The organism is Curtobacterium sp. MCLR17_045, from assembly GCF_003234405.1.
Lineage (GTDB): Bacteria > Actinomycetota > Actinomycetes > Actinomycetales > Microbacteriaceae > Curtobacterium > Curtobacterium flaccumfaciens.
Genome location: NZ_QKTB01000012.1, coordinates 57,672 through 100,978 on the forward strand (window position 1 = coordinate 57,672; position 43,307 = coordinate 100,978).

The following is a 43,307-nucleotide window of genomic DNA, read 5'->3' on the forward strand; positions in this document are numbered from 1 at the left end:
CCGGACCCGGTCGAGGCGGACCTGCAGCAGGTACGTCATGGGGCTCACGCCGACGTGCTGCACGAAGTTCTCCTGCAGCGTGCGGGAGCTGACCCCGACGGCCCCGCAGACGTCCGCGAGCTGGAGCGGCCGGTCGCAGTGCTCCGCGAGCCAGGCCTGTGCGAGCTGCACGGTGTTCACCGTCCGGCGGACCGGCGATGCGTCGGGTTCGGCGTCCGTCCCGCCGAAGGCCCGCAGCACGGACTCGGCCAGCAGCACCTGTGCCGACAGGTGCCCGCCCGGGTTGCGGTCGGGGTGCAGCGCGTTGACGGCGACCGCATCGATGCGGGCGAGCAGCTGGGACACCTCGGCCTCGGTCGGGCGGGATCGCAGTCGGCCGGCGAAGCGGTGGTCGAACACGACCCCGTTCACGGCGTCGAGGAAGCCGCGGTCGACCCGCAGGACCTGGACGGTCCCCGCCGGCACGAGCAGCGTGAACGGCCGGTCCGTCGGCAGGAGCACCGGCACACCGGGCCGGGTGGGCGCGTCGTCGTCGACCCGCAGGCACCCCGCGGTCGACCACGCCAGCACCGGCGTGCCGTCCGGCGTGAACGAGGCGGCGGCGGCGGTCGACACCGCCGACGACAGCAGCGCGACGTTGTGGTGGCGCACCGTCCGGTGGCGGAACGCGAACCGGTCGGTGGGGGCGAAGCGGACGTCGCGACCGTCGTACACGGCACGCACCGTCCGGACGGCGTCCGCGGGGGTCCGGCCGCACCGCTCGGCGGTCCGGGGCGCGTTGCCGACGGCGACCCGCGGGACGGTGTCGCTGCTCACTGGCCCGACCCTCGCCGGGCGCGGAGGTCCGCGAAGGTGAACCGCTCGCGGTCGACGTCGTCCTCGGACTGCACGATCCACCCGCGTCGGGCAGCGCGTGCCCGAGCCCGGTAGGAGGTGATGTGGACCGGGGCGACCCCCGGTGCGCGCTCGTAACCACTCATCAGATCCTCCGATCTGTCCCCGTGCCTCCGACCCTGTTCGGAGGGGGACAGTTTGAGTACCTCTTGGACGATAAGCGCCCTCACCGGGGTCCACAATGGCCCCCGAACGGGTGCGATCCACATCCGCGCACGCCGGATAACGGCGGCGTCGTGGCGTCGGAGGCCGATCGGCCCGACCGACTCGTACCCTCCACGTATGGACCAGGCACCGACCACGGCGAGTGGTCCCGAGCACGGCGGAGCACGGCTGTCCCGCACCGTGCACGAGGCGCTGCGGTTCGTGCACGCCCACGCCCGCGAAGCGATCTCCGTACCGGACATCGCCGCCGCCGCACACCTGTCGACCCGCGGCCTGCAGAGCGCGTTCCGACGGGAGCTGCAGACCTCACCCGCGTCGTACCTGCGCGGGGTGCGGCTCGAGGGCGTCCGCCGCGACCTGCTGTCGATGACACCGGCCGACCGTCGCACCATCGCGGACGTCGCCAAGCACTGGCACTTCAGCAACGCCGGCCGGATGGCGGCCGAGTACCGCGCCGCCTTCGGCACCGCACCGTCCGCGGCGCTCCGGTCGTTCGACCCGGAGGACCCGGACCCCCGCGCCACGTCGGACCTCGCCGGGTCCCCGGGCGAGGGATCACGCTTCCGGATCGTGCTCGACTGCGAGGTGGAGGTCGACGACGCCGACGCGACCTTCGCCCATGCCCTGCGCCGCGCGCAGGGCGACGACCGCCCCTGGCACGGCTACGACCCCGACGGCAGCACGGCGGACGTCGTCGCATTCCTGCTGGCGAACGCCGTCCGCGGAGTCGCCGGGGACACCTCCGGCATCCGGCTGCGTGCGGTCAACCCGATGCTGCGGGCTCCGGACGAGCACGGCGGGTACCCGTCCGCCGAGCTCCCGCCGTGGTCGGCACCGGCCGTCCCGCCGTCGGGCATCGGCCCGGACCGGGACTGATCACGCCGTCGATGGACGGAATGCGCCACGCTTCGTGGATCCGCGGCAGGATGGACCCCGCGGGCCCGGCACGTGCGGCGGGCCCCGGCGAACGGAAGGCAGCGCCATGGGCCAGCTCATCTACGACTCCCAACCCCTCGAACTCCGCCTCGACGACCGTGCCCTCACGCACCTGCAGATCGTCATCGTGAACCTCATCCGCCGCGGGGAGAGCTTCGTGTTCTCGTGGAAGGACGACCCCGCCGTCGGGGGCGGCCGCAGCAGCATCTGGATCCACCCGTACTGCGGACTGCACTTCAAGTTCGCCGGCGGCAAGTCCCCGAGCGTGAACCGCTCGTGGCTCGACGAGCTCTACGCGAGCGCGGCGAGCGGCTCCGGCCTCGTCCTGAGCCCGGAACCGACGGACGCCGAGGGCCCGGTCTCCGCCGACGACGTCGCCGGCGCCCCGCCGGCACGACCCACCACGACCATCAGCGCCTCCTGACCGGGGCGCCGACGACGCGCCCCGACCGGGCACGAACGACAGGATGCCCCTCCCCGTGACCACCACCCCGCGTCGACGCCGCTCCGCGCTGCTCGCCGCCACGCTCACCGCCGGACTCGCACTCGCCGGCTGCACGGCCCCGACCGCCGCCCAGGCCGACGGGTTCGACGTGACCGGTTTCCAGCCCGAGAACGCCGACACCGCCCTGGTGGACGCGGACGCCACCGCGATGGACGTGGTCGGCGTCGACGGCCTGCTGGTGAACCGCACCGGCACGAAGGTCACCGTCCCTTCGCGCGCCGCCAAGGCCCAGCGCAACCGGGCGCACGCCAACGGCCTCACCGCGCAGCTGCTCGTCAGCAACTACTCCGAGGCCGACGGGGACTTCAGCGAGCCGATCGCGCGGAAGCTGCTCACCTCGCCCGCGAACCGCGCCCGGGTCGTCCGATCGCTCGCCGCCGACGTGGCCACCGGCGGCTGGGACTCGGTCATGATCGACCTCGAGGCGCTGACCCCGGCCGAGAAGCCCGGTCTCACCGCCTTCGCCCGGGAGCTCCGGGCCGCCGTCGGCGACGACGTCCGGCTCGACATCGCCCTGTCCGCGTCGACCACCGCCGCCGGGTACGCCCGCCTCGGCTACGACGTCCGCGCCCTCCGCGCCCCGCTCGACCACCTGACGCTCATGGCCTACGACCAGCACGGCCCCTGGGAGCCGGACGCACCCGGCCCGGTCGGGTCGCTCGCGTGGTCGTCGAAGGCAGCCCGTGCACTCGCGACCCTCGCTCCCGCCGACCAGATCGTGCTCGGTGTCGCCGGGTACGGCTACCACTGGAAGGGGAAGCGTCCGGCCGGTCAGCTCTCCGACGCCCAGGCCCGACTCCGGGTCCGGAAGGCGGGCGCGACCGCCCGCTGGGACGCGACGGTCGGCGAGTGGACCGCGACCCTGCCGAGCGGTGAGGTGCTCTGGTGGTCCGACGCACGCTCGCTGCGCGAACGGGTCGCCCTGGCGGAACGGCTCGGCCTGACAGGCGTCGCCGTCTGGTCACTGGACCTGTCCGACCGGATCGAACCGGTCGGGTGACCGCGACCCGCTGACGGACAGGAGGCGCGGTGCGAGCCCGCACCGCGCCTCCCGTCCGTCACTCGGTCACGCCCAGGGCGCGTGGTCCGTCACCAGGTCAGACGAGCGACCACTCCACCAGGCGGGGGTCGCCCGGGGTGACCTCGTGCACCGCGCCCGTCACCGCGACGGTGGCGCGCTCCGTGGCGGTGCCGGGGACGGGGTGTCGGACCGGCCCGTCGCCCGAGGCGATGATCCCACCCGCTGCCACCGAGCCTCCCGGCCGGGACGCCGCCGCGTGCGACGCGACCCAGACCTGCACGTCGCCGGGTTCGACCACCTTGCGCATCCGACGGTCGGTGAACGCGAAGCGCTGCACCGGGACGCGGAAGCGGACCCGCGCGGACTCCCCCGCGGCGAGCGCGACCCGCGCGTACCCGAGGAGCTGCACCTCGGGCCTGGTGACGCTGCCGTGCACGTCGTGCCCGTAGAGCTGCACGACGTCCTCGCCGGCACGGGACCCGGTGTTCCGGACCGTCACCGACGCGGTGAAGACGCCGTCGGAACGGACGTCCGGGTCGACGACGAGCTCGTCGTAGGCGAAGTCGGTGTAGCCGAGGCCGAAGCCGAACGGCCGCACCGGCGTCGAGTCGGCGGCCGTGACGTCGGACGGACCGCCGAGCCGCGGGTGCAGGTACGTGAACGGCTGCGCGCCGGCGGACCGGGGCAGGGACAGTGGCAGCCGGCCCGAGGGCGAGGCCGCGCCGGTCAGCAGGTCGGCGATCGCCAAACCGCCGCCCTCGCCAGGGAAGAACGCCTGCACGGCCGCGGCCGGACGCGGCTGGTCGCCGTCGAGCGCCCAGCCGATCGCGTACGGCCGGCCGGTCAGCAGCACCATCACGGTGGGGGTGCCGGTCGCGACGACGGCCTCGACCAGCTCACGCTGCACGCCGGGCAGGTCGAGCGACTCGGTGTCGTTGCCCTCGCCGACCGTGCCGCGGCCGAAGAGTCCGGCCTGGTCGCCGACGACGACCACCGCGACGTCCGAGGCGGAGGCCACGGCGACCGCGTCGGCGAAGCCGGCCCGGTCGTCGCCCGTGACGGCGCAGCCCGCGGCGAAGCGGACCGCCGCCGGGCCGAGGGCCCGGGCGACGGCTTCGCGGACGGTCGGGATCGCGAAGCCGAGCGGCAGGTCGGGGTGCGAAGCGAGCACGTGGTTGGCGAACGAGTAGCAGCCCTGCAGGGCCTCGGCGCGGTCGGCGTTCGGGCCGATGACCGCGACGGAGGCCCCCGGTGCGAGCGGGAGGACGGGGGTGGTGCCGTCGGCGGTGGCGCTGCCGCTGTCGTTCGACAGCAGCACGAGCGACTTCGCCGCCAGCTGGCGTGCGAGTGCCTGGTGCAGCGGGGTGTCGAGGTCGATCCCGGTCGGGGCGTCCTCGGCGAACGCGTCCGCTTCGAGCAGGCCGAGCCGCTCCTTCTGCCGGAGCACCCGGAGCACGGCACGGTCGACGAGTGCCTCGTCCACCTGCCCGCTGCGGACCCGCTCGACCAGCGGCGCGAGGTACGCGTCACCGGTCGGGAGCTCGACGTCGATGCCGGCCTCGAGCGCCAGCGCCGCGGCCTCGCCACGGTCGGCGGCGATGCCGTGCATGACCTCGAGGAACGCCACCGAGAAGTAGTCCGCCACGACCGTTCCGTCGAAGCCGAGCCGGTCGCGGAGCAGGTCGGTGAGCAGCTCGCCGTTCGCCGCGACGGGCACGCCGTCGATCTCGGCGTACGAGTTCATGACGCTCCGGGCGCCGCCGTCGCGCAGCGCCATCTCGAACGGCGGCAGGTACACGTCGGCGACCTCGCGGGCCCCGGCGTGCACGGGGGCGTGGTTCCGCCCCGCCTGCGACGCCGAGTACCCGAGGAAGTGCTTCAGGGTCGCGTCGACCCCGGCGGACTGCAGGCCACGCACGTACGCGGTGCCGACCGTGCCGACCAGGTACGGGTCCTCGGCGATGCACTCGTCGACCCGCCCCCAACGCGGGTCGCGGATCACGTCGAGCACCGGTGCGAGCCCCTGGTGGACGCCGAGCTGGCGCATGGATGCACCGATCGCGGCGCCGACCTGCTCGACGAGCTCCGGGTCGAACGACGCGCCCCACGCCAGCGGGGTCGGGAACGTCGCGGCCTTCCACGCGGCGAGCCCGGTCAGGCACTCCTCGTGGACGAGCGCGGGGATCCCGAGCCGGGTCTCGCGCTGCAGGCGGCGCTGTTCGGCCCAGAGCCAGGCAGCACGTTCGTCGGGTTCGACGGGATGGGTGCCGTAGACGCGGGTGAACTGCCCGATGCCGTCGCGGGTGATGTCCGCCAGGGTGCTGCCCTGCTGCACGGCCGCCATCTCGCCCTGCATGGGGGCGACGACGCCGTTCTGGTCGAGCCAGTAGCCGACGAGCTGGGCGACCTTCTCGTCGAGGGTCATCACGGCGAGCAGGGCGTCGGCGCGGGGCCCGGCGGTGGTCGCGGTCGCGTCGGTCGCCGTCGCGGTCGCATCCGTCGCGGCTGCGTCCGTCGCGGTCGTCGCGTCCGTCGCGCTGTCGGCCTGGAGGCGCGGATCGCGTCCGGCGGTCCGCGTCGCGTCGGTCGCGGTCACCCCTTCACCGCCCCGGTCAGGCCGCCGACGATGCGACGCTGGAAGATCGTGAAGAACACGAGCGCCGGGATCATCGACATCGAGGTGAACGCGAGCACCTTGGCGGTGTCGACGGAGTACTGCGACGAGAACGACTGGACCCCGAGCGGCAGCGTGTACGCCGCCTCGTTGTTCAGGATGAACAGCGGCAGGATGTAGCTGTTCCAGCTGGCGATGAACGCCAGGATGCCGACCGTGACGACGCCGGGCAGCGACAGCGGCACGACCATCCGGAAGAAGAACCCGAGACGGCTCGCTCCGTCGATCGACGCGGCCTCCTCGAGCTCGTCGGGGATCGCCCGCAGGAACGGCACCAGGATGATGACGGTGGTCGGCAGCGCGAACGCGATCTGCGGCAGGATCACGCCGGCCAGGCTGTTCGTCAGACCGAGGTCCTTGACGAGCAGGTACAGCGGGGTGATCGCGACGGTGATCGGGAACATCAGACCAGCGGCGAACAGGGCGTACAGCGCCCCGCGGCCGGCGAACCGGTAGCGGGCGAGCACGAAGCTCACCATCAGCCCGAGCACGACGACCCCGAGGGTGGTCGTGACGGCGCTGATCGTGGAGTTGCCGAGCTGCTGCCAGAAGATGCCGCTCGACAGCACGGACCCGTAGTTGCCGAACTCGAACGGTGCCGGCAGCCCGGCGGGGCTCGTGGTGATCTGCGAGTTGGTCCGGAAGCCGCCCAGCACGATGTAGAGCACGGGTGCCAGGTTGGCGGCGACGAACAGGATCGCGACGACGTAGGTCAGCGGGTTCGCGCGTCCGATCGCGGCACTGGACCGGCGCTCCCGCACGGCCCGGCGCCCGGGGGCGACGATGCTCGTGGTGGCCATCAGTTCTTCCTCTCGGTGAGTGCACCCGCGGTGTCGCGGCGGAGCACGAAGCGCTGGTAGATCAGGGCGACCACGAGCGAGATCACGAACATCACGACCGCGACGGCGCTGCCGAAGCCGAAGTTGCCCGAGGTCCGGCCGTTGGCGACCATGTACGTCGCCATCGTCGAGGTGCCCGCGGTCGACGCGATGTACTGCCCCCAGATGATGTAGACGAGGTCGAACAGCTGCAGCGAGCCGATGATCGACAGGAACGCCCAGATGCGGATGGTCGGGCCGAGCAGCGGCAGCGTGATGCGCCGCTGGATCTGCCAGTAGCCGGCGCCGTCGATGGCGGCGGCCTCGAACAGTTCCTCGGGGATGCTCTGCAGGCCGGCGAGGAACAGGATCACCGCGAAGCCGATGTACTTCCACGAGATGATCACGAGCAGCGTCCAGATGGCGATGTCGGGGTTCGACAGCCAGTCCGCACGGAGTCCGCCCAGGCCGATGCTCTGGAACAGGTCGTTCACGGCGCCGTTCGACTGGAGCATCAGGCTCCACCCGGTGCCGACGATCACCTCGGAGATGACGTACGGCACGAAGACGAGCACGCGGACGAGCCCGCGGCCGTGCATCTTCTGGTTGAGCAGCAGTGCGAGCACGATCGCGATCGGCCCCTGCAACACCAGCGAGAGCACGACGATGAAGCCGTTGTGCATCAGGACCGCGTGGAACGCCTTGTCCTGGAAGATGATCAGGTAGTTCTGCAGCCCGACGAAGTCGGTGGGCGGGCCGTAGCCCTGCCACTTGAAGAACCCGTAGTAGGCGGCGAGCGCCACGGGCAGGATCACGAACGTGACGAAGACGATGACCGCGGGTCCGGCGAGGACCGCGATCTCGACGCGCTTCCGCCAGTCCGCGATGCGGCGCTTGGTCCGCCGACCGGCGGGGAGCGGCGAACCGCTCCCCGCCGGGGACGTCCCCGCGGCCGTGTCCGACCCGGTGGTCGGAGTCGTACCGAGCGAGGTGTCGAGGGTCATGCTCAGCCCTTGGCCGCAGCCTGGTTGGTGGTCTCGACGATGTCCTTCGCGCTGCCCTTGTCGGCGAGCAGGTCGACGACGCTGGTGTTCAGCGCGTTGCCGACGTTCTGGCCGTACAGGGTGTCGAGGTACTGCGAGACGAACGGGGCCTCCTGGTAGGCGGCCAGGGCCGACTTCAGGTAGTCCGAGTCGACGACCGACTGGGCCTCCTTGTTGACCGGGATGGCGTTGAAGGCCTTGTAGTAGGCCTCCTGGTTGTCCTTCTGCACGATGAAGTTCAGGAAGTCGGTGCACGCCTTCTTCGGGGCCTGTGCCGAGCAGGAGTTGCCGTCGACACCACCCATCATCGACTTCGGGTCACCCTTGCCACCGTCGATCGCGGGGAACGGGAACCAGCCGAGGTCGGGCAGCGGCTTGGCGTCCGGCGTCAGCGACGCGATCACGCCCGGGTCCCACGCGCCCATGAGCTCCATGGCGGCCTTGTGGTTGGCGAGGAGACCGGCGGAGCTGCCGGCGCCCTGCTGTGCTGCGGTGGTCAGGAAGCCGTTGTTGAAGGGCTTGGTGGCGTTGAAGTCCTCGAGCTGCTCGCCGGCCTTCGTCCAGCAGGCGTTGTCGAACTTCAGCGACTTCGCCGTGTCCTCGAGGGTCTTCTGGCTGCACTCGCGGAGCGCGAAGTTGTAGTACCAGTGGGCGGCCGGCCACGCGTCCTTCGCGCCGACGGCGACCGGGTCGATGTCCTTGGCCTTGAGCTTCGTGATCGCGTCGTTCAGCTCGTCCATGGTCGTGGGCGTGCCCTCGATGCCCGCTTCCTTGAACAGGTCCTTCGAGTACCAGATGCCCTCGGGGAGCACCGCGCCCGGCATGGCGTAGGTCTTGCCGTCCTTCTCGTACCCGGCGAACGTGCCCGCGCTGATGGACTTCTTCGCGTCGGCGCTGATGGAGTCGGAGATGTCCATGAGCTGCCCGGCAGCGATCATCGCGTCCATCTTGCCGCCGCCACGCTGCAGGAACACGTCGGGGGCGTCGCCGGAGTTGAGGGCGGTCTGGAGCTTGCCGTCCAGGTCCTCGTTCTGGATCGCCTGGGTCTTGATGGTGACGTTCGGGTACTTCTCCTCGAACGCCTTGACCGTCGAGGCCCAGTAGGCCTTGCCCGGTCCGGTGGTCGAGTTGTGCCAGAAGGTCATCGTGACCTTCCCGCCGTCCTCGGAGGCATCGCTGCCCGCCGAGCACCCACTGGCCACCAGTGCTGTGGCCCCGATCAGCGCGATGGCTGCCGCGGCACGGATCTTCCTCGTCATCGTGGAACTCCTGAAGTGTCGTCGTTGACATGCGCGACATCGACTGCCGCTGCGGAGAGCATGCCTGCTGCTCCAGGCCCATGTCAATCGATATCGATAACGTTTTCTTTACCGATCGCATGGTGCCGCAGCGGTACGGTGTGCACATGGACTCGGCACTCGGCGCGCGTCCCGGTGCCGGCCGGGTGACGATCGGCGACGTGGCGCGGGTGGCCGGGGTCTCGATCCCGACGGTGTCCAAGGTGATCAACCAGCGGGACGGGGTCGCACCCGCCACGATGCTCCGCGTGCAGCAGGTGGTCGACGACCTGGGGTACGAGACGTCGCTGGTCGCCCGGAGCCTGCGGAGTTCGCGGACCGGGGTCGTCGGCATCCTGGTGCCCGAGTTCGAGCCGTTCTCGACCGAGCTGCTCCGCGGCATCTCGCGGGCGGCCACCGGCACCGGCTACGAGCTCCTCGCCTACGCCGGCCTGATGACCGGCGCCGACCGACCCGGGTGGGAGCGCCGGTCGCTGTCCCGCCTGTCCGGCACCCTGATCGACGGCGCGATCGTCGTCACCCCGACCACGGCACTGTCGAGCTCGTCGATCCCCGTCGTGGCGATCGACCCGCACACCGGGCCGGAGGGGCACGCCACCGTCGACGCGGACAACGAGGCCGGCGCGGTGCAGGCCGTCGAACACCTGCTGTCACTCGGGCACACCCGCATCGCGCACCTGCAGGGACGCGCCGACCTGGCCTCCGCCCAGCTGCGCGCGGCCGGGTACCGCTCGGCCCTGACCGCCGCGGGCATCACGGTCGACGAGTGCCTGCTGCGTGACGGCGGCTACCAGGAGGACCAGTCCGCGGCCGTCGCCCGCGAGCTCCTGACCCTCGCCGACCGCCCCACAGCGGTGTTCGCCGCGAACGACTCGTCGGCGATCGGTGTGCTCCGCGCCGCGGCCGAGGTCGGGCTCCGCGTCCCCCAGGACCTGTCCGTCGTGGGCTTCGACGACGTGCCGCAGGCGTCCACCACGACCCCGCCGCTCACCACGGTGTCGCAGCCGCTCGCCGAACTCGGGTCGCACGCCGTGCAGATGCTCCTGACGATGCTCCGTGGCGAACCGACGACGGACCACGTCCGGCTCCCCACGACCCTGCGGGTTCGGGCAAGCACGGGCCCCGCGCCGAGGCCGACGCCCGGCCGCTGAGCACCCGCCGCCGTCAGCGGCGCAGGGTCTGCTTCGGGTACTCGCCGAACCGGGCCGCGTAGGCCGCCGAGAACCGGCCGAGGTGGGCGAACCCCCACCGTCGGGCAACGTCGCCGACGACCCCGGCCTGCGGGTCGAGCTCGAGCAGTTCGCCGCGCACGCGGTCGAGCCGGACCTCGCGCAGGTACGTCAGCGGCGACACGTCGAAGACCCGGCGGAACGACTCCTGGACCGACCGCACGCTCAGGCCGGCGACCTCGGACAGCTCCTGGACCGTGACCGGCTCGGCAGCGTGCGCGTGGATGTACTCCACCGCTGCCCGCAGCCGGGCGTTCCGGGGCAGGCCGAGCACCGCGGGCAGGTCGTCGGCCTGCGGCGGGAAGGTGTCCAGGAACGCGGTGGCCGCCGACCGCTTGGCCGCGTGCCAAGCGTCCGAGTCGGGGCCCTCGGCGCGCAAGGCGCGGGACAGCGCCACGAGCGCCCCCTGCCAGCGCTCGGCGGTCTCCGGTTCCGGCATGCGGGTCGGGTCGAACCGCAGCGGTGCCGCTTCGACCTCCAGGTGCTCGAACGCGACGCGGTGCACGTACTCCCGCCCGAAGTGCACCAGGCGCTGGTCGTGATCCTCGGCCGTGAACACGAAGTCGTCCTCGGGCGGCAGGAGCACGGGGACGTCCCGGCGCAACTCCATCCGGACGCGCCCGGAGTCCAGGTGCGCGGTCCCGCTGGTGATCCACGTCACCACGTAGTCGGCACCGACGGGCACCGAGCCGCGCACGGCACCGCGGAGCTGCGAGCGCCGGATGCTCACGTCGGAGTCGCCGACAGCCGTGTACCGGTACGAGAAGTCCTCGTCGATGCGCCGGACGGACCACCGATCGGCGCCGTGGACGGCGGCGAGGTCGCGCTCGGCCGAGTCGGGGTCCCCGCCGGAGACCTCGAAACGGACCGGTTCCCCGGCGGGTGCAGCGGACTGTGGACTCGGGACGGGGTCAGCCACGGTGCCCCGCTCCCGATGCCGTCACCCGCACCGTTCCACGCTCCGCGTTATGTGGATACGCTGGTGCGGTGACTGCGGCGTATCGTGACCCGGACGAGACCCGTGCAGAGGGGACGTTGTCGTGAGCGATGTCGACCTGAACGCGGCGCTGACCCGGCTCGAGGCCGCGGTCTCCGAACTGCGCGGACGACTGCGCGACGAGCTCGGCGTCTCCGGCGGCGACCTGACGCTGCTGCAGTTCGTCTCGCGTGCCGAGGAAGCAGGTCGGACGGTGCGCGTGAAGGACCTGTCGAAGCACCTGGGGCTCACCGGCCCGGCGGTCACCGGCATGGTGGACCGCCTCGAGCACAGCGGACACCTCAGCCGTGTCCCGAACCCCGACGACGGCCGCAGCCGGTACATCGAGCTGACCGATGCTGCCCGCCGCGACTACGCGCGCGCGATGGACGGCACGAACAAGCACCTGCACGACCTGATGGCCTCCTTCTCGGAACGGGAGCGGGCCAGGTTCGTGCGGATCATCGACCGCATCGTCGCAGCCGTCGATCTCGGCGCACCGAGCCCCTGACGGCAGGGTACGGGCGGTCAGGACGGCGCTCGGACGAATGTCCAGCATGCGCAGCTAGGTAAGTTCTCTACCTATCTCCGCACGCCGGACACCCGTCACCCCTTGACGGCTCCGGAGGTCAGACCGGACACGATCGAGCGGCGGAACACCAGCACCAGGATGACGATCGGCACCGTCGCAGCGACGCTCGCGGCGAAGATCTGCGCGAACGGCACCGTGAACTGCGTCCCGAAGAGCGCGATGCCGACCGGGATCGTCCGGAACGAGTTCTCGCTGTTGAACGTCAAGGCCATCAGGAACTCGCTCCACGAGGCCGTGAAGGTGAAGACGCCGACCGTGAACAGGCCCGGCTTCGCCATCGGCAGGATCACCGACAGCACGGTCCGCCACGCCCCGGCCCCGTCGATCTCGGACGCCTCCTCGATCGTCGACGGGATCCCCTGCAGGTAGTTCCGCATGATCCAGATGGCGAACGGCAGGTTGAACGCCACGTACGGCACGATCAGACCCGGGTACGAGTTGAGCAGCCCGAGGTTGCGCTCGAGCAGGTACAGCGGCGTCAGCACCGCGATCGCCGGGAACACCGACAGCATGAGCAGCGAGGTCATGATCGCCGTCCGCCCCCGGATGAACCGGCCGGCCAGGGCGTACCCGGCGAGGAACGCCAGCGCGAGCACGATCACCGTGGTCGACACCGACACGATGACGCTGTTCACCATGTACTGGCCGAGCGCGTTGTCGCGGAAGGCCACCACGAAGTTGTCGAAGGTGAACGACTGCGGCCAGACGGTGGGCGGCGACTGCCCGATCTCGGACGCCGGCTTGAGCGACGTCGTGACGAGCCAGTAGAGCGGCAGCGCGGTGAGCACCGCGATGACGACACCGCTGACGTTGACGGTGTTGACCCACTTGCGCCAACCCTTGCGCACACGTTGACGGGGCATCAGTCGTCCCCTCCCTTCGCCTGGTTCCGGAACGCCCGGAGGAACAGCAGACACCCGGCCGCGACGATGACCGCGGTGGAGGTCGCGATCGCCGCGCCCGGTCCGATGTTGATGTCCTGGAAGAGCACCTTGTACCCCATGATCGCGAGCGACTGGGTGGCGGTGCCCGGGCCGCCGTTCGTCAGCACGAACGGCAGGTCGAAGACCCCGAACGCCTGCAGGATGCGGAACAGCACCGCGATCGTCAGGGTCGGGGTGAGCTGCGGCAGCACCACGCGCCAGAACGTCTGCCAGGTGCTCGCGCCGTCGAGCTCGGCGGCCTCGTAGTGGTCCTCGGAGATCTGCACGAGCCCGGCGAGCAGGATGATCGCGACGAACGGCGTCGTCTTCCAGATGTCCGCGACCATCAGCCCGGTGATCGCGGGCACCGGTTCGCCGAGGATCACCGGGGCGTCCCCGAACAGGCCGAAGAACCACGTCGCGACGCCGTAGGTGCTGTCGTAGATGTACTTCCACAGCTGCGCGTTGACGATGGTCACGAGCGACCACGGGATGAGCATGAGCGCGAGCATCCAGCCGCGGGTGGCGCCGAGCCGTTCGAGGACCAGCGCGACGAGCATGCCGAGCACCAGCTCGACCGACACCGTCACCACCGTGTAGAGCACCGTGAAGCCCAGCGCCCGGTACCAGTCGGCGCTCTGCAGCAGGGCCGCGTAGTTGTCGAACCCGAACGACTGGATCGTGAAGCCCTCGTAGCCGACCTCGACGTCCGCGAAGCTCAGCACGACCGAGTACACGACCGGGAAGATCGTCACCGCCGCGACCACCAGGAGCGCCGGGGCCGCGAAGCCCCACGCGCCCCGCGAGCGGATGCGGTCGAGACGCGACCGCCCCGAAGGCCGGGGCGGCGGATCGACGCGACCCGTGCCTCCAGGCCGTGCCGGTCGTGTCGCCGTGCCGGCGCTCACAGCGCTGCTCCCTGCAGGGCGAGCGAGATGGCGGAGGCCATCGCGCTGGTGCCACCGTCGACGGACGCTTGCCCGCCGAGGATGCTGTTGCCGTTCTGGTAGACGCCCTGCGAGACCTTCGGGTAGTAGGCCGTCGAGGTCGGGCGGGGCACGAGCGTGATGCCCGCCGCCGTGTCGTAGGTCGGGCGCTCCTGCCGCTTCGCGTCCTCGCTCACGAGCGAGGCGCTTCGGGCCGGCAGGACCCCGCCCTCGCGGGTCAGGAACTGCTGCGCGGTCTCACTCGACATCCAGCGCGCGAAGGTCAGTGCCGCCGCGGGCTCCTGGGTGTGCGGGTTGATGTAGTTCCCCCACCCGCCGATCGTCGAGTGGTGCTCGTCCATGCCGTCGAACGTCGGCCGGGCGGCGAGCCCCACCTTGCCGGCGACCTGGCTGTCCGGGCCGTTCGCGATCCCCCACGCGTACGACCAGTTGCGGAGGAACGCCGCGCGGCCGCCGGAGAAGGCGTCGTTGGTGTCCTGCTCCTGGTACGTCAGGGTGGCCCGTGGCGATGCCCCCGACGTGACCAGCGAGCGCATGAACTCGAACGCGCGCTTGGTCTCGGAGCTCGTCGTCTCCGGCTTCGTGAGGTCGTCATTGAGCAGCGACCCGCCCGCGTCGGCGACGAACTCGGTGACGTTGCAGGTCAGTCCCTCGTACACGTCGCCCTGGAACGCGAACCCGTACGACACGTCGCCGGTGTCCACGAGCTTCGCGGCGGTCTCGCGCACTTCCTCCCACGACCCCGGCACCTGCAGGGAGTGCTTCGCGAGCAGGTCCTTCCGGTACAGGAAGAACGACTCGTCGATGTAGAGCGGGAACATGTAGTACGTGCCGTCGACGCTCGCCGCCAGCCGCAGGCCCTCGGGGAACTGGTCGAAGAAGTCCTCGCCGACGAGCTGGTTCACGGGGGTCGCGAGCTTGTTCTTCGCGAACTGCCCGGGCCAGGCGACGTCACCCAGGTAGACGTCCGGCGTGCTGCTGCCGGCCGCGATCTGGGTCGTCAGGCTGGTGCGGTTCGTGTCGGTGTCGCTCGGGGCACTGACGATCCGGACGCGGATGTTCGGGTGCTCCTTCTGGAACTCCGCGATGAGCCGGCGGCGCAGGTCACCGCCGTCCTTCGAGGCGACCTGGCCGGCCCACCAGCTGATCGTCGCCTCGCCCTCGGGCGGTTCGGTGGGCCAGTCCTCGACCCGCGTGCGCTCGGGTCGGGTGGAGCAGCCGGCGAGCAGCAGCACCCCCGCTCCCCCGAGCATGAACGTCCTCCGGTCGATTGCCATCCGTCCTCCTCGACGTGTGGTGCTGCGAACCTGTGCATCCACACAACCAGGCGGAGCCTGGTCTGTCCGCCAGGGGGCGGCGAGTGGTGCCGCGCTTTCGCGGTGGACGACAGTTCACGGGTTCGCGGCCCCGCGAACTGTCGCTCAGCCCGAAACGTGGCCGGCGGCGGCCTGGAGGCGCGTGGCGGGGCCGCCCCGCGCCTCCAGACCGGCGGGTGGTCAGGCCGGGGCGGGGGCCGTGGACTCGGCGATCCGCAGCGTGCACGGCAGCAGGAAGTGCGGCAGGTCCTCGGAGGTGCCATCGAGCTGCTCGATGAGGGCGTCGGCGGCCCGCACACCGAGCTCCGGGCCCGGAGCGACCATCGTCGACAGCCGCGGGTAGTGCTGGTCCGCGTTCGCCTCGGACGACGCGATGCTGAGCACCGAGACGTCCTCGGGGACCCGCCGCCCAGCGGTGTAGAGCCCGACCAGGACGCCCGCGGACGAGTCGTCCTTCATCACGAGCACGGCGGTGACGTCGGGGTCCGCCGCGAGCAGGTCACTCGTGGCCTGCCGCCCGCCGTCACTGCCGGGCCCAGCCGTGACGATCGTCCCGGACAGTCCGCGCTCGACCATCGCCTGCCGGAACGTCGAATCGACGCGCAGGTGCGGTGCGTAGCCGGCCATCGGGGTGCCCTCGAGGTCCTCGAGGACGAGCCCGAACCGCCGGTGCCCGAGGGCCTGGAGGTGGTCGAGGCTGTCCTCGATCGTCGTCTCGAAGTCGATGTCGACGAAGGGCAGCCCGCTGCTGTCGCGGGTCCGGCCGATCAGGGTGAACGGCACGTCCAGGTCGGTGAGGACGGCGACGCGAGGGTCGTCCATCCGCACCTCCATCAGGATGACGCCGTCCACGAGCCCGCCGGACACGAGGTCGTCGAGGTCGTCTCCCGCGGGGTCCACGGGCCAGAGCACGAGGTGGTACCCCCGCTCGGACGCACGCTCCGCCGCGCTCATGAAGAACTGCGAGGTGGTCGGGCTGAAGCGGTTGCCGGTGGTCGGGAACAGCAGTGCGATGATCCGGGTCCGCCGGCTCGCGAGCGCACGGGCGACGACGTTGCCGCGGAACTTCAGCTCGCGCATCGCGGTCCGCACCCGCGCCGTGGTTCCGGGGGTCACGTACTTCGTCCCGTTCACCACGAAGGACACGGTGGCGATCGAGACCCCCGCCCGATCGGCGACCTGCTGCATCGTGGCCATGCCGCCGATCCTAGCGCTCGTCAAGTCAGAAAAGCGCTTTACAGGTGAAGCGCTTATCTGTTAGCTTCTCGCCCCAGGAGCACAGCGACGATGACGTCAGCGGCCTCGTCGATGCGTGCCTGTCCCAGCATCCGTCAAGAGAAGAGCTCTGCAATGAAGCAAAGATTCCCCTCCCAGTCGCGCCGGACCCGCGCCCTCGTCGGCGCCGTCGCCGTGCTCGCCACGGTCCCCCTGGTCCTGTCCGGGTGCTCCGGCTCCGGATCGGCCTCGTCGGGCGGCAGCAAGGCCCTGACGATCGAGGACTACTACGACGCGAACTACAACCCGGTCTACAAGCAGTGCGCCAAGGAGGTCGGCGCGACGGTCACGATCAACCACGTCGCCGGCGCCGGCCTGATCTCGAAGGTGCTGCAGCAGGCGTCGTCGAAGACCTTGCCCGACGTCCTCATGCTCGACAACCCCGACGTGCAGCAGATCGCCTCGTCGGGTGCCCTCTCCGACCTGTCGGCCTACGGGCTCGACGCCGACGGCGACGTCCCCGGCGTGAAGGCGGCGAGCACCTACAAGGGCAAGCTCTACGGCCTGCAGTCGAACACGAACTCCATCGCGCTCTACTACAACAAGAAGCTGCTTTCGGACGCCGGTGTCCAGCCGCCCAAGACGTGGGACGAACTCAAGGCCGCCGCGAAGAAGCTCACCAAGGGTTCGACCTACGGCTTCGCGATGAGCAACATCAACACGTACGAGGGCACCTGGCAGTTCCTGCCGTTCTTCTGGTCGAACGGTGGTGACGAGAAGAACATCGCCACCGCGGACGCCACCCAGGCCCTGCAGCTCGTCGAGGACCTGCAGGACGACGGCTCGATGTCCAAGAGCTCGATCAACTGGGCCCAGGCAGACGTCAACAACCAGTTCCTGGCAGGCAAGGCCGCGATGATGATCAACGGCCCCTGGCAGCTCCCGGCGCTCAACGAGAAGAAGAGCCTCGAGTTCGACAGCGTGCCGATCCCGACACGCACCGGCGAGGCCACGGTCGCACCGCTCGGCGGCGAGGCCTTCACCGTCCCGCAGACCGGCGACAAGGACAAGATGCAGCTCGCCGGCAAGTTCGTCGGCTGCCTGCACACCCAGAAGATGCAGAAGGCCCTGTCCGAGGTGAGCGGCAACGTGCCGACGAACCTCGAGGCCGGCGCCGCGTGGGCGAAGGACCACCCGCAGGTCGCGTCCTTCGTGACCACGGTGCAGACCGCTCGCGCCCGCACCGGTGAGCTCGGACCCGACTGGCCCAAGGCCGCCACGAAGATCTACACCGCCGTCCAGCTCGCCCTCACCGGCAAGGCCAGCCCCGAGGCAGCGCTCAAGCAGGCGCAGTCCCAAGAGCAGTAGTCCACGGGGAGCCGGCCGACCGGTCGGCTCCCTCCGGCGACGAGGAAAGGACCCCGGCGTGAGCGCCTCGACACAGACACGACCACGGACGATCCCGCCCGTGACGACACCACGACCCGGGCAACGACGAGCCCGGTTCCGATCCGGCGTGACCCGATGGCTCTTCGTGGTGCCAGCGGCGGTCTTCGTGGCCGTCTTCTTCGGCTACCCGGTGGTGAAGAACATCGTCATGTCCTTCCAGGACTACACGACGGCGACCTTCTTCACCGGCGAGGCCCCCTGGGTGGGACTCGCCAACTACATCTCGGTGTTCCAGAGCTCGGTCTTCACGACGAGCCTCGTGAACACCGCATTGTTCACGGCGGGCTCGATCATCCTGCAGTTCGTCATCGGGCTGAGCCTGGCGCTGTTCTTCCGCCGGCACTTCCCGCTGTCGGGCTTCCTGCGGGGGCTCCTGCTCCTGCCGTGGCTCCTGCCGCTCATCGCGTCGAGCGCGGTGTGGAAGTGGCTGCTCGACCAGGACAGCGGCGCGCTCAACCAGCTCCTCGGAGTGGTGGGCATCGCCCCCGTGCCGTGGCTGGTCAGCCCGAGCCTGGCGCTCATCGCCGTGATCGGCGTCAACGTCTGGCTCGGCATCCCGTTCAACACGACGATCCTGTACAGCGGTCTGCAGTCCGTGCCCCCGGAGCTCTACGAGGCCGGCTCGCTCGACGGCGCCACCGGGTTCAAGGCGTTCTGGTACATCACGTGGCCGAGCATCCGGTCGGTGGTCAGCGTCGTGATCGTGCTCGGGGTCGTCTACACGTTGAAGGTCGTGGACATCATCCTCGGCCTGACCGGCGGCGGCCCGGCGAACTCGACCCAGACCCTGGCCACGAACGCCTACCACCAGTCGTTCATCAACTTCCAGTTCGGCATCGGAGCCGCGGTCAGCAACGTGCTGATCGTCGTCTCGTTCGTCTTCGCGATGGTCTACATCGCGATCTCACGGAAGGCGGTCGACGAATGAGCGTCGGACTCGCGAACCAGACCGTCACCGCCACCCGCGCGATCACGACCAAGAGCGCCCGTGCTCCCCGGCCACGCGGTTCGGCCAAGGGCGTCCCGTTCACGATCCTCGGCTGCGTGTTCCTCGCGATCATGGTGTTCCCCGTCTACTGGATGGTGAACACCAGCCTGCAGGCGACGTCCGGGGCCGCCACGGCGACGTGGTTCCCGTTCTCCCCCACCTTCGCCGGGTACCAGGCCGCGTTCGCCCAGCAGGGGCAGAACTTCGTGTCGAGCATGATCATCGGACTCGGTACCGTCCTGCTGACGCTGGCCATCGCGACACCCGCCGCGTACGGGCTCGCACGGTTCCGGATGCGCGGCGGCCGGGTGTTCCTGCTCGTGCTGCTGATCACCCAGATGATCCCGGCGATCGTCATCGCGAACGCGCTGTACACGCTGTTCAACAACATCGGGCTGCTCAACAGCTACGTCGGCCTGATCCTGGCCGACAGCGCGGTCCAGGTGCCCTTCGCCATCCTGCTCATGCGGGCGTTCATGGAGTCGATCCCGCCGAGCCTGGTCGAGGCCGCACTGGTCGACGGCGCCAGCGACTTCCGGGCGTTCGTGTCGATCGTCGTGCCGATCAGCCGGAACGCCATCGTCACCGCGGCGCTCTTCACCTTCCTCGGCGCGTGGGGCGACTTCCTCATCGCACTGACCCTGACGTCGACGACCGCGGTCCGACCGATCACGCTCGGCATCTACAACTACATCGGGTCGAACGTCACCGACTGGGGGCCCGTCATGGCGACCTCGGTGCTGGCATCCCTGCCCGCTGCTGTCCTGCTCATCTTCGCGCAGAAGTACATCTCCGCTGGTGCCCTCGGCGGTGCCGTCAAGTGACGGCACCGGACCGACGCCGCCACGCATCCCCCGAAAGGCACACCATGACCAGCACCCCGCTCCGCATCACCGTCTGGGGCGAGAACGTCCACGAACAGGTCGAGCAGCACGTCGCCGAGCGGTACCCCGACGGCATGCACGGCGCGATCGCGGACGGCATCCGCGAGCACCTGCCCGAGGCCGTCGTCCGGACCGCCACCATGCAGGAGCCCGAGCACGGCCTCACCGACGAGGTCCTCGCGAACACCGACGTCCTCACCTGGTGGGGGCACGCCGCACACCAGGACGTCGACGACGCCGTGGTCGACCGCGTGCACAAGCACGTGCTCTCCGGCATGGGGCTGCTCGTCCTGCACTCCGGCCACTGGTCGAAGATCTTCGGCAAGCTGATGGGCACCACCTGCACCCTCCGCTGGCGCAGCGAGCACGACCAGGAGCTCGTCTGGACCGTCAACCCGCAGCACCCGATCACCCGCGGGGTGCCGAACCCGATCGTCATCCCCGAGCAGGAGATGTACGGCGAGTACTTCGACGTCCCGACGCCCGACGAGCTCGTGTTCATCTCGGGCTTCACGGGCGGCGAGGTGTTCCGGAGCGGCATGACCTACCGCCGCGGCCTCGGGAAGATCTTCTACTTCTCCCCCGGTGACCAGGACTTCCCCGTCTACCACCACCCGGACGTCCGCCGCGTGATCGCGAACGGCGCCGAGTGGGCCCGGCCCGAGCGGGAACGGGAGATCCCGACGCTCCGCCGCTACGACCTGGGCGAGTACTTCGACGGGCAGCACTACCGCGGCCCGTTCGACGACGCCGAGCCCGAGACCGCCGAGCCGGCAGCCAGCGAGCCGGCGACCGAGCCCGAGACCGCCGAGCCCGTGGCCGAGCGCGACGGGGCGCAGGCGTGAGCCCGCTCCGCGTCCTGCAGGTCGGCGCCGGCGGGATGGGACGGGCCTGGCTCGCCACCGTCGCCGCCGCCCCCGAGGTCGAGCTGGTCGGCATCGTCGACCTCGACCTCGACGCCGCACGCGCCGGGGCCGAGCACGCCGGCGACCCGTCGATCCCGGTCGGCACGGACCTGACCGTGCTGGCCGCCGAGACCGGTGCCGAGGCCGTCCTCGACATCACCGTGCCGGTCGCGCACCACCCGGTCACGCTGCAGGCGCTCCGGGCCGGGCTCCCCGTGCTCGGCGAGAAGCCCGCCGCGCAGACCGTCGCCGAGGCGCTGTCACTCGCCGCCGCCGCCGAGGCCACGGGCAAGCTGTTCATGGTGTCGCAGTCCCGCCGCTACAACGACCAGCTCGTCGCGTTCCGGCAGCACGTCCGCGACCTCGGTGCCGTCGGCGGGCTGAGCACCCGGTTCGCGAAGGCGCCGCACTTCGGTGGGTTCCGCGAGGAGATGGACGACGTCCTGCTGCTCGACATGGCCATCCACGCCTTCGACTCTGCCCGGTACGTGCTCGAACGCGACCCGGTGTCGGTGTACTGCGAGTCGTGGAACCCGTCGTGGTCCTGGTACCGGGGCGACGCGGCCGCCGCAGCCGTCTTCACGTTCGAGGACGACGTCCGCTACGTCTACGACGGCTCGTGGTGCGCGCCGGGTGCCGAGACCTCGTGGAACGGCGACTGGCGTGCCTCCGGAGCGGCCGGCACGGCGCTCTGGGACGGCGACCACGACCCGTCGAGCGACCTCGACGGCACCCCCGGCTCCCCTGCCGCTGCGCCGTCGGTCGGGCACGAGATCGCCGGGTCGCTGGCGTCCTTCGTCCGGGCGGTCCGCTCCGGCGAGGTGCCGGACGGCGAGGTGCACGGCAACGTGATGAGCCTGACCATGGTCGACGCGGCCATCACGTCGGCGCGCAGCGGGCGCCGGGTCGTCATCGACGAGGTGCTCGAAAAGGCGCACCGGGACGCCCTGGCCGCCGAGCAGGACGACGCGATCCGCGACCGCCTGGCCGGGTGGGAGTCGGTCCGCGGCGCCCTGCGCGAGCGGCTGCCCGCGTCCTGAGACGCAACCGCATGACGGACGGGAGGCCCGTGGCGACACCGCCACGGGCCTCCCGTCCGTCCGCCCTCGCTTCGTGAGCAGGAATGGTCGGGTCCGCACGTCGGACCCGACCATTCCTGCTCACCATCCGTGCACGCGGTCAGCGCGGGATGACCGAGAACAGGAACTTCTTGCGGACCATGTACCAGGCCAGCAGGATCAGCGCCGTGTGCACCACGAACCCGATCCAGAAGTCGCCCCACGGCACACCGGGGATCGACGCGATCGCCAGGGCGAAGAACACCTGCCAGACGAACACGTACAGGCTCGCCTGCCCGAGCGGGATCCAGAGCCAGCCGATGGCGGCGGCGATGGGCTTCCAGAACACGGTGAGGATCGCGTAGGACACGATCGCGAAGAACGCGATGTCCACCAGGCGGCCCCACTGCAGGTCCACCCGCTGGTACGCCGTGTTGTACAGGGACTCGTACATCGTCGACGGGAACGGCACCGGGGTGAACCCGAAGTGGTCGCCGGCCCACACGTAGACCAGGAACGCCGCGTACCCACCGACGGCGACGCCGACCAGGACCTTGCCGAGACGCCCGGTGAGGGCGCCGACGATCTGCCGCCGGTAGTACCCGAGCACGAGCCCGTGGGTGAACACCACCTGCCAGGTGAACAGGGGGAACACCGCCTCGAACTGGGAGTTCAGCGGACGGAAGTCGGGGTTGAGCGCCTGGAACACGTACAGCGCCCAGCTGGCGGCGAGGACCACCCACCAGAACCCGCGGCGGATCACCCAGATCAACGCCGGGATGAACAGGCTCAGCACCACGAACAGGCCCATGATGTTGAACGGCCACGGCCCCATCTCGAGCAGCAGGAACTGCCGGATCGCGTACCACGGCGGCGGGTAGGCGAGCAGCTGCATCGCGTTCGGGTACAGGTCGTAGACCCGGCCCTCGGCCTCGACGCCGCCGGTGCCCGTGCCTCGGTCGGTGAACGTGGTGATGGCGTCGGTGTTCAGGAACGGGACGAAGCTCAGCGCGAACACGACGAGGATCACCACGAGCGTGACGACGTACTGCTTGCGCGCGCGCTTCCACGCCCCGATGGCCGCCGCCCACTCGCCGAACTTCTTCACGGCGAACGGGTACGTCATGCCGAGGACCATGCCGGACAGGAACACGAACATCTCGGCGCCGGTGATCGCCCCGACGGCGTGCAGCGTGAGGTACGAGTACGGCCCGCCGATCTCGATGTGGGTGATCACCACGGCGAGGATGATGAACCCGCGGAACAGGTCGAGCCGCAGGTCACGGCCGGGCTTGCCGTCGTCGGGGTAGCGCCAGCTCGGCAGCAGCCGACCGAACACCCCGCTCAGCAGGAACACGACCGCCAGACCGGCGGCCAGCCAGACGATCCACGCCATCTGGTCGCCGCCGGTCTCGTACTCCTGCGAGATCGCGGCGTTGCCCTGCTGCACGGTCACGCGGTCGGTGACCGGGCCGAAGGCGAAGTCGCCGGACCGCTCGAGGTCGGCGCGGAAGGCCTCCGCGACGTCCGGGTCCGCGGTGAGCCGCCAGTCGGCCACGCGGTTGCCGGCCTCGGGCTCGCGTCGCTCCGCCTCGAGCACGGTCATGCCCCGGATCAGCGGACGCTCCTGCACGGCGGCGAGCACCTGCCGCCACCAGCTCCGCTTGACCTGGAGCTCGGTGTCGCCCTGCAGCTCGCGGTTGTACAGGGCACCGGTGTCGAGCAGCATCGGACGGTCGTCGGCCAACGCGAACCGGTCGTAGAACGTGCCCGACTGCGGCTGGTCGTAGCCCCAGTCCTCGTCGAACCGCGACTCGACCTCGCCGCTGCGGGTGAGCGGCACGGCGCGACCTGCGGCCTCGGTCGGGTCGCCCTTGCCGTACGAGAACATCGAGAGCCCGACCCAGTCGACGGCCTCGGCGCCCGGCCAGTACGGCCCGTACGGGTCGTCGGCACCGGTGAGCTGTCCGTCGCCGTTCGTGTCCGCCTTCGCGACGTCGATCGGGGACAGGTTCCGCAGCCGCCCGGCGGACTCGCCGAACGGGTAGCCGGCACCGTACCCCGGCGACCAGACCATGAGCGCGTCCGACGTACCCGCGTGCACGGTCGTACTGAGCGCACGGAACGCCCGGACGAACTCCGTCGGCTGCTGGCCCCAGCGGACCCACGTGCCGTTCATCTGCGGTGCGAACCGGACGAGCACCTGGGTGTCGTACTGGTCGTGCAGGTCCTCGAACACGGTGTTGACGGCACGGGTGTCCGCGGTGTCGAGCGACCGCAGTTCGCGGTCGGGTTCGAGGCTCACGACGAGCACCGCGCCCTGGGTCGCGGCCGCACGCGCCGAGCGGAGGAGTTCCTGCTTCGCCGTGCCGTCGAGCGGGTAGTCGACGGAGACCCCGTACATCGACGGGGTCGCGCCGAGCCGCCCCTCGTACCCCTCGGGCGAGTCACTGGCCCAGTCGAGGTCGGGCCCGAACCACGTCGTCCCGTCGGCCGGCTGCACGGCGGCGGCGGTCTGCACGGACGCCGCGGACGCCGCGGACGCCGGCAGCGCACCACCGAGCAGGAGCGTGGCGATCGTGACGAGGAGGGCGACCGCGCGGACCACCGGCTGCTTCACCGGTCGCACGCAAGCGTCCAGACGTTGTGGCCGGGCTCGTGCCGGTGCTCCAACCGGTCGAGCGCGGCGATTGCGAGCGCCAACCCGCGCCCGCTCTCCTGCTCGACGTCGGCCATCGTCACGGCACTCAGGTCGATGTCGACGGGCATCCCGTTGTCGGTCAGCACCGCGGTCAGTGCCTGCTCGGTGGCCTCGAGGTGCACCGTGTACCTGCGCCCGGTCCCCCGGTCGGCGCGGACGGTGTGCTCGACGATGTTCGCGGCGACCTCGGCCAACGCGGTCTCGAGTGCGAACCGGAGCCGCACGTCGTCGATGCCCAGGCCGTCCCACCACGCGGCGAAGCGGTCCTGCACCTCGTCGAGGGAGTCGGGCGTCGCAGCGACCTCGAACGTGGTCTCGGTGCTCACAGGGGTCCTCCGGCGGTGCTCGACTCGTGTTCGGACTGGGCTGGGGTGGCCGGGCCCCGGTACCGGACGGCCCGGATCACGATGCTGAAGATGAACAGGTCGAAGACGACCCACGCGGTGTTCACGAGCGGTGCGATCCCCTCGGCCTGGCCGGTCAGGTAGCGGATGCCGATCATCACCAGGGCGGCGACCAGGGCACCCATCGCGTACAGCTGCGGCTTGACCAGGTCCCACCGCGGCTTCTGCTCCGTCTCGTCGCGCACCTTCGGGGTGACGCGGAACCCGAGCGGCCTGCCCCGGTAGACGTTCTGGAACGCGCTGGTCACCGACTCGATCCAGACCGGGAACAGGGCGAGCGAGTACTGCTGCCCGCGCCAGGTCGGTCTGCCGGCGGCCACCACCCAGAACAGAAGCTGGTTGAAAACCAGGAACGGGATGAGCCGGGCGAAGAAGTCGACGCTGTAGGCCTGCACCGGGATGACCCCGAACGACAGGCAGAGCACCGGGGCGGCGATGTAGACGATCGCGGCGAACCCCGACAGGTAGCTCCACATCGTCGAGAAGTACATGAGCCGCTGCCCCCACGACAGCCCCTTCTGCACCAGGGGGTTCTCGCGGAAGAACACCTGCATGGTGCCCTGCGCCCAGCGGAGTCGCTGCACGAGCATCGTCGGCAGGTCCTCGGGGGCCAGGCCCTTCGCCAGGATCTCGTCGTGGTACGCCGACTTCCAGCCGAGGCCGTGTAGGCGCATCGCCGTGGCCATGTCCTCGGTCACCGAGATCGTCGCCAGCGGCATGATCGGCTGCGCCTCGTCGTCGCGGTTGACGTCGAGGGCACGGGCGAGCACCGCGATGGACTCGATGGCGGCGACCGGTGAAGCCTCGCGCCGGCCGAGCACGTCGAGCGCGGCGTCGTCGAGACCGGCGAAGGTGTTGGCGTCGGTCGACATCGCCGCGAGCTCCTGCAGGTCGTTCCGCACGGACTCGAGGTCGGCGGCGGCGAACCGGAAGGCGATGGCGTCGATCCCCCGCTGGAACCCGTACGTCACGTCACCGAGGGGTTCACCGGCGCGGACCTGTTCGCGCGCCTGGTCCACCACGGCCTCGGCGTCGTCGAGGGCGGCGAGCACGCGCGGGTCGGTCTCGGTCTCACGGGAGCGGGCGAGGAGCTTGCGCGAGGTGGCGAGGGTGCGCTGCACGGACGCCTCGACCTCGGCCACGTAGCGCGAGATGCCGAGCTGCATGAGCGCTTCACGTCGCAGGATGGCGTTCGACCCGCAGAAGAACGCGGCGTTCCAGCCGTCCTTCGACTGCTGGATCGGACCGTAGAACAGCGGCGCCTGGCTGCCGAGGGGGTCGTCGTCCGGCACGTTCTCGAACCACTGTGGCGTCTGCACGAGCGCCATCTTCGGGTCCTTGAAGTAGCCGAGGGTGCGGTCGAGGATCGCCGGATCGGGCACCTGGTCGGCGTCGAGGATGAGCAGGAACTCGCCCTGGGTCGCGAGCAGGGCGTTGTTGAGGTTGCCGGCCTTGGCGTGCCGGGGTCGGTCCACCCAGTCGGCGCCGCGGGTGATGACGCCGATGCCGAGCGCGTCGGCCGCCGCACGCATCTCGGGGCGGTTGCCGTCGTCGAGGATCCAGGTGGTGTGCGGGTGCGTGATCGCCTTCGCGGCCCGGGCGGTGCGCTCGACCAGGTCGATCGGCTCGTTGTAGGTCGTGATGAAGACGTCGACGGTGACGTCGGTGGACGGCTTCGCCGGTGGTTCGCCGCGCTCCCGGAGCCGCCAGGCCCCGAGGGCGAAGAGCAGGGAGTCGATGACGCTGTAGGTCTCGGCGAGGATCAGCGGCACCGCGATCCACCACGAGTGCCAGTTCACCGAGGCCGCCCAGCGCCACACGATGTAGTTGACCCCGGCGAGGGACGCCAGGAGCGCCACCGTGCGCACGGTCACCAGGCGTCGGCGGGCGGTGCCGGTGGTCAGGCGGCGGCGGTCCTGTCTGCTGACGTCGAGCGCGGTCACCGGGTCTCCCCGTCCGCGGCGTCGCCGGACGTGCTGCGTCGCAAGCATGCCTCCTGATCAGCGCGGGCCCCGGCCGCGTCGCACACGCCCGAGTGTGGTTCCGGCCGGCAGCTGCCCCGGAGGGCACCGTGCCGGTCGTCCGCTCCGGTCATCGGGCACGACCTCGGCGTGACGACCTGTCTACCGCACGGGCGGGGCCTCTGTCAGGCTGCGCACCCGATCTAGGGACAGCACGCGCGTCAGAACGTGGCGGTGAACCCCAGGTCATCCGCCAGGCGCACGATGACCTGGTCGAAGTAGGCGGCTGGGTCGGACACGGAACCGACGAAGTGCCCGAAGAGCTCGAACGAGATCGTCCCGAACACCGTCGTCCAGGCCATCAGGGTGCGGACCAGGACCTCGTCGGGCAGGGTGATGCCGAACGAGCGCAGGGTGGCGACCCCGTCGGCGACGGCGGGACCGGCCACCCCGGGAGCCGCCGTGGGCGCGGTGGGTGATCCGGGCCTCCCGGCCGGCCCCGGCGTCGACGTGACGGACGAGTCCGACGCACCGGACGCACCAGGCGCACCGGATGTACCGGAGCCGACGGCGTCCGCGACCACGCGCACCAGCGCCAGCGCCGTCCGCGACGCGGGCACGACGGTCTCGCGCGGCGCCGCGTAGCCGGGCACAGGCGAACCGAACAGCAGCGCGAAGTCCCCCGGATGCGCGATCGACCAGTCGCGGATCGCCCGGCACATCGCGACCCAGCGCGCCCCGGGAGCCGGTCCGGCGGCGGCACCGGCGGCTTCGACCGCGGCGCCGAGTTCGTCGTAGTCGGTGATGAGCAGGGCCGTCAGCAGGTCGTCGCGGCTCGGGAAGTACCGGTACACGGCCGACGAGACCATCCCGACGTCACGGGCGACGGCACGCAGGCTGAGGGCGGCCGGACCCTCTTCGGTCAGGCGGGTGCGTGCCGCGGCCAGGATGTCCGCGGTGACCGTCTGCCGTGCGAGTGCTCGGGCGGTGGGTGCCATCCGACGATCCTGGCACGAGAGAGCAGCGCACACAAAGGAGAGCACTGCTCTTGCTTTCGCGTAAGCGAGCCGTCATGCTCGATTCCGAGAGCGGTGCTCTCGCAACGACCACGAAGCGATCGACCAAGAAGCGATCAACCAGGAAGCAGGAGCCCATGCCCCACCACCTCATCGTCGGCGCCGGCCCCGTCGGCCGGCACGTCGCGGAGCTGTTGACCGTCCGGGGCGACCGCGTCACCGTCGTCTCCCGCTCCGGTCGCAGCACGGGCATCGCCGGTGTCGAGCACCTCGCGCTCGACGCCTCCGATGCCGACGCCCTCTCCCGCGCCACCGAGGGAGCAGCCACCCTCTACAACTGCGCGAACCCCGGCGACTACACGCAGTGGGAGCGCACCTGGCCCCCGCTCGCCGCAGCCCTGCTCACCGCGGCCGAACGCACCGGGGCGACCTACGCCATCACCGGGAACCTGTACCCGTACGGCCCGGTCGACGGGCCGATGCACGAGGGACTGCCGGACGCCGCCACCGACCACAAGGGGGTGCTCCGGGCGACGCTGTGGGCCGATGCCCTCGCTGCGCACGACGCCGGCCGGGTCCGCGCCGTCGAGGTCCGCGCCTCGGACTACCTCGGCCCCGGGATCGGCGCGAACGGGCACGTCACCCGCGTGCTGCCGGCGGCACTGCGGGGCCGGGCGGTGTCGATGGTCGGTCGCACGGACCTGCCGCACACCTTCACCGACGTGCTCGACGTCGCCCGGACCCTCGTCGCCGCCGCCGAGGACGAGAGCGCCCACGGCCGCACGTGGATGGTGCCGAGCAACGCAGCGCGGACGCAGCGGCAGGCCCTCACCGACGTCCTCGCGGCGGCGGGGACGCCCGCTGTGGCGGTGCGCCGGATGCCCGCGGCCCTGTTCCGCGTCGGCGGGCTCGTGTCGCCGATGATGCGCGAGCTGGCCGACCTGACCTACCAGTGGACCGCGCCGTACGTGGTCGACGACCGCGAGAGCCGGGCGCACTTCGGCATCGAGCCGACCCCGTGGGACGAGGTGTGCCGCCGGACGGCCGCCGGCGCGGCCTGAAACAAAGCCGCCGACACCGCCACCGCCACCGCCGGCGCCACAACCCGCCGACGCCACACACGGAAGAGGGTGGGACGCGCCGTTGCGTCCCACCCCCTTCCGCCTCGCACCGCCGGTCAGATCACCAGCAGCCTCGAGTACTGCGCCGCGTCGAGCTGCTGCGCAGCTCCACCCGCAGCGGGGACCTTCCACAGCCCGACCGAGGGGCCGCTGTCGATGGAGACGAACACGTCCCCGTCGGCGGAGGCGGCACCCAGGTGCTCGCCACGCGACCCGGCGGTCAGCCCGGTGACCGGCACGGTCGACGTCCCGCCGCTGCCCACCACGAGCTTGTCCGGGATGCCGCGGTCGATCGTGCAACCGGTCGGGCTGGTCGGGTACTCCGACGGGGCGGGGCAGAACTGCGCCGACTGCAGGAGCGAGAAGCCGTCCGCGTTCGCGGCGGCGTACTCGAACGCGTACCGCGGTTCGATCTTCGTCAGTTCGGTCGCCCCGGGCTTGAGCTGGTACCAGATCCACGACCCGGCGGCACCGGGCGAGCGGATGTCGACGTAGACGTTGCCCTGCGAGTCCGCGAGCACACCGGCGGGGTAGCCGACGGTCGAGCCGGCGGGCCCGGTGAACGTGCGGGGCGCGATGCCGGTGCCCTTGACGTACGGCTGGCTGACGGTTCCGCCGAGCACGACGACCTTGCCGTCCGGGGTGACCGTCCAGAAACGCTGATCGCTCCCGACGGCCTTGCCACCCAGGTCCAGCACGACCTTCGGGGTCGAGGTGCCGACGGACAGCTTCTGCACCGCACCGCTCACCGAGTCCACCCAGTACAGGTTGCCCTCGGCGTCGGAGCGCAGGTCCGGGGTCAGGTGCAGGCCGGACGCGATGATCGAGACCCCGCTGCCGTCGGCCGGGTCCCGCAGGATCTCGGTGCCGTCCGCCGACGGGGTGAACACGTCACCGTCGGCGTTCGCGGTGAAGCCTTCGCCGTCCGTCGCGACGACGGTCTCCGCACCGCTGCCGGAGTCCGCGAACCGTACGACGTCACCGTTGCCGTCGAGCGCGAACAGCGACTGCGTCGTCTCCGGCTCGGGCACCGACGGTGACGTCCAGCGCAGCGTGATCGTGCGGCCGGTCCCCCGGTGGCCGAGGGCACGCACCGAGAAGCGGTACGTGGTCGCGGGCGAGAGCTCGTCGAACCGGTCGGAGCGGGCGCGCGGGTGGAGTCGGTCGACCTGGCGGTCGTGGCGGTTCGCAACGGCGGCGACCGCGACCTTCCAGCCCGTCACCTTCGCGCCGTGCTTCGGGCCGCGCCACGTCAGCGTGGCACTTTCCGCATCGCCGGTGACGCGGACGGCGGTCGGTGCGCCCGGCACCGACGGAGAGGTGTGCGCCGTCGCCGGCACCGCACCTCCGAAGACGAGCGCCGCGGCGGCGACCGCGGTGATGAGTGCTCGGTACACGATGGTTCCCCTGCCTTCCCCGCGGCTCCCTGCGTCACGGCTCCAAGTATCACAGCACCGCGCTGCCCCCAGGGGAACGCCTGCGGGTCGGATCTGCGGTTCCCCGCACCGCAAGATGCCGCAGGGCCGGACCGGCAGACGCCGTCGTGTTCCCGACACGCCGCCGAATCCGACGGCGTCTCGCCGACTCGGCGGCGTGGAACCGACACGACGGCGTCTCGCGGGCACGGGACCGGCACCGATGACGGACGGGAGGCCCGGTGCCAGCTGGCACCGGGCCTCCCGTCAGAAAGGGGGGCGCGTCTCAGTAGCGCGGCTTGCGCTCCGGACGGTCGTCGCGGTCGTCGCGGCGGCCACCACCACGGCGGTCCGCACGGATCTCGATGAGCTTGCCGCTGATCCGGGTGTCGGTCAGGCGGTCGAGCACACCGGGGTCCATGTCGGCCGGCAGTTCGACGATCGAGAAGTCCGGTCGGATCTGGATCGCACCGAAGTCGTCGCGGCGCAGGCCACCCTCGTTGGCCAGGGCACCGACGATCTGGCGCGGCTCGACGCGGTGACGACGGCCGACCTCGATGCGGTACGGCGACATCGGCTGCGAACGGCGCGGGCCACGGTCGCCGCGGTCACCACGGTCGCGGTCGCCACCACGGTCGCCGCGATCGTTGCGGCCGCCACGGTCGTCGCGGGCACCACGCTCGTCGCGTTCGCTGCGGCGGGCGTCGCGCTCCATCTGGCTGCGGAGGGCGTCGTCGGCGGCGGTGAGGAGCAGCGGCGAGTCGCCCTGCGCCACGACGGCCAGGGCAGCGGCGACGTCGTCCGAGGGGACGTCGTGGTGCTCGACGTAGTGCGCGATCACGTCGCGGAAGGCCGCGATCCGGCCCTGGTCCTCGAGCGCCGCGGTGATGGCGTCGTCGAAGCGGGTCAGGCGCGTCTCGTTGACGTCGTCGATGGTCGGCAGCTGCATCTGCGTGAGCGGCTGCTTGGTGTGGCGCTCGATCGCGGACAGCAAGCGACGCTCACGCGGGGTGACGAAGCTGATCGAGTCGCCCGAGCGGCCGGCGCGACCGGTCCGGCCGATGCGGTGGACGTAGGACTCGATGTCGACCGGGATGTCGAAGTTCACGACGTGCGTGATGCGGTCGACGTCGAGACCACGGGCGGCGACGTCGGTGGCGACCAGGATGTCGAGCTTGCCCGACTTCAGCTGGTTGACCGTGCGCTCACGCTGGGCCTGGGCGACGTCACCGCTGATCGCGGCGGCGGCGTACCCGCGGGCACGGAGCTTCTCGGCCAGGGTCTCGGTCTCGCTCTTGGTGCGGACGAAGATGATCATGCCCTCGAAGTCCTCGACCTCGAGGATGCGGGTGAGCGCGTCGACCTTCTGCGGGTACGACACCATCAGGTAGCGCTGCGTGATGTTCGCGGCGGTCTTCGTCTTGGTCTTGACGGTGATCTCGGCCGGATCGGTCAGGTACTGCTGCGAGATGCGGCGGATCTGCGCGGGCATCGTCGCCGAGAAGAGCGCGACCTGCTTGTCGTCCGGGGTGTCGGCGAGGATCGTCTCGACGTCCTCGGCGAAGCCCATCTTGAGCATCTCGTCGGCCTCGTCGAGCACCAGGTACTTCAGCTCGGACAGGTCGAGCGTGCCCTTCGCCAGGTGGTCCATGATGCGACCGGGGGTGCCGACGATGACGTCGACGCCGCGGCGCAGGGCGGAGAGCTGCACGCCGTACGCCTGGCCGCCGTAGACCGGCAGGACGTGGACGTTCTTCATGTGGGACGCGAACTGCTCGAACGCCTCGCACACCTGCAGAGCGAGCTCGCGCGTCGGGGACAGCACGAGCGCCTGGGGCTTCTTGCTGCCGGACTCCATGCGGGACAGGATCGGCAGCGCGAAGGCCGCGGTCTTGCCGGTACCGGTCTGTGCCAGGCCGACGACGTCGCGCCCGGCGAGGAGGGTGGGGATGGTGGCTTCCTGGATGGCGGAAGGGGTCTCGTAACCGATGTCCTTGACGGCCTTGAGCACAGCGTCGCTCAGGCCGAGATCGGCGAACGTCACCACGGGCCCGTCGTCGAGGGTCTCAGTGGTGGGGGTGGTGTCCGTGCTCATACCACCAACGGTATCTCGAATGCGCGCTCCGCAGGGACGGGAGGCCCGTGGCGGGCCCCGCCACGGGCCTCCCGTCCGTCCCGTTGGTCACGTCAGGAGCGCGTGGTGCCGATCCCCAGGACCGCGTCCGCCCGGTCGTTCAGTCGCGTCAGCATCTCGGCGAGCGAGCGCAGCTCGTCCGAGGCGAACTCCTCCGTCAGGTCGTCGAACACCTCGGCTCCGGCGGCGTCCAGCTCGTCGAGTAGCCGTCGGCCGGCGGGGGCGAGCGTGACGAGCGTGGCGCGGCCGTCCGCGGGGTCCGGCGATCCGATCAGGTGTTCGGCCTCGATCAGCGAGGCGACCCGGCGGCTGATCACCGGGCGCGACAGCCCCGTCGCGTCGGCGATCGCGGTCGCCCGGACCGGGCCGTGCCCGGCGACGGCGCGCAGGATCACGCGGGCCGTCGGGTCGAGGCCGCCTCGGGACTCGATGAGCGAGGAGCGCAGGGTCTGCCGGACCCACAGCCGGTCGAGCTGGGATCGCAGGAGTCGCTCGGCGGCACGCCGGTCGTCGGTCACGCGCTCAGCGTAGCGGGCACATTTAGTTGCTTGCCGGAAGCAACAGATGTATCGTTGCGCGGTCTGCAAAGTTTCACAGCCAGAAAAAGGAGTTCGATGACCGCCACCGCACCAGTCTCGGTGCAGCACGGTCGGCACACCGCCGAGGCCCCCGCGGCCTCCGGAGGCGCCGGCCAGCAGCCGCTGATGACCCACCGTCAGATCCTCCTGGTGATCTACGGCCTGATGGCGGGCATGTTCCTGTCCTCGCTCGGCCAGACGGTGTTCGGCACGGCGATCCGCACGATCGGCGACGACCTGCACGGGCTCGACCAGCAGGCCTGGGTGACGACCGCGTACCTCATCACCTCGACGATCGCGACGCCGATCTACGGCAAGCTGTCCGACATCTTCGGCCGCCGCCCGCTGTACATCTTCGGCATCGTCGTCTTCATCCTCGGCGCCGTCCTGTCGTCGATGTCCACCTCGATGCTCATGCTCGCCGCCTTCCGCGCGGTGCAGGGCATCGGTGCCGGCGCGCTGATGTCGCTGCCGCTCGCGATCATGGGCGACATCCTCGCCCCGCGTGAGCGTGCCAAGTACCAGGGGTACTTCCTCGCCGTCTTCGGCATCTCGTCCGTCATCGGCCCGCTCATCGGCGGTCTGCTCGCCGGTTCCTCCGAGATCCTGTGGATCACGGGCTGGCGCTGGGTGCTCCTGATCAACGTGCCGATCGGCGTCGCGGCGCTCCTCATGGTCATCGTGTTCCTGCACCTGCCGAAGGTGCACGGCGCCGGCGACGCGAAGCCGAAGGTCGACTGGTGGGGCGCGACCGCCGTCATCGTCACCCTCGTGCCGCTCCTGCTCGTCGCCGAACAGGGCCGCATCTGGGGCTGGGGCTCCCCCGCCGCCATCGCCTGCTACGTCGTCGGTGTCGTCGGCCTGATCGGGCTGCTGCTCATCGAGTCGAAGATGGGCGACGCGGCGATCATCCCGCTCAAGCTGTTCCGCTCGGGCACGTTCTCGATGGCGACCGTCATCGGGTTCCTGGTCGGCTTCGCGATGTTCGGCGCGATGCTCACGATCCCGCTCTACCTGCAGATCGTCGTCGGGCTCACCCCGACCGAGTCCGGGTTCGCGACCCTGCCGCTCGTCGGCGGTCTGATGATCGCCTCGATCACGAGCGGTCAGATCGTCGCCCGCGTCGGCCGGTACCGGATCTTCCCGGTCATCGGCACCGCGCTCGTCTCCGCCGGCTACGTCGTCCTGACCTTCATGTCGATCGACAAGCCGCTCTGGTTCCTGATGATCGGCATGTTCCTCATCGGACTTGGCCTCGGCTCGGTCATGCAGTCGCTGACCCTGGCGTCGCAGGGCTCCGTCGAGGCTCGTGACATGGGCGTCGCCACGTCGTCCGCCACGTTCTTCCGCCAGATCGGTGGCACGCTCGGCACCGCCGTGCTGCTGTCCATCCTGTTCTCGGTGATGCCGGCGAACATCCTGACCGCGACCGCGAACCAGAAGGACCTCGGTCCGGCGCTCGACGCCGCGCTCAACCCGACCGTCGCCAGCGCGAAGGCGAACCAGGGCGCCATGGACAAGATCTGGACGCCCGTCGTCACCCCGCTGACGAAGACCGTGCAGTCGCAGCTCGACGCCGCCTCGGCCAAGGCGAAGCAGGCCGCCGACGCCGCGGTCACCGAGCAGGTCACCGCGGCCGTGCAGCAGCAGGTCGCCGCGGGTGCCGTGCCCGCCGCAGCAGCGCAGACCGTCATCGACCAGCAGGTCGCCGCGGCCACGCCGGCCGCCGAGCAGTCCGCACTCGAGCAGGTCGCCGACCAGGCGCACGCCAGCGTGCAGGACGGCACCGTGTCCGTCGACTGGTCGAACGCCTCGCAGCGCTCGTACTGGGTCGACGAGCTCACCCCGGAGCTGGCGAAGAAGATCGACGACGGCAACACCACGAGCGACAGCGCCACCAGCACGAACGACACCTCGTTCCTGACCGGTGCGGACAGCCGCCTGACCCGGCCGTTCATGGCGGGCTTCAACGCCTCGTCCGTGACGATCTACTGGGTCGGTCTCGGCGTCATCCTGCTCGCGTTCGTGCTGACCTGGTTCTTCCGGGTGCCGCCGCTGCGCCAGCGGTCCGCGCTGCAGGAGCAGGCCGACATGTCCGCCGAGGCGCAGCTCGAGGCCGAAGCCGGCGCCGCCGCAGCCGAGGCCGGCTCGTTCACGGGCCCGATGACCGGGTCCGTGCCGACCGGATCCACGCCGACGCACCGTCGGTGACCGACCGGGGCGTCCGTCCGTGCCCCCTTTCCGGGCGGGCGCCCCTCCCACACACTGCAAACCACCAGGAGTCCACGTGATCACCACCCCGGCAGCGGCTGCGGCAACGGAGCCGTGCACGCTGCGTGAACGAAAGAAGCAGCAGACCCGGCAGGCGCTGCACGACGCAGCGCTCACGCTGGTGTCCGCGCACGGGCTCGACGGCGTCACGGTCGAGCAGATCTGCGCCGACGCCGACGTCTCCCCCCGCACCTTCTTCAACTACTTCTCGTCGAAGGCGCACGCGGCGCTCGGGCTCGACTCCGTCGAGGTCCCGGAGCGCTCAGCGGCCTGGTTCGCCGAGGCCGACGGTGCCCTGGTCGACGACCTGTGCGCCCTGGTCGCGGCCACCGTCCCGCTCTCGCAGGACCGCCGTCGCATGAAGGAGCTGCTCGTACTCCGGCCGGAGATGTCCTCGATGGTGATGCAGTGGATGGCCGAGTCGCGCCAGTCCCTGCTCAGCGTCGTCGGCACCCGCACGGACGCGCAGACCGCCCGCACCGCGGTGACCCTGGTGATGTCCGCGCTCAGCGAGGTGGCGCACCGCGAGACCGTGCGGAGCAACGACGAGCTCGCGGACCGGCTCCGTGCCGTCGTGCGCGAGATGGCGGCGCTCGTCTCCTGACGCGGGGCCCTTCGGGCGTACCTGGTCGAATCGGGCGTACCTGGTCGAATCGGGCGTACCTGGTCGAATCGGGCGTACCGGGCAGGAACTTCCTGCCAGGTACGCCCGATTCCGCTTTCCAGCGCACGCACTCTGGGAAGGAACCGCGCGTCGTCGACGCGACCGAGGGGCGGACGGGAGGCCCGTGGCGGCGTCGCCACGGGCCTCCCGTCCGTCAGGTGGTTACGCCCTGACGCCGCCGCGCCGGTCGGTGCCACACGAGTGCGTCACGCGAGCGGTCGCGGGCGAACCGGAGCACGCGCAGTACGACGATGTCGTGGTCGCCCGCTCGACCAGCGCGTCAGACCGACCGCGCGGCTGCCTCGAGTGCCTCAGCGGCTTCGCCGGCGCGCACGATGTCACCGTCGCTGACCGACCTCGCGTTGTACTCGGCCTTGGTCTTCACCGCCAACAGCACCTCGAGGTGCTTCGCGACCGCTGGCCCGGCAGCTGCGCGGAGCACGGGCACCGCCTCGTGGTGCGCTCCCGATCGCGAGTAGTTGCCGGTCCGAGCCACGCAGATCGCGTCAGCCGCAGCGATGCCGCTGAGGACGCACTGTGTGACGAACGCGTTCGCGAACTGTGAACCGGCGCTGAACACCCCTCCGTCACCACCCAACGCGCGGAGGACGTCAGCGGCGTCGAGGAACTCCGTCGCCTTGGCGAGCCGGCCCCTCCGGAACGAATCGTCGCCCGGTGCGGTGGCGCCGGTTCGCGGGGTCATCCGTTCAGCGGACGGAGCTTCCGGGACAGCCAACGACCGTCACCTGCGATGGGAATCCCGTCCCGAGCAACCGACGCGAGGAGCGGATCGGTGCCCTCGATCTCGTCCTCGTCGAAGACGACCGGCCGCACGGCGTTGCCGGTCCAACGACCGGCTGCGCGGCACAAGGCGTGGATCTGGTCCTCGGCGTCCGGGCGTCGGCCGCGAGTGACGACGAAGCAGAGATCGAGATCGCTGTCCGGGCGCATCGCACCACGGGCTCCGGATCCGAAGAGCGCGGCGTACCGGAGGGGGATCGACCGACAGCCGGATCTGAGTCGTTCGAGCAGGGCACGCCGGAGGTCGGCCAGGGCGGTGACCGCATCGGCGGCGAGGTGTTCTCGGTTCAGGGTGAAGGACTTCGTCCGTCCGGTCCGGTGCCCGTCGACGAGGCCCTGCTCGACCAGTCGATCCGCACTGTTCCGGACCCCGGCGTACGACCGGCCCGGTACCAGGCTGCAGATGCCCGCGATCGTCAACGGTCCTGAGGCCAGTGCCAACACCGCGAGGACATCGCCGTCCACGGAGGTGGTGACTGTCGCGAGGGGAGATTGCAACTGCATGGAGATGTCCGATCAGATCGAGTAGAAATCTACCACTCCAGGTAGATTTCTACTCGTATCTGAGCAAATCCGTCAGACGACGGACCAGCCACCATCGCTCGGCAGCACCGCGCCGTTGACGTTCGCCGAGTCGTCGCTCAGCAGCCACGTGATCGCGGCGGCGAGCTGCTCGGGCTGGGCCACCGGCGGGATGGTGGTCTGCATGATCGGACCGACCCGGCGGGCCGCGTACTCGCTGCGCATCGGCGCCTCGATGTTCGTGGCGACCGCACCCGGCGCCACGGCGTTCGCCCGGATGCCCTGCGGCCCGTGGAAGAACGCGACGCTCTTGGTGTACCCGGCGATGGCGTGCTTCGACGAGGTGTAGGCAGCACCGGCGGCCGAGGCCTTCAACGCAGCCTCGGACGCGACGTTCACGACCGATCCCTTGCCGGCGGCGATCATCAGCGGCAGCACCGCGCGGGTCAGGCGCATCGGGCCGGTGACGTTGACGCTGAAGACACGCTCCCAGGTGGCGTCGTCGACCTCGTCCGGCGGCAGGAACGCGTCCATGATGCCGGCGACGTTGGCGAGTCCGTCCACCCGGTCGCCGGCGGCGGCGATGAGTGCGTCGATGGTCTCGCTCGCGGCGACGTCACCGACGACGGTCTCCACGGCGAAGCCCTCGAGCTCCGTGCGGAGTGCGTCGAGCCGCTCGGCCACGACGTCGGTCGCGATGACCCGCCCGCCCTCGTTCGCGATGCGTGTCGCCGTGGCGCGTCCGATGCCGGAACCCGCTCCGGTGACGATGATGGTCCTGCCGGTGAACCGTCCGGCGGTGGTGTCGGTCATGTGGTCTCCTCGATGCGGGGCGCTCACTGCGCCACACCGGTTATAGCACTCAGTGCCGAAAGGTCTCCATGAGCTCGACGAACGACCGTCCGACGGGGCGCCCGCGCACCATCGACCCCGACGCCGTGTCCCTCGTCGCACTCCGGCTGTTCGACGACCAGGGCTTCGACGCGGTGTCGATGGACGACGTCGCCGCGGCGGCCGGGGTGAGCCGTCGGTCCCTCTTCCGGTTGTTCCCGAACAAGGCGGCGCTGGTGTGGGGCGGTCTCGACGAGTTCGCCGCACGGTTCCGCGAGGCCCTGCGGTCACGGCCGGCAGACGAACCCTCGGCGGTGGCGCTCCGGGCGGCCTACCGGATCGGAGCGACGTTCCCGGACGACGCCGTCGAGGTCACCCGACACCGCCTCCGGGTCATCCGCGCGAACCCGTCGCTCGAGCACGTCGGCGCCGCGACGGTCACGGCCCTGACCGACGAGATCCTGCGGTACGTGGCCGAGCGGGACGGGGTCACCGCCGACGACCTCGCCGTCGCCGTGCGCGCCCACACGCTGGCCGCCGCCGCGAGCGCCGCACTGACCTGGTGGGCACTGCACGGCGACGGCCGTCCGGAGGACGTCCTGGAGCGCGCACTGGCGCTGCTCGACTGACGAGCCCCGGGGTTCCCGCACGCCGCACTCCGGAGTACCTTGCCGGGCATGCACACGACCGGACCCGCGCCGTACTTCCAGTTCGCCGGCACCGCCAGGCAGGCCCTCGAGCACTGGCAGCGGGTGTTCGGCGGCGAGGTGCAGATCGCGACCTATGCGGACTTCTCCCGCACGGACGGCCCGGCCGACGCCGTCGCGCACGGCCAGCTCACCGGCGAGCTGCAGCTGTTCGCCGCGGACGCGAGCGAGGGCGACACCCCGTTCGCGGCGACCGGGCTGCTCTTCTCACTGCTCGGCGCCGCGGAACCGGACGTCCTGCGTCGGTGGTTCGACCAGCTCGCCGAGGGCGGCACGGTGATCGACCCACTGCAGCAGCGCCCGTGGGGCGACTGGGACGGCACCGTCCGCGACGCGCACGGGGTCACCTGGCTGATCGGGTTCGAGGACTCCGCGCGCTGAGTCCGGCGCGCTGCAGCGCCTACTGCTGGTCGGACGGCAGCAGCGGCGCCCAGAAGGCGTCGGGACCGTCGGCCTGCACCGCGTCGCGCTCGAACCGGAACCCGTAGTCACGCACGAAGTCGAGGGCCGCGGCCTGCTCGTCCTCGGCTTCGTCGTGGTCCGCGTCGAACAGGTACACGCCGTGTCCCATCGCGACACCGGCGTCGCTGATGACGGAGAGGTCCCAGCGCCCCTGCTCGGAACGCTCGATCCGGACGACGGCGGCCTGGGATGCGGTGAAGTCAGCCATGCCGCGAGCCTACGGACGCCCCGCGGCTGGCGTTCAGGATGCTCCGCGGCCACTACGCTGTGCACGGTCACAGGTCAGACGAGTGGAGAACGCATTGTCAGTCGGATTGCTCGCCGTGGTGGACGACATCCTCTCCGCAGCCCTCAAGGCCAGCGCGAAGACCGCCGGGGTCGTCATCGACGACGCCGCCGTCACGCCCCAGTACGTCCAGGGCCTCGAGCCCGCTCGTGAACTCCCCGTCGTCGGGCGCATCGCCCTCGGCAGCCTGTTCAACAAGTTCATCATCATCATCCCGCTGGCGTTGCTGCTCACGGCGTTCGCACCCGGGGTGCTGCCGTGGCTGCTCCTGCTCGGCGGCACGTACCTGTGCTTCGAGGGTGCCGAGAAGGTCACCGAGTGGTTCGGTGTCCACCACGAGGGCGGGTCCGACGAGGCCGTCACCGAACCGAAGCTCGTCTTCGGCGCCATCCGCACCGACCTCATCCTGAGCACCGAGATCATGCTCATCGCGCTGGCGGGCCTCGACCCCGACCTGGGGCTCTGGCCGACGCTCGGCGCCCTGATCGTGATCGGTCTGGTCATGACGGCCGTCGTCTACGGTGCCGTGGCACTGCTCGTGAAGGTCGACGACATCGGCCTGCAGATGATGAAGAACTCGGTCCGCCGCACCCGTCGGATCGGTGCCCGCATCGTCCGCGCGATGCCGATGGTCTTCCGGGTCATCAGCGTCATCGGCACGGTCGCGATGCTCTGGGTCGGAGGACACCTGGTCATCGCGAACCTGGCCGAGACCATCTGGCACGGACCGTACGACCTGCTGCACGTGATCGAGCACGCACTCGAGGCCGCAGGCCCCGTCGTCGTCTGGATCGCCGACACCGCCGTGTCCGCCGTGGCCGGCCTCGTGCTGGGCATGGTCGTCGTCGGCATCGTGCTGGGCATCGGCCGCCTGCGCGGCACGCAGCACTGACGCGGCTGCGCGACGGACGGGAGGCCCGTGGCGGCCTGGCACCGTGCCTCCCGTCCGGCGCACCGTGCGCCCACCGCTGACGGTGCGGGCCGCGCTCAGCGGACGCCGGTCGTGCATCGTCGTATCCTCGGCGCCATGGCAACGGTGCGACAGGTCCAGGTGACGTTCGACTGCGCCGAGCCGGACGTCCGGGTCGGCACCGGGATGGTCGGTGCCGAACGGCTCGCGGCCCTCGACGCCGAGAGCGCCCGGCTGGTCGGGCTCGGCGCCACCCAGGTCCGTCGGATGACGGCGGACCGGGTGAACGAGTCGTGCATCGTCATGCAGGACGTCGAGGGCAACGAGTTCTGCCTGGACTGACCGGCGTATCGTCGACGGACCCGAACCGCATCGCCGCGCCCCGGAAGGACCCGCACCCCGCATGACCGTCACCGCCGCATCCGCCACCGCAGCCGACGCCACCGCCCTCGAACACCTGCTGGGGTCCGACCAGGTCCTCCGCGACCCGGAGTCGCTCGAGCGCTACCGCCGCGACGACGCCGAGTGGGCCGACTCCACGGCACCGCTCGCCGTGGTCCTGGCACGCAGCACCGACGACGTCGTCACCGCCGTCCGCTGGGCAGCCGCCGCCGGCCTCCGGGTCGTCCCCCGCGGTGCTGGCACCGGCCTGTCCGGCGGCGCCAACGCGATGGCCGACTCGATCGTCGTGTCGCTCGAGCGGATGGACCGGGTGCTCGAGGTGAATACCGACGAGCGGTACGCGGTCACCGAACCCGGCGTCATCAACGACGCACTCCGCGCCGCGGTCGCCGAGCACGGCCTCTGGTACCCGCCGGACCCCGCGAGCTCGGCGATCTCGACGATCGGCGGCAACGTCGCGACGAACGCCGGCGGCATCTGCTGCGTCAAGTACGGGGTCACCCGCGACTACGTGCTCGGCATGACCGTCGTGCTGGCCGACGGATCGGTGGTCGAACTCGGCCGCCGGACCGCGAAGGGCGTCGCCGGGTACGACCTCACGGGGCTGATGGTCGGCTCCGAGGGCACGCTCGGCATCGTCGTGTCGGTCACGGTGCAGCTGCTCCCCCTGGCGGGCCGTGACGAACGGGCGGTGATCGGGTACTTCCCCTCGCTGACCGCGGCGGGCGACGCCGTGGCCGCGATCTCGCGGGCGGGGATCATCCCCGCGGCACTCGAGATCGTCGACCGCACCTGCCTGCGCGCCGTCGACGACTGGATGCACCTCGGGCTGCCGGCGGACGTCGACACCCTGCTGCTCGCCCGGGTCGACGAGCGCGGTGCCGCCGGGGACGCGATCGCCGACCACGTCGCGGACGTCTTCGCCGAGGCCGGTGGCACGGACGTCGAGCGAGCCACCGATCCCCAGGACATCGACCGGCTGTTCCAGGCCCGCCGACTCGCCTACCCGGCGCTCGAACGGCTCGGTCCGGTGCTGACCGAGGACATCTGCGTGCCGCGGAGCGCGGTGCCCGAGATGCTCCGGCGGATCCAGGTGACCGCGGACGCACAGGACGTCACGATCGCCAACATCGCGCACGCCGGCGACGGCAACCTGCACCCGCTGATCATCGCGCCCGAGGGCGACGACGCCGCGAAGGCCCGCGCGAAGACCGCGTTCGACCAGATCGTGGCGGACTGCCTGGCGCTCGGCGGGACCGTGACCGGTGAGCACGGCGTCGGCCTGCTGAAGCTGCCGGGCCTGCGCGTCGAGCTCGGTGACCGTGTGCTCGCGATGCACCGCTCCGTCAAGGACGCGCTCGACCCGGCGGGGACCCTGAACCCGGGCAAGGCGTTCTGACCCGAGCGGACGACGGACGGGAGGCCCGGTGCCAGCTGGCACCGGGCCTCCCGTCCGTCAGGTGGTCGCGTTCAGCGACCGGTGTGCGTCACGCAGGAGCGCATCCGCACGCACGCGCACTCAGTGGCGACGGAAGTACCCGTTCGCGCCGCCGACGTACATCAGGATCGTCGCGATGAGCACTGCGACGCCACCGATCCAGCCGAAGGCGTTGCCACCCGAGGCCGCGCCGACGCCGACACCGATGAGCTGCAGGACCGCGAGGACCGTCAGCACGATGCGGGCCCAGTTACGGCCGTCGCGCATCTTGAAGACGATGATGAGCTCGATCACGGCGAGGATGAACGCGAAGATCGCGCCACCGACGAGCGGGGCGGTGCCGACACTGTCAGCGACGTCGGCGGAGGAGCCCGACGTGAGGTTGATGATGCCCTGCAGGATGTTCGCCAGGACCACCACCAGCCAGATGACGAACGCGACGGTGACGGACGTGGGACGACTGGACGTCGATGCCATGGGGAGTGCCTTTCTCGATGGACCGCGTTCAGCGGCCTCACAGCGAACGTACTTGGAGGCGTGAGCGCTGTCCGGATGCGCCCGAAGGTCACAGAGCGGTAACGACGGCAGATCCGTCCAAACCCTTCGCCGGAGGGTGCCGAATCACCTGCAACGACCGGGAAACACCCGGAGCGCTCACCAGCCGCACATCGCTGGTTCTCCACCCCACCAAGGGTGTGTTCGGCGCGCACACAGCAGCCGCGCCGAGCGCGACAACAGCAAAGGACTGATCACGATGCGTAAGAGCCTCAAGACCTCCATCACCCTCGCCACGACCGGCGCCCTCGTCCTCGGCGGTGCCGCGTTCGGGATCTCCTCCGCCCAGGCC

At 70.8% G+C, this 43,307-nt stretch carries 41 protein-coding genes (1 of these 41 only partly in view); 18 read left to right on the forward strand and 23 right to left on the reverse strand.

The window, feature by feature from the left end:
- Together DEJ05_RS09770 and DEJ05_RS18090 are read right to left on the reverse strand one after the other, a co-directional pair.
- On the reverse strand, nt 1–816 hold the 5' portion of the coding sequence (locus DEJ05_RS09770; RefSeq protein ID WP_111110311.1) for a helix-turn-helix transcriptional regulator. It extends 147 nt beyond the left edge of the window; only the first 816 of its 963 coding nucleotides appear in the window; it begins with the start codon at nt 814–816; its stop codon lies beyond the left edge, outside the window.
- Nucleotides 813–980 (reverse strand): hypothetical protein, encoded by a 168-nt coding sequence (locus DEJ05_RS18090; RefSeq protein ID WP_163343324.1) that lies wholly within the window; start codon nt 978–980, stop codon nt 813–815. The genes DEJ05_RS09770 and DEJ05_RS18090 overlap by 4 nt, the downstream gene beginning before the upstream one ends.
- 196 nt (nt 981–1,176) lie before the next feature.
- Between DEJ05_RS18090 and DEJ05_RS09775 the strand changes: the two genes are divergently transcribed.
- From DEJ05_RS09775 to DEJ05_RS09785, 3 genes are all read left to right on the forward strand, one after another.
- Entirely contained in the window at nt 1,177–1,935 is a 759-nt protein-coding gene (locus DEJ05_RS09775) for an AraC family transcriptional regulator (RefSeq protein ID WP_111110312.1), read from the forward strand.
- A 106-nt stretch (nt 1,936–2,041) separates the two neighbouring features.
- The gene (locus DEJ05_RS09780) at nt 2,042–2,419 is read left to right on the forward strand and encodes an ATP-dependent DNA ligase (RefSeq protein ID WP_071245963.1); all 378 of its coding nucleotides are present in this window, start codon (nt 2,042–2,044) and stop codon (nt 2,417–2,419) included.
- 55 nt (nt 2,420–2,474) lie between these two features.
- Nucleotides 2,475–3,500: a glycosyl hydrolase family 18 protein gene (locus DEJ05_RS09785; RefSeq protein ID WP_111089903.1), complete on the forward strand. Its 1,026-nt coding sequence runs from the start codon at nt 2,475–2,477 to the stop codon at nt 3,498–3,500.
- A 97-nt stretch (nt 3,501–3,597) separates the two neighbouring features.
- Here the strand turns inward: DEJ05_RS09785 and DEJ05_RS09790 are convergent, their stop codons facing one another.
- Genes DEJ05_RS09790 through DEJ05_RS09805 form a run of 4 tightly spaced genes read right to left on the reverse strand, consistent with a single transcriptional unit; the run spans nt 3,598 to nt 9,315 of the window.
- Nucleotides 3,598–6,117 (reverse strand): glycoside hydrolase family 3 N-terminal domain-containing protein, encoded by a 2,520-nt coding sequence (locus DEJ05_RS09790; protein WP_181440697.1) that lies wholly within the window; start codon nt 6,115–6,117, stop codon nt 3,598–3,600.
- Complete coding sequence (locus tag DEJ05_RS09795) at nt 6,114–6,995, reverse strand: carbohydrate ABC transporter permease (RefSeq protein ID WP_017886791.1); 882 nt, start codon at nt 6,993–6,995, stop codon at nt 6,114–6,116. Before DEJ05_RS09795 ends, DEJ05_RS09790 begins: the two co-directional genes overlap by 4 nt.
- Nucleotides 6,995–8,017: a carbohydrate ABC transporter permease gene (locus DEJ05_RS09800; protein WP_027464452.1), complete on the reverse strand. Its 1,023-nt coding sequence runs from the start codon at nt 8,015–8,017 to the stop codon at nt 6,995–6,997. Before DEJ05_RS09800 ends, DEJ05_RS09795 begins: the two co-directional genes overlap by 1 nt.
- A gap of 2 nt (nt 8,018–8,019) precedes the next feature.
- Nucleotides 8,020–9,315 (reverse strand): ABC transporter substrate-binding protein, encoded by a 1,296-nt coding sequence (locus tag DEJ05_RS09805; RefSeq protein ID WP_071405208.1) that lies wholly within the window; start codon nt 9,313–9,315, stop codon nt 8,020–8,022.
- A 146-nt stretch (nt 9,316–9,461) separates the two neighbouring features.
- On the opposite strand from DEJ05_RS09805, the gene DEJ05_RS09810 reads away from it, so the two are divergent.
- Nucleotides 9,462–10,505: a LacI family DNA-binding transcriptional regulator gene (locus DEJ05_RS09810; protein ID WP_181433144.1), complete on the forward strand. Its 1,044-nt coding sequence runs from the start codon at nt 9,462–9,464 to the stop codon at nt 10,503–10,505.
- A gap of 13 nt (nt 10,506–10,518) precedes the next feature.
- Here DEJ05_RS09810 and DEJ05_RS09815 read toward each other — a convergent pair whose 3' ends face one another.
- Complete coding sequence (locus DEJ05_RS09815; protein WP_111039977.1) at nt 10,519–11,502, reverse strand: helix-turn-helix domain-containing protein; 984 nt, start codon at nt 11,500–11,502, stop codon at nt 10,519–10,521.
- Between the two features lie 121 nt (nt 11,503–11,623).
- On the opposite strand from DEJ05_RS09815, the gene DEJ05_RS09820 reads away from it, so the two are divergent.
- Nucleotides 11,624–12,070 (forward strand): MarR family winged helix-turn-helix transcriptional regulator, encoded by a 447-nt coding sequence (locus tag DEJ05_RS09820; protein ID WP_111029629.1) that lies wholly within the window; start codon nt 11,624–11,626, stop codon nt 12,068–12,070.
- A 95-nt stretch (nt 12,071–12,165) separates the two neighbouring features.
- Here the strand turns inward: DEJ05_RS09820 and DEJ05_RS09825 are convergent, their stop codons facing one another.
- The 4 genes from DEJ05_RS09825 to DEJ05_RS09840 form a co-directional block, all read right to left on the reverse strand.
- Nucleotides 12,166–13,014: a carbohydrate ABC transporter permease gene (locus DEJ05_RS09825; RefSeq protein ID WP_027464448.1), complete on the reverse strand. Its 849-nt coding sequence runs from the start codon at nt 13,012–13,014 to the stop codon at nt 12,166–12,168.
- Nucleotides 13,014–13,829: a carbohydrate ABC transporter permease gene (locus tag DEJ05_RS09830; RefSeq protein WP_204166204.1), complete on the reverse strand. Its 816-nt coding sequence runs from the start codon at nt 13,827–13,829 to the stop codon at nt 13,014–13,016. Before DEJ05_RS09830 ends, DEJ05_RS09825 begins: the two co-directional genes overlap by 1 nt.
- 149 nt (nt 13,830–13,978) lie before the next feature.
- Nucleotides 13,979–15,298: an ABC transporter substrate-binding protein gene (locus DEJ05_RS09835; RefSeq protein WP_111047426.1), complete on the reverse strand. Its 1,320-nt coding sequence runs from the start codon at nt 15,296–15,298 to the stop codon at nt 13,979–13,981.
- A 219-nt stretch (nt 15,299–15,517) separates the two neighbouring features.
- Nucleotides 15,518–16,534 (reverse strand): LacI family DNA-binding transcriptional regulator, encoded by a 1,017-nt coding sequence (locus tag DEJ05_RS09840; RefSeq protein ID WP_181440698.1) that lies wholly within the window; start codon nt 16,532–16,534, stop codon nt 15,518–15,520.
- Nucleotides 16,535–16,687: 153 nt separating this feature from the next.
- Here DEJ05_RS09840 and DEJ05_RS09845 point away from each other — a divergent pair, with 153 nt between their 5' ends.
- From DEJ05_RS09845 to DEJ05_RS09865, 5 genes are all read left to right on the forward strand, one after another.
- Complete coding sequence (locus DEJ05_RS09845; protein ID WP_111024619.1) at nt 16,688–17,920, forward strand: sugar ABC transporter substrate-binding protein; 1,233 nt, start codon at nt 16,688–16,690, stop codon at nt 17,918–17,920.
- A 148-nt stretch (nt 17,921–18,068) separates the two neighbouring features.
- Nucleotides 18,069–18,929 (forward strand): carbohydrate ABC transporter permease, encoded by an 861-nt coding sequence (locus tag DEJ05_RS09850; protein WP_017886802.1) that lies wholly within the window; start codon nt 18,069–18,071, stop codon nt 18,927–18,929.
- Nucleotides 18,926–19,813 (forward strand): carbohydrate ABC transporter permease, encoded by an 888-nt coding sequence (locus DEJ05_RS09855; protein WP_111054922.1) that lies wholly within the window; start codon nt 18,926–18,928, stop codon nt 19,811–19,813. Before DEJ05_RS09850 ends, DEJ05_RS09855 begins: the two co-directional genes overlap by 4 nt.
- A 44-nt stretch (nt 19,814–19,857) precedes the next feature.
- Nucleotides 19,858–20,718: a ThuA domain-containing protein gene (locus DEJ05_RS09860; protein ID WP_111104194.1), complete on the forward strand. Its 861-nt coding sequence runs from the start codon at nt 19,858–19,860 to the stop codon at nt 20,716–20,718.
- Nucleotides 20,715–21,818: a Gfo/Idh/MocA family protein gene (locus DEJ05_RS09865; protein WP_111110313.1), complete on the forward strand. Its 1,104-nt coding sequence runs from the start codon at nt 20,715–20,717 to the stop codon at nt 21,816–21,818. The genes DEJ05_RS09860 and DEJ05_RS09865 overlap by 4 nt, the downstream gene beginning before the upstream one ends.
- Nucleotides 21,819–21,957: 139 nt before the next feature.
- Here the strand turns inward: DEJ05_RS09865 and opgC are convergent, their stop codons facing one another.
- From opgC to DEJ05_RS09885, 4 genes are all read right to left on the reverse strand, one after another.
- Entirely contained in the window at nt 21,958–24,456 is a 2,499-nt protein-coding gene (gene opgC / locus DEJ05_RS09870) for an OpgC domain-containing protein (protein ID WP_146245072.1), read from the reverse strand.
- Nucleotides 24,453–24,863, reverse strand: a complete 411-nt coding sequence (locus DEJ05_RS09875) for an ATP-binding protein (RefSeq protein ID WP_111110315.1) — start codon at nt 24,861–24,863, stop codon at nt 24,453–24,455. The genes opgC and DEJ05_RS09875 overlap by 4 nt, the downstream gene beginning before the upstream one ends.
- The gene (locus DEJ05_RS09880; RefSeq protein ID WP_258376128.1) at nt 24,860–26,932 is read right to left on the reverse strand and encodes a glycosyltransferase; all 2,073 of its coding nucleotides are present in this window, start codon (nt 26,930–26,932) and stop codon (nt 24,860–24,862) included. Before DEJ05_RS09880 ends, DEJ05_RS09875 begins: the two co-directional genes overlap by 4 nt.
- A gap of 191 nt (nt 26,933–27,123) precedes the next feature.
- The gene (locus DEJ05_RS09885) at nt 27,124–27,900 is read right to left on the reverse strand and encodes a TetR/AcrR family transcriptional regulator (RefSeq protein WP_111110316.1); all 777 of its coding nucleotides are present in this window, start codon (nt 27,898–27,900) and stop codon (nt 27,124–27,126) included.
- Between the two features lie 155 nt (nt 27,901–28,055).
- On the opposite strand from DEJ05_RS09885, the gene DEJ05_RS09890 reads away from it, so the two are divergent.
- Nucleotides 28,056–28,979, forward strand: coding sequence for an NAD-dependent epimerase/dehydratase family protein (locus tag DEJ05_RS09890; RefSeq protein ID WP_111110317.1), 924 nt, complete (start codon nt 28,056–28,058; stop codon nt 28,977–28,979).
- 116 nt (nt 28,980–29,095) lie between these two features.
- On the opposite strand, the gene DEJ05_RS09895 is transcribed toward DEJ05_RS09890, so the two are convergent.
- From DEJ05_RS09895 to DEJ05_RS18095, 3 genes are all read right to left on the reverse strand, one after another.
- Nucleotides 29,096–30,436 (reverse strand): fibronectin type III domain-containing protein, encoded by a 1,341-nt coding sequence (locus DEJ05_RS09895; RefSeq protein ID WP_146245074.1) that lies wholly within the window; start codon nt 30,434–30,436, stop codon nt 29,096–29,098.
- Nucleotides 30,437–30,740: 304 nt separating this feature from the next.
- Nucleotides 30,741–32,549: a DEAD/DEAH box helicase gene (locus DEJ05_RS09900; RefSeq protein WP_071245939.1), complete on the reverse strand. Its 1,809-nt coding sequence runs from the start codon at nt 32,547–32,549 to the stop codon at nt 30,741–30,743.
- Nucleotides 32,550–32,641: 92 nt separating this feature from the next.
- Nucleotides 32,642–33,106: a MarR family winged helix-turn-helix transcriptional regulator gene (locus tag DEJ05_RS18095; RefSeq protein ID WP_163343313.1), complete on the reverse strand. Its 465-nt coding sequence runs from the start codon at nt 33,104–33,106 to the stop codon at nt 32,642–32,644.
- Between the two features lie 96 nt (nt 33,107–33,202).
- Between DEJ05_RS18095 and DEJ05_RS09910 the strand changes: the two genes are divergently transcribed.
- Both DEJ05_RS09910 and DEJ05_RS09915 read left to right on the forward strand, forming a co-directional pair.
- Nucleotides 33,203–35,377 carry an MDR family MFS transporter gene (locus DEJ05_RS09910; protein ID WP_111088885.1) on the forward strand — a complete coding sequence of 725 codons (2,175 nt, stop codon included), beginning with the start codon at nt 33,203–33,205 and terminating at the stop codon, nt 35,375–35,377.
- 76 nt (nt 35,378–35,453) lie between these two features.
- The gene (locus tag DEJ05_RS09915) at nt 35,454–36,041 is read left to right on the forward strand and encodes a TetR/AcrR family transcriptional regulator (protein WP_051596480.1); all 588 of its coding nucleotides are present in this window, start codon (nt 35,454–35,456) and stop codon (nt 36,039–36,041) included.
- A gap of 340 nt (nt 36,042–36,381) precedes the next feature.
- Here the strand turns inward: DEJ05_RS09915 and DEJ05_RS09920 are convergent, their stop codons facing one another.
- The 3 genes from DEJ05_RS09920 to DEJ05_RS09930 form a co-directional block, all read right to left on the reverse strand.
- Complete coding sequence (locus DEJ05_RS09920) at nt 36,382–36,804, reverse strand: hypothetical protein (protein ID WP_111110319.1); 423 nt, start codon at nt 36,802–36,804, stop codon at nt 36,382–36,384.
- A complete protein-coding gene (locus DEJ05_RS09925; RefSeq protein ID WP_181440699.1) occupies nt 36,801–37,367 on the reverse strand; it encodes a nucleotidyltransferase domain-containing protein in 567 nt (188 codons plus the stop codon). Before DEJ05_RS09925 ends, DEJ05_RS09920 begins: the two co-directional genes overlap by 4 nt.
- Nucleotides 37,368–37,478: 111 nt before the next feature.
- Nucleotides 37,479–38,237 (reverse strand): SDR family NAD(P)-dependent oxidoreductase, encoded by a 759-nt coding sequence (locus DEJ05_RS09930; RefSeq protein WP_027464432.1) that lies wholly within the window; start codon nt 38,235–38,237, stop codon nt 37,479–37,481.
- A gap of 68 nt (nt 38,238–38,305) precedes the next feature.
- Here DEJ05_RS09930 and DEJ05_RS09935 point away from each other — a divergent pair, with 68 nt between their 5' ends.
- Together DEJ05_RS09935 and DEJ05_RS09940 are read left to right on the forward strand one after the other, a co-directional pair.
- A complete protein-coding gene (locus DEJ05_RS09935; RefSeq protein WP_027464431.1) occupies nt 38,306–38,884 on the forward strand; it encodes a TetR family transcriptional regulator in 579 nt (192 codons plus the stop codon).
- 48 nt (nt 38,885–38,932) lie between these two features.
- The gene (locus DEJ05_RS09940; RefSeq protein WP_111095667.1) at nt 38,933–39,343 is read left to right on the forward strand and encodes a VOC family protein; all 411 of its coding nucleotides are present in this window, start codon (nt 38,933–38,935) and stop codon (nt 39,341–39,343) included.
- Between the two features lie 19 nt (nt 39,344–39,362).
- Here the strand turns inward: DEJ05_RS09940 and DEJ05_RS09945 are convergent, their stop codons facing one another.
- Nucleotides 39,363–39,632, reverse strand: coding sequence for a hypothetical protein (locus DEJ05_RS09945; RefSeq protein ID WP_111110321.1), 270 nt, complete (start codon nt 39,630–39,632; stop codon nt 39,363–39,365).
- A gap of 94 nt (nt 39,633–39,726) precedes the next feature.
- On the opposite strand from DEJ05_RS09945, the gene DEJ05_RS09950 reads away from it, so the two are divergent.
- The 3 genes from DEJ05_RS09950 (at nt 39,727) to DEJ05_RS09960 (ending at nt 42,421) form a co-directional block, all read left to right on the forward strand.
- On the forward strand, nt 39,727–40,602 hold the full coding sequence (locus DEJ05_RS09950) for a DUF808 domain-containing protein (RefSeq protein WP_111110329.1): 876 nt from the start codon (nt 39,727–39,729) through the stop codon (nt 40,600–40,602).
- Between the two features lie 135 nt (nt 40,603–40,737).
- The gene (locus tag DEJ05_RS09955; RefSeq protein WP_111110322.1) at nt 40,738–40,962 is read left to right on the forward strand and encodes a VOC family protein; all 225 of its coding nucleotides are present in this window, start codon (nt 40,738–40,740) and stop codon (nt 40,960–40,962) included.
- A gap of 61 nt (nt 40,963–41,023) precedes the next feature.
- Entirely contained in the window at nt 41,024–42,421 is a 1,398-nt protein-coding gene (locus tag DEJ05_RS09960; RefSeq protein WP_111110323.1) for an FAD-binding oxidoreductase, read from the forward strand.
- Between the two features lie 120 nt (nt 42,422–42,541).
- Here DEJ05_RS09960 and DEJ05_RS09965 read toward each other — a convergent pair whose 3' ends face one another.
- A complete protein-coding gene (locus DEJ05_RS09965; RefSeq protein ID WP_111024640.1) occupies nt 42,542–42,937 on the reverse strand; it encodes a hypothetical protein in 396 nt (131 codons plus the stop codon).
- Nucleotides 42,938–43,307 lie beyond the last annotated feature (370 nt).

Bases quoted from the DNA above. Each gene is read 5' to 3' on its own strand.
- DEJ05_RS09960 (WP_111110323.1), top strand. From the start codon at position 41,024: ATGACCGTCACCGCCGCATCCGCCACCGCAGCCGACGCCACCGCCCTC.
- DEJ05_RS09825 (WP_027464448.1), bottom strand. From the start codon at position 13,014: ATGCCCCGTCAACGTGTGCGCAAGGGTTGGCGCAAGTGGGTCAACACC.
- DEJ05_RS09795 (WP_017886791.1), bottom strand. From the start codon at position 6,995: ATGGCCACCACGAGCATCGTCGCCCCCGGGCGCCGGGCCGTGCGGGAG.
- DEJ05_RS09890 (WP_111110317.1), top strand. From the start codon at position 28,056: ATGCCCCACCACCTCATCGTCGGCGCCGGCCCCGTCGGCCGGCACGTC.
- DEJ05_RS09910 (WP_111088885.1), top strand. From the start codon at position 33,203: ATGACCGCCACCGCACCAGTCTCGGTGCAGCACGGTCGGCACACCGCC.
- DEJ05_RS09780 (WP_071245963.1), top strand. From the start codon at position 2,042: ATGGGCCAGCTCATCTACGACTCCCAACCCCTCGAACTCCGCCTCGAC.
- DEJ05_RS09900 (WP_071245939.1), bottom strand. From the start codon at position 32,549: ATGAGCACGGACACCACCCCCACCACTGAGACCCTCGACGACGGGCCC.
- DEJ05_RS09935 (WP_027464431.1), top strand. From the start codon at position 38,306: ATGAGCTCGACGAACGACCGTCCGACGGGGCGCCCGCGCACCATCGAC.
- DEJ05_RS09930 (WP_027464432.1), bottom strand. From the start codon at position 38,237: ATGACCGACACCACCGCCGGACGGTTCACCGGCAGGACCATCATCGTC.
- DEJ05_RS09840 (WP_181440698.1), bottom strand. From the start codon at position 16,534: ATGGCCACGATGCAGCAGGTCGCCGATCGGGCGGGGGTCTCGATCGCC.
- DEJ05_RS09775 (WP_111110312.1), top strand. From the start codon at position 1,177: ATGGACCAGGCACCGACCACGGCGAGTGGTCCCGAGCACGGCGGAGCA.
- DEJ05_RS09885 (WP_111110316.1), bottom strand. From the start codon at position 27,900: ATGGCACCCACCGCCCGAGCACTCGCACGGCAGACGGTCACCGCGGAC.
- DEJ05_RS09810 (WP_181433144.1), top strand. From the start codon at position 9,462: ATGGACTCGGCACTCGGCGCGCGTCCCGGTGCCGGCCGGGTGACGATC.
- DEJ05_RS09965 (WP_111024640.1), bottom strand. From the start codon at position 42,937: ATGGCATCGACGTCCAGTCGTCCCACGTCCGTCACCGTCGCGTTCGTC.
- DEJ05_RS09835 (WP_111047426.1), bottom strand. From the start codon at position 15,298: ATGGCAATCGACCGGAGGACGTTCATGCTCGGGGGAGCGGGGGTGCTG.
- DEJ05_RS09845 (WP_111024619.1), top strand. From the start codon at position 16,688: ATGAAGCAAAGATTCCCCTCCCAGTCGCGCCGGACCCGCGCCCTCGTC.
- DEJ05_RS09955 (WP_111110322.1), top strand. From the start codon at position 40,738: ATGGCAACGGTGCGACAGGTCCAGGTGACGTTCGACTGCGCCGAGCCG.
- DEJ05_RS09860 (WP_111104194.1), top strand. From the start codon at position 19,858: ATGACCAGCACCCCGCTCCGCATCACCGTCTGGGGCGAGAACGTCCAC.
- DEJ05_RS09805 (WP_071405208.1), bottom strand. From the start codon at position 9,315: ATGACGAGGAAGATCCGTGCCGCGGCAGCCATCGCGCTGATCGGGGCC.
- DEJ05_RS09880 (WP_258376128.1), bottom strand. From the start codon at position 26,932: ATGCTTGCGACGCAGCACGTCCGGCGACGCCGCGGACGGGGAGACCCG.
- DEJ05_RS09855 (WP_111054922.1), top strand. From the start codon at position 18,926: ATGAGCGTCGGACTCGCGAACCAGACCGTCACCGCCACCCGCGCGATC.
- DEJ05_RS18090 (WP_163343324.1), bottom strand. From the start codon at position 980: ATGAGTGGTTACGAGCGCGCACCGGGGGTCGCCCCGGTCCACATCACC.
- DEJ05_RS09940 (WP_111095667.1), top strand. From the start codon at position 38,933: ATGCACACGACCGGACCCGCGCCGTACTTCCAGTTCGCCGGCACCGCC.
- DEJ05_RS09800 (WP_027464452.1), bottom strand. From the start codon at position 8,017: ATGACCCTCGACACCTCGCTCGGTACGACTCCGACCACCGGGTCGGAC.
- DEJ05_RS09920 (WP_111110319.1), bottom strand. From the start codon at position 36,804: ATGACCCCGCGAACCGGCGCCACCGCACCGGGCGACGATTCGTTCCGG.
- DEJ05_RS09945 (WP_111110321.1), bottom strand. From the start codon at position 39,632: ATGGCTGACTTCACCGCATCCCAGGCCGCCGTCGTCCGGATCGAGCGT.